This window comes from Bosea vaviloviae (assembly GCF_001741865.1).
Classification (GTDB): Bacteria; Pseudomonadota; Alphaproteobacteria; order Rhizobiales; family Beijerinckiaceae; genus Allobosea; species Allobosea vaviloviae.
This window is the reverse complement of record NZ_CP017147.1, coordinates 2,265,734-2,322,601: the sequence shown is the minus strand read 5'-3', so window position 1 is coordinate 2,322,601 and position 56,868 is coordinate 2,265,734. Positions and strand designations below refer to the sequence as shown.

The following is a 56,868-nucleotide window of genomic DNA, read 5'->3' as shown; positions in this document are numbered from 1 at the left end:
CAGAACCCCTCGCTCGCCAAGGATCTGAGGATCGCCGTGGTCGATGGCGCGAGCGGGGTCGGCAACGGCCTGTGCGTTCCCGCCGGGCCATTGCGGGCGCCGCTCGCCGGCCAGTTCGCGGCGACCGACGCCATCCTCATGATCGGCGACGGAGCGGCCGGAGACGCTGTGGCGCTCGCGGCGCAAATGGCGGGCCTGGAGCTGTTGCGGGCCCGGCTCGAGCCGTCGCGGGAGATGGCCTCGCGATTGGAGGGACATCCGGTCATCGCCGTCTCCGGCATCGGTCGGCCGGAGAAATTCGCCGCGACCCTTCTCGCGGCCAAGGCCAAGATCCTGTCGCAACGCGCCTTCGGCGATCACCACCCCTATAGCGCGGACGATGTCTCCAGCCTGATCGCCGAGGCGCGGACGCTGGGCTGCCTGATCGCGACGACCGAGAAGGACATGACCAAGCTCGGCCCGCTCTGGCCCGAGACCGAGCGGAAGCGGCTCGTCGTCGTCCCGGTCGCGCTCGTCTTCGAGGATCCGGCGCGCCTTGCGGGCCTGGTGGGGAGCGTGTTGCCCTCAGCGGCGGCCGGCGCGGCGCAGCCTTAATTGCACGGCCTCGGGCGAGACATAGGCTTCCTGCCACTCGACCGACCAGTAACGCAGATCGTCGAGACGGATCGGCGCGCCCGTTACCGCGCAGCGCACGAAGGCACCTGGCCGCACGACGCGAAACTCGCCATGGCCGTAGTCGATGGCGGCCTCTGGTCCAGGCATCGGGGGACGTTCGCTGATATTCATCTCGAATGCATCGAAACCGTTGATCGGAAAACGGATTATCGAAATAATCCTGACTCTGTGATAGCGTGCCCGTCGATGATGTCCAGCTTGATGCGTCTCCTCGAGAACCTCGCCTTCCGACGCTTCCGTCCGCGAGCGTCAAACCTGATCGATTCTAAAAGTTCAGAGCATTGCTCACGCGAAAGGCCGGCACTCCCTTTTTCGCGCAATGGATCGGAAATTGTTCTCGCAGCCCTGACCGGAGCTGCGCTGCTTCTGTCTTCGGCCGCTTCGGCAGGCGGTTACGAGCATGTGCGCATTCCCAACGACGATGGGCAGATCGACGCCGTGCTCTACAGGCCGGAGGGGCCGGGACCGTTTCCAGCTGTCGTGGCGCTGCATGGTTGCAATGGTTTATGGCGCGACAACGGCACATTGTCGCTGCGGCATTCCGACTGGGGCGAGCAACTCGCGCAAGCCGGGCTGATGGTCCTGATACCCGACAGCTACGGCTCGCGCCGGCTCGGCTCGCAATGCGGCGTCAAGGACGTGACCGTGCGCCCGAGCCGGGAGCGCGTCGCCGATGCGGCCGCCGCACGGCGCTGGCTGCAGACGCGTGAGGATGTCCGGGCGGACATGATCGCATTGATGGGCTGGTCGGGCGGCGGATCGGCCGTCTTGGCGGCGATCCGCAAGGACCGGCGGCCGGCCGACGGCAAGCCGGATTTCGTCCGCGCCATCGCCTTCTATCCGAGCTGCCGCCTGCAATCGGAATCGGCGAGCTTCGCCGCGAGGCTGCCGGCGCTGATCCTGATGGGCGAGGCCGACGACTGGACGCCGCCCGCTCCCTGTGACTTCCTGGCGAAAGCCGCGCAGGCACGCGGTGAAAAGGTCGATCTCGTGATCTATGCCGGCGCCCTGCACGATTTCGACCATCCGCGCCTGGAGGTGAAGGAGCGCTCCGACATCGCCTATTCGGCGACGGGGACGGGCAAGGCCATGGTCGGCACCAACCCCGCTGCGCGCGAGGATGCGATCAAGCGCGTGAAGGCGTTCCTGAAGGGGCTCTGATCCCCCGAAGCCCCGCTCCACAATACGCAGCCTAGCTAAAACAGATCTCCCTGCCCCGCCTTCGGCGTCTCCTTGCGCGGCGGGCGCGCGGGCCGGGGCGGCGGTGCGCCCCCTCCTCCCGAGACCGTGACGGCGAAGCGGCCATCGCTGACCTGAACGGTCAGGCCCTGGCCGGCATGCGCCTGCGCGACACCACGCACCAGCCCTCCGGCGTCATCGCGCACCAGCGCATAGCCGCGCGCCAGCACGGAGTCAGGCCCCAGCGAACGCATCAGCGCCCAGAGCGAACCGAGCCCGTCGCGGCGGCGCGTGACGCCCTGGGCAAAGGCGCGGCGAGAGCGCTGCGCGAGATCGCCGACGCGCTCCGCCGCCCGCGCAACCCGCAATCTCTCCGCGCGCAGCAAGGCATCGCGGCCGGCGCGCAAGCGGTTCGACAAGCCATCAAGCCTGGCCGCATAGCCGGCTAGGCGCGCGGACGGCGAATGCCGGTTAAGCCGCTGCGCCAAACCAGCCAGGCGCGTTTCATGAGCCCGGGCATTGCGCGCCAGCGCCGGCGCGAGCCGCGTCGCCGCGAGATCCAGCCGCTGGCGGGGGCCCGACAGCACCGCCTCCGGCGCGGGCAAGGCGCGGGCGAGCGCGCGCAGATCGCTGCGGCGGCGGTCGGACAGGCGGCGCATTGCGCCGGCCTGCCGACGCGAGAGATCAGCGACCAGGCTCATCAACTCGGCGCGAACCGGCACGACCTTTTCGGCCGCGCCTGTGGGCGTCGGCGCGCGCAGATCGGCAGCATGATCGATCAAGGTCCAGTCGGTCTCGTGGCCGACAGCCGAGACGAGCGGGATCTGCGAGGCGGCTGCCGCGCGCACCACCGCCTCCTCGTTGAAGCCCATCAGGTCTTCGAGCGAGCCGCCGCCGCGCGCGACGATGATGACGTCGGGACGCGGGATGCGCCCGCCTTGGGGCAACGCATTGAAACCGGCGATCGCCGCGGCGACCTCGTTGGCGCTGGTATCACCCTGCACGCGCACCGGCCAGACCAGGACATGGCGCGGAAACCGGTCCTCCAGCCGGTGCAGGATATCGCGGATGACGGCGCCTGTCGGCGAGGTGACGACGCCGATGACACCAGGCAGATAGGGAATGAGCTGCTTGCGCGCCTCATCGAACAGGCCTTCCGCCGCGAGCTTCTTGCGGCGCTCCTCCAGCAATGCCATCAGCGCGCCGACGCCGGCAGGCTCCAGCGAGTCGATGATGATCTGGTAGCTCGACTTGCCGGCGAAGGTGGTGATCTTGCCGGTGGCGATGACCTCCAGCCCCTCCTGGGGCCGCGTCTTCAGCCGGCCGAAGACGCCCTTCCAGATCACCGCATCGATCTTGGCGTTCTGGTCCTTCAGCGAAAAATAGACATGGCCGGAGCCGACCGGGCCGCGATAGCCCGAGATCTCGCCGCGCACGCGCACAAAGCCGAAGGCGTCCTCCAATGTGCGCTTGAGCGCACCCGACAGGTCGGAAACCGACCATTCCGGCGTGTTGGAGGGTTTTACGTCAGGCGATTCGCTATCCATGGCGCGACCATAGCGACGTGGATGGCCGAGCAGAAGCGTTGCCGTCTGCGCGCCCGGCGGCTATTGCCGCCTTCAGATCTCAGATCCGGAACCAGTGCGGGTCATCCCAGGTCTCGCGGAGCTTGCCACCGGGCCGGCTGAAAGCCGGACCGGGCGGGTCGCCCGGGATGACGACGGTGGACGGATGTCCGCACGCAAGGAGACCACGATGAACATCCTTTTGATCGGTTCGGGCGGACGCGAGCATGCGCTGGCCTGGGCGATATCGGGTTCGCCGCTCTGCGACCGGCTCTACATCGCGCCGGGCAACCCCGGCACCGCGCAATGCGGCGAGAATGTCGTGCTCGACATCGCCGACCATTCGGCTGTCGCGGCCTTCTGCAAGCTGCATGGCATCGGTCTCGCCGTTATCGGCCCGGAAGGCCCTCTGGTCGACGGCATTGCCGATGATCTCATCGCCGCGGGCATCAAGACCTTCGGCCCGTCCAAGGCCGCAGCCCAGCTCGAAGGCTCCAAGGCCTTCACCAAGGAGCTCTGCGCCGAATTCGGCATCCCAACGGCCGGCTTCGGCCGCTTCACCGATGCGAACGAGGCCAAGGCCTATGTCGCGAGCCAGGGCGCGCCGATCGTGATCAAGGCCGACGGGCTCGCCGCCGGCAAGGGCGTGGTCATGGCGGAGACGCTGGCCGAGGCGAGCGAGGCCATCGACATGATGTTCTCGGGCGGCTTGGGCGCGGCCGGCGCCGAGGTCGTGATCGAGGAGTGGATGATCGGCGAGGAAGCGAGCTTCTTCGCGCTCTGCGATGGTGCGCATGCCATCGCGATGGCTTCAGCCCAGGACCACAAGCGCGTCGGTGACGGCGACACCGGCCCCAATACCGGCGGCATGGGCGCCTATTCGCCCGCCCCGGTGATGACGCCGGCGCTGGAAGAGCAGGTGATGGCCGAGATCATCCGGCCGACGCTGGCCGGCATGATCGCGCGTGGCATCCCGTTCAAGGGCATTCTCTATGCCGGCCTGATGATCACGGCGCAGGGGCCGAAGCTGATCGAATACAATGTCCGCTTCGGCGATCCTGAATGCGAGGTGCTGATGCCGCGCCTGAAGAGCGACATCGTGCCGGCCCTGCTCGCCTCCTGCGACGGCGTGCTCGATGCGTTCGACCTGCGCTGGTCGGATGAGGCGGCGCTGACCGTCGTGCTCGCGGCGAAGGGCTATCCGGCCAGGCCCGAAAAGGGCAGCGTGATCAAGGGCGTCGAGAAGGCCGCGGCGCTGGACGATGTGCTCGTCTTCCATGCCGGGACGAAGCAGACGGCCACCGACCTCGTCGCCGATGGCGGGCGGGTGCTGAACGTCGTCGGCCTCGGCAAGACTGTCAGCGAGGCGCAAGGACGCGCCTATGCGGCGGTCGCTCTCATCGACTGGCCGGGCGGCTTCTGCCGTAGCGACATCGGCTGGCAGGCGGTGAAGCGCGAGCGCGAAGGCTGACAAACTCCCGCGAAGCGTATATATTGGAAGGTGACCGATATATACACCGGAGATTGCCATGGCGGTGCTGATCAAGGATGCGGAAGCTGACCGCGTCGTGCGTCGGTTGGCAGCACGTACAGGAGAAACGATCACAGAGGCCGTTCGAATCGCGGCAGAAGAGCGGTTGGCGCGACTGCCTGAAGCCACCGGCAGGATTGATCGGGTCGAACTCGATCGTGTTCTGGCGCGCATCCGATCCTACCCCATCACGGATGAACGGACGCCCGATGAAATTCTCGGATACGACGAGATGGGCTTGCCATCGTGATCGTTGTCGATAGTTCGGCCGTCATCGCTTTTGCGTTTGGGGAGCCCGAAGCCGACGCCTTCTACGATATCCTGACGAAAGCCGCTGCGAGTATCTGCTCGCCTGTCACATTCGCAGAATGCGCGATGGTTCTGGTTGGCAAACAGGCAGCGATGCCGATGACCGATGTCACCGCTCTTTTTAGGACGCTCAAGATCGAACAGGCCGGGCTCGGCAGCGATCAAGGGTTACTCACCGCCGAAGCCTTCCTCCGCTTCGGTCGGGGACGTCATCCCGCCAAGCTCAACATGGGCGACTGCTTCTCCTACGCTCTTGCCAAATCCTTGCATGCCCCCCTGCTCTATAAGGGCGAGGATTTCGCCAAGACCGACATCGCCTCCGCGATGGCGCCAGGAGTTAAGCCATGAGCAATCTCGACTCCCTCTTTCCCGGCTTCAAGGCGCATTGGATCGACGGGCCGGTCGGCAGGATCTTCGCCCGCGTCGGCGGCGAGGGGCCGCCGGTGGTGCTGATCCACGGCTTTCCGCAGACCCATGCCGAATGGCACAAGCTCGCGCCGGAACTCGCCAAGACGCACACCGTCATCTGCCCGGATCTGCGCGGCTATGGCTGGTCGGCAGCGCCCCATGGCGATGGCGGCAAGGAGACCTACAGCAAGCGCGGCATGGGCGAGGACATCGTCGCGGTGATGCAGGCGCTCGGGCATGTCCGCTTCGCCGTCGTCGGGCATGATCGCGGCGCGCGCGTCGGTTACCGCCTGGCGCTCGACCACCCCGGCCGGGTCGAGCGTCTGGCCCTGCTCGACATCCTGCCGACGGTCTCGATGTGGGAAGGCATGAATGCGGAGCGCGCCATGCAGGTCTATCACTGGACCTTCCTGGCCCAGCCCGAGCCTGTGCCGGAGAACCTGATCAAGGCCGATCCGCTCGGTTGGCTCGACCATACGATCGCGAGCTGGACCCGCGCCAAGGACCTCAAGCACTTCGACCGGCTCGCCCTCGCCTCCTATGGCGAATCCTTCAACGATCCCGCCCGCATCCATGCAGCCTGCGAGGATTACCGCGCCGGCGCGACGACCGATCTCGCCCAGGACCAGGCCGATTTCGCTGCGGGCAAAAAGATCCTCTGCCCCGTGCTGGCGCTCTGGGGCGAGGCCGGCATCCCGGCCAAGGGCGCAAGCCCGCTGGAGATCTGGCGCACGACCTTCGCCCCGCAGGCGGAGGGTTTGGCGGTCGATAGCGGCCATTTCCTGCCCGAAGAGAACCCTTCAGCCACGCTCGCGGCCCTGCTTCCGTTTTTGTCCAAGCCCGCCGCCTGACCGGCTTGCGAGGAATGGCGGGGCGGCGCCGGTTCAGGGTTCCCGCCCCGGCATCACTGCCTTACCGCATCGGCTGTCCCGAAAACCGGTTCCCACTTTTCGGGCCGATGCCCTAACCTCCGCCGCATTCCGATCAGGAGCTTTCGATGAAACTGACCGATTTCAAAGCCCTGACCTTCGATTGCTACGGCACGCTGATCGACTGGGAGAGCGGGATGGTCGCGGCGCTGCAGCCGCTCGTCAGCAAGGCCGCGCGGCCGCTGAGCCGTAATGACGTGCTCGAGGCCCATGCCCGGCACGAATCGCGCCAGCAATTGCAGACGCCGGGCAAGCTCTACCGGGAGCTTCTCGCCGTGGTCTACAAGCGGCTGGCGGAAGAATGGAACGTGGCGGTCAGCTGGGAGGAGTGCCTGGCTTACGGCCGCTCGGTCCGCGACTGGCCGGCTTTCCCCGACACAGTCGAGGCGCTGCGCGAACTCAAGCAGCACTATCAGCTCGTCATCCTGTCCAATGTCGACAACGAATCCTTCGCCTTCAGCAATGCCAAGCTCGGCGTGGCGTTCGATGCGATCTACACAGCCGAGGATATCGGCAGCTACAAGCCGGCCGCTGCCAATTTCGACTACATGCTGACCGCGCTCGCCGATCGCGGCATCGCCAAGACGGACATCCTCCACACGGCCGAGAGCATGTTCCACGACCACAAGCCGGCGAATGCGAGCGGCCTCGCCTCCTGCTGGATCTATCGGCGCCATGCCGATGAGGGGTTTGGCGCCACGATGAACCCGGGCGCAATGCCGCATTACGATTTTCGCTTCACCAGCCTTGGCGATCTCGCGGCGGCGGTGAAGGCCGAGGCGGGCTGCGCCTGAGGCGCCGGCATGTCGCAACCAACCTCACCGCTGCCGTCCTCGCCGGCCTCTGGCGAGCCCGAGCTCGAGCTCTTCTTGGTGCTCGGCGCGGGCGGGGCGCGGGGCTTGAGCCATATCCCCGTGCTGGAGGCGCTCGATGAGCTCGGCGTCAGACCTGCTCTGATCGCCGGCTGTTCGATGGGCGCGATCGTGGGTGCCGCCTATGCGGCGGGCCTCTCGGGCAAGGAGCTGCGCGAGCATGTCGCGCTGACCTTCCGCGACCGCGCCCGGGTGATCGCAAGGCTGCTCGACGCCCGCATCGGCAAGTTCACCGATTTGATGCGCGGGCTCGGCAACCCCGTGCTGATCGACGGCGAGCGCATGCTCGACCTGTTCTGGCCGGAAGCCGTGCCCGACCGCTTCGATCAACTACAGATCCCCTTCGCGGCGCTCGCCACCGACTATCATCTCCATGCCGAGGTCCTGCTGCGCGACGGGCCACTGACGCCAGCGGTCGCGGCTTCGCTGGCGATACCGGGCTTGATCCGGCCGGTCGTCATCGACGGCCATGTGCTGATCGACGGCGGCGCGATCAATCCCCTGCCCTATGACCGCCTGCTGGCGCCGGGCCGCATCGTCATGGCTGTCGACACCAGCGCGCCCGCAACCGTCAGCGAAACGCGCATCCCCGAGCCGCTGGAAGCGATGCTCGGCGTCAGCCAGATTCTGACGCGGACGATCGTGCAGCGCATGGTCGAACGTCAGCCGCCCGATATCCTGATCCGCGCCGGCGTCGACGGCATCGGCGGGCTCGACTTCTTCAAGGCGCAAGCGATCCTGGAAGCGTCCGAGCCGATCAAGGACGAGGTCAAGCGAAGACTGTCTCAGGCGCTCGAACGGCGGGGCTGACAGCCTCCGGTTCGTCGCAGCGGAAGCCCGGCAGCGCGGCGCCCAAGGCTGCCCTGCCCTCTTCGGTCAGGACCACGGCGCGGCTGTCCTTCTTGCGGCGCACCCAGCCCGTCTCGAAGCAGCGACAGGCCAGAGCGGCGGCAAGGCTTCCGGCGAGATGCGGCTTGCGCTCGCTCCAGTCGAGGCAGGGGCGCAAGGCGGCGCGACGGCTCTTCGGCTGCTCGGAATTGACGCCGAGCGCGGCAAAAACCGCCTCGCCGGAGACGCTGAGACCATAGCCGCCATCGGCAACGTTCAGATGCCCGCCCGCGACGAGCGCGTCATGGATGCCAATGCCCAACCGGCCGGCAAAATGATCGTAGCAGGTGCGGCCCCGGCTCAACTCCTCGCCGACGCGCGAAGGCAAGCGGCGGTTGGTGGGCTGCGTGCCGGCCAGCACCATCAGCCCTTCCAGCGCGGTCGCGACCTCGGCGCTCGCCAGCCGGTAATAGCGATGGCGCCCCTGCGCGGCGACGCCGAGCAGGCCGCCCTGCATCAGCTTGGCGAGATGGCCGCTCGCGGTCTGCGGTGCGACGCCCGCGAGATAGGCCAGTTCCTTGGCGGTCAGCGCCCGCCCATCCATCAGCGCGTGCAGCATGTTGGCGCGGGCCGGGTCTCCCATCAGATGGGCGATCTCGGCGAGATAAGGACCATGCGTGCTCATGCGGGCATCTTGCTCCTCCGCACGAGCGAGACCAAGCCGGAATGCTACGGCCGCGACCGTAGTATCGGGCGGCGACAGGATGCGACAACAATGCCAGAAAACCGGCCATGGAAAACCTGCACCTCATCCTCTTCATCGCGGCGACCTTCCTGCTTGCCGGCTTCGTCAAGGGCGTCATCGGGCTCGGCCTGCCGACCATCGCAGTCGGCATTCTCGGCGTGGTGATGGCGCCCGCCCAGGCCGCGGCCCTGCTGGTCATGCCCAACCTCGTCACCAATGGCTGGCAGATCGCGACCGGCGCCGGGCTGAAAACCATCCTGCTTCGGCTCTGGCCGATGCTGGCGGGCATCTGCATCGGCACCTGGGCCGGCGCAGGCCTGCTGCAGCAGCAGAAGGACGGCTCGGCCACGCTCTGGCTCGGCAGCGCGCTGGTGCTTTATGCGCTGGTCGGCCTGAAGGCCGCCAAGCTGCGCGTACCCGCCCACACTGAGCGCTGGCTCGGCCCCATCATCGGTATCGCGACCGGCGTCGCGACCGCCGCCACCGGCGTCTTCGTGCTGCCGGCCGTGCCCTATCTGCAGGCGCTCGGCCTCGACAAGGATGAGCTGATCCAGGCGCTCGGCATCTCCTTCATCGTCTCGACGCTGGCCTTGTCCTTCGGGCTGGTCGGAGCCGGCGCCTTGAATATGGGCGTCGCCTGGCACTCGCTGCTGGCGTTGGCGCCGGCGCTGGCCGGTCAAGCGGCCGGAACGGCGATCCGCACCCGGATTTCCGCCGCGACCTTCAAGATGTGCTTCTTCGCGGGACTGCTGGCGCTGGGCTGCTATCTGGTGATCAGGGCCCTTGGCTGAGCGCGGCTTGCGCTTCCCGAGCCCCCGAATTCGGGGGCTGATCAGGGCGATCGAGCCGTCATTGCGAGCGCAGCGAAGCAATCCAAGGGGATGTCGAGCGCTACGGCTCTGGATTGCTTCGCTACGCTCGCAATGACGTGAGAGGCGATCGCGAAAGTCTCTAACCGAGCTCCAGCGTGGTCACGCCGAACACTTCGGGCGCGAGCGGGATCGGTTCGCCCCGATACATGCGCGTCGTTTCGAATCCGGGCCGAAGCCCTGCATCCGTCAACAGATCGATGAATTGCCGACGCGCGGCGGGCACGTCGATGAAGACCTCGCCTTCGACGGAGGCTGCCAGATGCGAAACCTGCGCCGCAGCGGTCGCGTCATCCAGCGCCGACAATCCGCCGATCTTCCAGCCCGCGCGGCATTTGCGCATCACGCCATAGCCTGTGACCGCGCCCTGCGAGGTCGCGACGCAAGCAAGATGTGGCGGCGCGAGCCAGCGCGCGAGAAAGGCCTCCCGCGGCGCCGGAAAGCTCCTGCGATCGAAGGCCATGACTTGCGGCAAGAGCTCGGGGGTGACGATGCTCAGCTCCCGTCGCTCCACCGGCGCGCCGGCGAGGACGCCACCAAACCGGATGGTGCGGTGGGCCGGCGCAAAGCCTTTCCGACGGTAATTCTCGAATTGCTCATCGACCCCGTCGAGCCCGATCGTGCGCCCCGCGAGCCGCGCCATGCCGACATCCCAGACGGCTTTGCCATGGCCCAGGCCACGCCTGTCCTCGCGGCTGATATAGAGCCCGATGAAACCATAGCTCGCCCCATAGGCGACGGCCGCGATGGCGGCGACCATCTCGCCATCGACGAAGGCACCGATGAACCCCTCGGGGTCGCTCGCCTGGAACGCTGCGGCATCGTCGAGGCCTGGATTCCAGCCCTCAGTGGCGGCCCAGCCGATAAGCTGCTTGACCTCGGCCAATGCAAGCGTGCGGATGAGGCGCTCGCTCATGACCGCTTCGCCCTGAAGAACTCCCGCAGCATCCCCGCCGCCTCGCTCTCGCTCAAGCCGCCATAGACCTCCGGCGCATGGTGACAGGTCGGGCTGGCATAGAGCCTGACCCCGTTCTCGACCGCACCGCCCTTGGGGTCGCCTGCGCCGAAATAGAGCCGGCGGATGCGGGAAAAGGAGATCGCGGCGGCGCACATCGGGCAAGGTTCGAGCGTGACGTAGAGATCGCAACCGATCAATCGCTCGCTGCCGATTTCCTCGCAAGCCAGGCGCAACGCCAGCATCTCGGCATGGGCGGTCGGGTCCTTCAGCTCCAGGGTGCGGTTTCCCGCGCTCGCCAGCACGACGCCTTCGCGCAGGACCACCGCCCCGACAGGAACCTCGCCGCGCGCGGCGGCCGCACGCGCCTCCATCAGGGCGAGCGCCATGCCGTCCACGCCATTTGCCTTCGCCTGCACCATCAAAAACCCTGCTTTACCGCTCGCGAGCGGCAAGGCGCTCTGCTACAAGCGCCGGCTATCAGTCAGCGTTCCGTCCGGCTCGATTGTGCCGGTCGGGGACGCGCGCGACATCAAATATTTGAGCATCGGCCTTTCGCGAAAGTGCATTCCACTTCTGCGGACCATGCTTCGGAGCGATCATGAGCGACGACAACAACCAGAAAAGCCGTGGCCCGCGCAAGGGCGGCGGCGCCGGCGGCCGCGGTGGCGGCCAGGGCGGCGGCCAAGGTGGCGGCAAAGATGGCGGCTCTCGCGGCGGCGGTTTCGGACGCGATGGCGCGGGTCGCGGGCCTGCGCGCTCCGGCTCAGCCAGTGGCGAGCGCAAGCCGTTCCGCAGCCGCCCCGAGGGTGGCGAGCGCCCGGCCCGGGCCACCTCCGAGGGTGGCGACCGCCCCCAGCGTCGTTTCGACAAGCCGGCCGGCCAACGCGATGGTGCTCCGCGCCCGCCGCGCGCCGGTGGCGAGCGTACGTTCCGGGCCAGGCCCGAGGGCGAGCGCGCGCCCTATCGTGAGCGCAGCAGCGAAGATCGCCCGAGCCGCAATGCCAGCAGCGTGACTGAGCGGCCCTTCCGCGCCAGGCCCGATGGCGAACGCAGCGCGAGCCGGCCACCCCGCGAGGCCGGCGATAGGCCGTTCCGCACTAGGGCCGACGGCGAGCGCAGCTCCAGCCGCCCGCCGCGCGATGGCGCCGCACCGCGTGGCAAGAGCTTCGGCGGCAAGAATCTGGGCAACAAGAGCTTTGGCCAGCGTGACGATAAGCGTTTCGAACGGCCGCGCCGTGAAGACGCCGCCGCCGAGCCCAAGCTGCTCACTTCGCTTGCCGCGCAGGAGCCCGAGCGCATCGCCAAGGTGATGGCGCGGGCCGGCGTCGCCTCGCGTCGCGACAGCGAGGCGATGATTGCGGAAGGCCGCGTCAGCGTGAACGGCAAGGTGCTGGAAAGCCCGGCACTCGATATCGGCCCCAATGACGTCGTTCTGGTCGATGGTGAGCCCTTGCCGGCGCGCGAGCGCACGCGGATGTGGCTCTATCACAAGCCACGTGGGCTGGTGACGACGAACCATGATCCGGAGGGGCGGCCGACCGTATTCCACTCGCTGCCGGAAGAGCTGCCGCGCGTGCTCTCGATCGGCCGGCTCGACATCAACACCGAAGGCCTGCTGCTGCTCACCAATGACGGCGGTCTCGCGCGCATGCTGGAGTTGCCCGAGACGGGCTGGCTCAGGCGCTACCGCGTGCGCGCCTTCGGCTCCGTGACGCAGGACAAGCTCGACACGCTGCGCGACGGAGTGACGATCGAGGGCGTGAGTTATGGCCCGATCGTCGCCCGCTTCGAGCGCCAGCAGGGCTCGAACACCTGGCTCGTGGTCGATCTGCGCGAAGGCAAGAACCGCGAGGTCAAGACGGTGCTCGAGCATCTCGGCCTCGACGTGAACCGATTGATCCGGGTCTCGTTCGGCCCGTTCCAGCTCGGCGATCTGCCCGAGGGCGAGGTCGACGAGATTCGCTCGCGCGTGCTCAAGGACCAGCTCGGCGAGGATCTGATCGCGCGGGCCGGCGTCGATCTGGAGGCGCCGCGCCGCGACGAGATGCCGGCGGCGCCCCCGCGCGCGCCCAGCGGCGACGACCGGCCGCGCCGGCGTGAGGCAGGCGACCGCGAGGGCAAGCCCGAGCGGGAGCGCTGGCAGAGCGACGCCGTGCGCACGCCTTCCAAGGATGACCGCAGCGAGAAGCCTTGGAAACGCACTGTTTGGCGCGATGCCGAGGCGGAGCCGCAGCGCGAGCGCAAGGCTCCGCCGCGCCGTGGCGCCGATCCCAAGATCGAGCGCCAGACGCGCGAGGCTACCGGCGAGGTGGTCCGCCGCCGCGACAAGGCGATCGAGGATCCCAATGGCCGCCGCGTGCTGGTTGAACGCGTCAGCGCCGCGCCCCGCGAGGAAAGAGCTTCCCGCGCGGAGCGCCCGGCCCGCGAGGGCGTCAATCCCAAACGCCGGCCCGACCGCCTGCCACGCAGCGAGCGCGGCGCGGCCGGGGGGCGTCCGCCACGCACACAGGAGGGCGCGAGCAGCAGCGAACGCCCGGTCCGCCGCCCGCGCGAGGAGGCCGGCGGCCGCGACCGCGCCTCCGAGCGTCCCTGGCAGGATGTGGCACCGCGCCAGGATGCGGCGCCACGCAGCGAGCGTCCCGAACGCGCGCCCCGAGACGGCAGCGAGCGCCCCGCGCGCCGATTCACCGAGCGCAGCGGCGATGAGCGTCCGCGCGGCCGCAGCTTCGGTGACAAGCCGGGCGGCGCGCCCAAGAGCTATGCCGCGCGCTCAAGCGAGCGGCCGGCTGGTCGTAGCGCGGGCGGCGAGCGCAGCGGCGGCAAGCCGTTCGGGGGTAAACCTTCCGGGGGCCGCCCCTTCGGCGGCAAGCCCGGTGGCGGCGGTCGCCCGGGTGGCGGCGGCAAGGGTCCGCGCCCAGGCGGTGCCGGGCGCGGCAAGCGTGACTGAGGCAAACGTGGCTGAGGCAAGGGCGACTGAGGCAAGGGCGACTGAGGATTGAAGCGATGAGGATCGTCGGCGGACGCTTCGGCGGGCGACCGCTCGCCGGCCCCAAACCAGGGATCGGGACCATCCGCCCGACCTCTGACCGTTTGCGGGAATCGCTCTTCAACGTGCTCGCTCACGCCTATGACGACGTGGTCGAGGGCGCGCGCGTGCTCGATCTCTTCGCCGGCACGGGCGCGATGGCGTTCGAGGCGCTCTCGCGCGGAGCGGAGTTCGCATTGCTGGTCGATGACGGCACCGAGGCGCGCGGCTTGATCCGCGAGAACCAGATGAATCTCGGCCTCGCCGGCCATAGCCGCGTCTTCCGCCGCGACGCTACAAGGCTCGGCCCGGCGAGCCCGATGCCGCCCTTCGGGCTGGTGTTCTGCGACCCGCCCTATCGCAAGGGCCTGGGCGAAAAGGCGCTCGTCTCGGCCCAGCAAGGCGGCTGGCTGACGCAGGACGCGCTCATCGTGCTGGAAGAGGCGGCGGGCGTGGAGATCGCCGTGCCGGAGGGCTTCGCCGTGGTCGAGCGCCGTGACTATGGCGAGACGCAGGTGGTTCTGTTGCGGCTGGGATAGGATATCAGCCCGCAGGGTCGATCTTGTGCCAGAAGCTGAAGCGCTTCATCCTGTGGGCGCAACTTGACCTCCTCCAGGTCAGTCCTCAGGAAAAGCGAGCTTGAGGCCGTCTCGGATTGCGAGGTCTGGATGCTGCGACTTCATTATTACCCCGGCTTTATCAGCCTCGCCGCCCATATTGTTCTTGAAGAAATCGGCGCTGAATACGAACTTTCGTTCGTCAATTTGCACAAAGGTCCGAGCAGCAATCCATCCTATCGCGCCCTGCACCCAGATGGGCTCGTGCCTGTGCTGGAAAGCGATGGCCTGGTTCTCTACGAGAGCACTGCCATCATCCTTCATTTGCTTGAGTTGAAGGGAGGAGCAACGCTTATACCTGCGCAGGGTAGTGTGCTCAGGCCGCAGTTTTACAAATGGCTCATGTGGCTTGCGACCGCGCCGCACGCGAACCTGTCGCTCTACCTGCACCCCAACAAGGTCGCCGTCTCCGTCGAGGCTCAGGCGGAGATCAAGCAGGCCGCAGAGCAGCGCGTGAATAGCCAGTTCGATCGCCTGGAAGACGAACTGGCGCGTCATGGCGGCCCATGGTTCCTTGGTGATACTTACTCGGCTGTCGACGCCTACTTGTTCACCCTCGCGCGCTGGTCTCGCGGCATGCCCCGGCCCGCCACCAGCCGATCGCATTTGGGCGCGTATTTGCGACGCGTGATCGAGCGACCAGCCGTTCAGCGTGCCCTTGCACAAGAACACATACCGCAGCCATGGCTATGAGACCGAGGCATTCGGCGCAGAAGGCGTCGGCTACGGCGCCATGATTCTGGCGAGACCCAGGTGGTTCTGCTGCGGGTGGGGTGATGCGTCGCGTTTCGCTTTGACTCTCCCCCTCGGTGTGATACGCTGTATTACAAGGAGGATAGAGCCATGAGCACTCCCGAATTGTCGGAGCCGATTTCACTTCGGCTTCCAGCCAGCGTTCTCGCCGATATCGAAAAGATCGCCGCCGCTTCAGAACGGACCCGCAGTTGGATCATGGTTCGGGCCTTGCGCCGATATCTGGCCACCGAAGGGGCTGAAATTCTGGACGCGATCGAAGGCCGAGCGCAAATCACCGGCGGACAAGGCCATGACATCGACGACGTCATTGGTGAGATCGAGAGGATCATTCGCCCGGGCAAGGCTGCGTGAAGCGCGTCCTGCTGGCGCCGAAGGCAAGGTCGTTCCTGCTTTCGGAGGCCAGCTATCTGCGAGACCATAATCCGCGTGCCGCCGAGCGCTTTCTCGAACGCATGCGCGAAGCCCGACGCTCCCTGGCTCGCTTCGACCAGCTTGGCTTCGCCCATGACGCGCTGCCGATCAACGGTATCCGCCGCCTGATCGTCGGCGACTATGTCCTCGATTATTTTCCGGGCGACACGGTCATGATCGTCGCGATCCGGCACGCCCGGCAAAGCGAGGTCCCAATTCCCACTGACGACATTGCCGATTTTGAATCCCCGCGTCCTCCGAAACTTGGCGAGGACTGAGCGCTACCCCTCACCGCCGCCCGAACAGCTTCTCGATATCGGCGAGCTTCAATTCGACATAGGTCGGCCGGCCATGGTTGCACTGGCCTGAATTGGGCGTGACCTCCATCTCGCGCAGCAGCGCGTCCATCTCCTCGGGCCGCAGCCGCCGGCCAGCGCGCACCGAGTTGTGGCAGGCCATCGTCGCCAGCACATGGTCGAGCCGGCGCTCCAGCGAGCCCGGAATCGAGGAGATTTGGCCGTGCTCGGCCAGCGCATCGGCGACATCGCGCACGAGCTTCTGGAGATTGCCGCCGGCGAGCTGGCTTGGTGCCTCACGAACCAGCACGGCGCCGGGCCCGAAAGCCTCGATGCCCAGCCCCAGCGTCGCCAGTTCGTCGGAGGCCGCATTCAGGCGATCGGCATCGACGGGGTCGAGTTCGACGACCTCCGGCAGCAGCAGCGCCTGCCGGGCGATACCCGATTTCGCCCGTTCAGCCTTCAACCGCTCATAGACCAGCCGCTCATGGGCGGCATGCTGGTCGACGATGACGACGCCTTCGCGTGTCTGGGCAACGATATAGGTCTCGTGCAATTGCGCCCGGGCCGCGCCGAGCGGTCGGTCGAGTGCATCGGGAGCGGGCTCTGCCGCATGCGCGCGGGCATCGGCAGAGGGCGCAGCGAAGCTCTCGAAGCCCGCCTGGGCCGCCTCGCCGAAGCCGGCCGCAAGCCTGGGCCAGGCCGGCGTCTCGGGAAAATGCGGGCGCGGAATGGAAGCACTGCCATTGCCCGCGAACACTGCGCGAAAGGCCTCCAGCGTCCGCGCGCCGCCGGTCGTGGTGGCGCGATGGCCGGCCTCGGCCAGAGCCGCCTTCAGTCCGGAGACGACAAGGCCGCGCACCAGGGCTGGATCGCGGAAGCGCACCTCGCTCTTGGCCGGGTGGACGTTGACGTCGACGAGACGCGGCTCGCAGGCGACATCGAGAAACAGCACCGGATGCCGATCCGAGGGTACGACATCGGCATAGGCGCCGCGTACGGCCGAGAGCAGCAGCTTGTCGCGCACCGGCCGGCCGTTCACCGCCAGATGCACCCCGGCCGAGGTGCCGCGATGGAAGGTCGGCAAGCCGGCAAAGCCCGTAACGTGGAAGCCCTCGCGCGCCACATCCAAAGGCAGCGCGTTCTCAGGGAAATCGCGCCCGAGCCCGCGCGCCAGCCGGCGCAGCATGCCGTCTTCACCATGGGCCTCCGCCGGCCAGTCGAAACCGGTGACATGATCGCCATCGAGCGCGAAGCGGATCGTCGGATGGGTGATGGCGAGCCGACGCAGCATCTCCGAGACGGCCTGCGCCTCGGCGCGGTCGCTCTTCAGGAATTTGAGCCGCGCCGGAGTGAAGGCGAAAAGATCGCTCACCTCGATGCGCGTCCCTGCCGCCGCAGCGACCGGCCGCACCACGCCCTTTTCACCGGCCTCGACCACGAGCCCATGGCCATGGGGGGAATCATGCCGGCGGGTCGCGATTGAAAGCCGCGCAACCGAGCCGATCGAGGGCAACGCCTCGCCGCGAAAACCCAGCGACGTGATCGCGAAAAGGTCGCCATCGGGCAGTTTCGAGGTGGCGTGGCGTTCGACGCACAGCGCCAGATCCTCGGGCGACATGCCGGAGCCGTCATCGATGACACGGATCAATTCGCGCCCGCCAGCCGCGATCGTCACCGAAATCGCGCGCGCGCCGGCATCGATCGCGTTCTCGACCAGCTCCTTCACGGCAGCCGCCGGCCGCTCGATCACCTCGCCGGCGGCGATGCGGTCGACGAGAACGGGATCGAGGCGGCGAACGGTCATGAATAGCCCAGCAGGAGAAGACCGGGCGCAGGCCGATTCGTCAGCTGCGCCCCTCGGCAAGATAGCGCTTGGCGAGGAGTTTTGCTTCCTCGACCGCCGGCTGGTCGAACGGGTCCACACCCATGGCATAGCCGGTCAGGACCGTCTCGAGCATGAAGTGCATCAGCACCTCGCCATGAATGGTCTCGTCGATCTCATCGACATGGAAGCGGCGCACCGAGCAACCGTTCCGGGCGAAGGTGTCGATCATCGCGACGCCCTGAGCGGCCACGAGATCGCCGATCGTCTTGCCGGCGAAATCGTCCTGGCCGATCTTGCCGGCAAGTTCGGCATCGATCCTGGGACCCTTGCCCTTGGCGCCGACCGTCAGCACCGTGAAGAACTTGTCCTTCGGGCCGGCGAGATAGAGCTGCTGCTGCGAATGCTGATCGACCGGGCCGAGCGCGCCGACAGGCTGCGTGCCTTGCCCGTCCTTGCCCAGGCTTTCGGCCCAGAGCTGCATCCACCAGCGCGTCAGCAGCGCGAATTTGTCGGCATAGGGCATGAGAACAGCGATGTTCTTGCCGGAGCGCATCGCGGCGAGATGCAGCGCCGCACCGACCGCAGCCGGCGTCTCGCGCACGCTCTTGCCCGCCAGGACCGGCGCCACGGCCTTGGCGGCGCCAGCACGCAGAGCCTCGATGTCGAGACCGAGCGCGGCGGCCGGCAACAGGCCGCAATTGGTCAGCACCGAATAGCGCCCGCCGACCCCGGTATGGTGCTCGAGGAACGGCACGCCGAAGGGCTCCAGCAGCGCGCGCAGCGGATGCAGCTTGCCCGAGGTCGCCGGCTCGGACAGGCCCTGGAAACGCTCACCGATCTCGGCATCGCTGAAGCCTGCGGCGCGCAGGGCGCTGATCACCGTGATGCTCTGCAGCAGGGTCTCGCCGGTGCCGCCCGATTTCGAGATGGCGACGAATTTCGTCGTCTTGAACGGCAGCTTGGCGAGCAGCTCCGAATAGGTGTCGGGGTCGAGATTGTCGATGAAGTGGACGCGCGGCTCGGGCGCGAAGCGCGACAGGCCGGAGATGCCGTAATCGGCGAGCTGCGCCAGCGTCTGGCCGCCGAGGCTGGAGCCGCCGGTGCCGAGCACGAGAATGTCGGTCGCGCCCGCCTTGAGGCGCTTCGCTGCGGCATGGACCGGCGGCAGATCGGCCGTGTCGGCGGGCAAGCCGAGCAGCGGCAGCGAATGATCGCGCGCCTGGCCCTGCAGCCGCACCAATGCGGGAGCAAGATCAGCCAGCGCCTGCTCGAAAGCGGCATCGGGAATGCCGCCCTTGCCGACGCCGGATTCGAGCGCGAGATCGAAGCTTTGCTGCAGCATGGTGATGAGGTCCGTCGCTGTGCCTAAGGAAAAGGACGAGAGGGTTCAGACGAGGCCGACCGGCCGGCCGACGGCCTGCACCAGCAAGCGCGGATCGCCGAACAGACGCTTGGCCACGCGGCCGATATCGGCGAGCGTGACCTCGGCGAAGAGCCGGTTGCGCTCGCTCAGGAACTCCGGCTCGAAGCCATTGACCGCGAGGCTGAGCAATTCGGCGGCGATCTTGGGCGAGGTGTCGAAGCGCAGCGGATAGGAGCCGATGATGTAGCGCTTGGCCTCCTCGACCTCATGCTCGCTCGGCCCCTCATTGGCGAGCTTGGCCATCTCCTCGCGGATGACGGCAAGCGATTCCGCCGCGCGGTCGTTGCGCGTCGCGGTGCCGCCGACGAGCATGGCGCTCTCGCGCAGGGGCAGCAGGCTGGACGAGACGCCATAGGCGAGGCCACGCTTCTCGCGCACCTCGAGGAAGAGGCGGGAGGTGAAGGCCGAGCCGCCGAGGATATGGTTCAGCACGCTGCCCGCGATGAAACCGGGATCGTTGCGCATCAATCCCGGCCCGACGAAGCGCAGCACGGTCTGGGGCACGTCGAGATCGATGACATGGGTCTGGCCCAGCCCCTGGATCGCCAGCGGCGAGCCCGGCAAAGCGCGCGGCTTGCCTTCCGGCAAGGCGCCGAAGACCTGGTCGAGACGCTGCGCCAACTCGTCGGCGGTGATGTCACCGACCACGACGATCTTGAGGCCGCCGCGGCTGAGCAGATCGCGGGTGAGCGCCTTCAGCCCTGCCGCCTGCAGTTTCGAGACGCTGTCGATATCGCCCTTCTCGGGCCGGCCATAGGGGTGTCCGGGATAGGCCGCCGCATAGAGCGCATTGCGGCAGAGCGTCTCGGGGTTCTGCGCCTGGCGCTGCAGTCCGGCGACGATCTGCGACTTCACCCGCGTGACCGCATCGGCATCGAAACGCGGCGCGTTGAGCGCCAGCGCCAGCAATTCGAAAGCGGTGTCGCGATGGCGCGACAGGGTCTGGAGCTGGCCGTGGAAATCGTCGCGGCGCGCGTCGAAGCCGAGGCTGATCGCATGATCTGCCATCTTGCCCTGGAAGGCCTCGGCATCGAGATCGCCGGCGCCTTCGTCGAGCAGGCCGGAGATCATATAAGCGCTGCCGGTCCCGTTCGCGGGGTCGCGGGTCGCGCCGCCGTCGAAGGCGAAGTCGATCGCGATCAGGGGCAGGCTATGCTCTTCGACCAGCCAGGCCTCGACGCCGGCAGCGGAGCGGACTTTCTGCACCGCGACGGAAGGGCCAGCGATCGCGGAATGGGCAACGGGGATGGGCGCGTTCATGTCGCTTCCTGAAAACGGGACGTGACGTCCCGCCCGGTTGAAAGGAGGGCAGACGGTCAGGCGACCGGCAGCAAAAGGCCGGTGACCGAACGGTCGGGCCGGAGATAACGGCGCGCCGCCTCGACGACCGCCTCGCGCGGAACCGCCTCGATGCGCTCTGGCCAGGTCAGCACATCCTCGACGGTCTCGCCGACGGCAAGCGAGGCCCCAAAGATGCGGGCGAGCGAAGACTGGCTGTCGCGGGCGAAGATCGTCTCGGCAACGAGCCGCGTGCGGGCGCGCGTCAGCTCGACCTCGCTGGGCCCCTCCGCCAGGAAGGTCGCGAGTGCGGCATCGAGGCCGGCTTCGAGCACGGCCATCTCCACGCCCGGTCGCGGGCTGGTCGAGACCTGGAAAGCCGAGCGATCGACCATCGAGCCCATGAAATAGGCGCTGGCGCCGGCAGCAAGCTCCTGCTCGACGCAGAGGCTGCGATAAAGTCGCGATGTGGTGCCGCCGCCAAGGATCTCTGCAGCGATCTCCAGCGCGAAGACCTCGGTCCGATCACCGCTGAGATAGGTCGGCGTCAGCCAGCCACGGCGCAGCGAAGGCTGGTGCACGCGCGGATCGCTCAGCGTGACGCGCCGCGCCGCGCGCGGATCGGGCTCGGCTGGGCGCTTGCGGGAAGGGGTCTCGCCGCGCGCTGCAATCTGGCCATAGGTCGCCTCGGCGAGCTCACGCACCTCGTTGCCCTCGACATCGCCGGCAACGACCAGGATCGCGTTCTCAGGGGTGTAGAAGCGCTGGTAATAGGCGAAGGCGTCGTCGCGGTTCAGCTCCTCGATCTCGTGCTCCCAGCCGATGATCGGCGTGCCGTAGGGGTGATGCACGAACAGCGCCGCGGAGAACTCCTCGCTGAGCTGAGCCGCCGGATCGGAATCGACGCGCATGCGGCGCTCTTCGAGCACGACGTCGCGCTCGGGCCCGACGACGCTCTCGTCGAAGGCGAGCCCGGTCATCCGGTCGGCCTCGTAATCCATCATGGCGCGCAAGTGCTGCTTCGGCACGCGCTGGAAATAGGCGGTGTAGTCGTAGGAGGTGAAGGCGTTCTCCTGCCCGCCGAAGCCGGCGACGATCTTGGAGAACTCGCCAGCCGGCCAGCGGGCCGTGCCTTTGAACATCAGATGTTCGAGGAAATGGGCGATGCCGGACTTGCCAGCCGGGTCATCGGCCGAGCCGTTGCGGTACCAGACCATATGGGTGACGACCGGGGCGCGATGGTCGGGCACCACCACGACCTCCAGGCCGTTGCCGAGCCGAAACGACTCGACAGGCGCACTCATGCGGGTCGGCGGGATATGGATCGTCATCGCGGGACCGTGGGTTGGCGGCGGGTTATCAAACCCATATAGGCCGCCATCCCTCGGAGAACCAGACGCGACGCCCGTCTCAGTTGGTCGCCGGCAGGGTCGGCATGGGCGTACCCTGAACGAATTCCTTCTGCCCCAAGGCTTGCGTGTCCTCGCGCGGGCCATTCCTGCCAGGTCCGACCGGCGCCGTCCCGGCCGGGCGACGGTAGCCGACCGGCGGCTCGTAGAGATATTTCCGCTCCGGCTCGCTGCCATAGGTCAGGCTCGCCAGATCCTCGGCATTCTTGCCCGCGGCGATGTCGCGGCCGGTCCGGATCGGGGCGATGTTTTCCTCATAGGTCTTCGACTGCTGCGGCTGGAACGGCCGGCTGTCGCGGCCTGCGACACGGCCCTTTTGCAGCTCTTCCTGGCTCAGCAGCGGGCGCTGATTGTCCTTGTACTTCTCGCGCTCGGTCGCGGGCACCAGCGCGCGCGCATCCTCGGCGCGACGCCGGACGATGTCAGGATCGTTCGGCCAGGCGGCATTGCGCGCGCTCGCCGGCTCCTGCGGCCGCGGCAGGGTCGAACCGGGAGGCACCACGAGAGGCGGCCGCTGCCGGTATTCGATGTCGTTATTGGCCTTGCCGCCGATGACGCCCTCCATCAAATTCTTGAAGAGCATGCCTTCCTGCGCAAAGGCGGGCGAGGTCGCAAGCAGCAGCCCACCGGCCAGGAGCCAATGCGTCACGCGGATGCGATGAGCCATCTCAAACCTCCCTCGGGATTTTTTCATCCCCACTTCAACCTCAGGCGCGCGGCAAAACGATGGCGAGTTGCGCATCATGCCGGCTTATCCGGGCTGGAACGGAAGGACTCATATAGCAGAGCGGCCACGCCGACAACGATCGCCGCATCGGCGATGTTGAAGATGTACCAGCTGAAGCTGCCGTGATGCAGATGCACGAAGTCGACGACAGCGCCATAGACCGCACGGTCGAGGCCGTTGCCCAGCGCTCCGCCGACGATCAGCGCCAGGCTGACGACGGTCAATCGCCGCGTCTCGCGCCACATCCAGCGCCCGAGCCAGATAGCGGCAACGAACGAGATCACGACCAGGAGCCAGCGGCCGAGGTCGCCATCCTGCTGGAACAGGCCATAGGAGATGCCGCGATTCCAGGCGAGCACGATCTCCATGAAGGGCGCGACCTCGAAGGGACCGTTTTCGGCCAGCCGAACGCCGAAGAGCAGCCAGAGCTTGAGCGCCTGATCAAGCCCGAAGACCAGAGCGACGATGAAGACGCCGAGACGACGCACCGGCATCATCGCGCGCGCTGCCCAAGCTCGCGCAAGGCCTTGGCGTCGCGCGGCGTTACCTCCGGATAGGCGGGATCGGCCAGCGCGGCATCGAAATACTTCCAGGAACGGGCGCATTTGACGCCCGGTGCCCGCGCGGAGACAACCGCGACGCCCGGCACATCGGCCAGGCGGAAGGCGTCCTGCGGCCCCTCGCCCGCGCCAAGCGCGATGCCCGAGGTGATGCTGATCTCGGCGAGATCGACGCCCGAAAGCGCGGCCCTCAGATCGGGTTCGTCGATATAGACCTTGGGCGCGGCCTCCAGCGAGGAGCCGATGCGCTTGCCCGCCCGCTCCAGCTCCAGCGCGCCGGTGACGACGCGGCGGACGCGGCGGATCTTGCTCCAGCGCTCGGCGAGCTCCGGATCGAGCCAAGCTTCAGGCGCTTGCGCGAAGAGTTCGAGATGCACCGAGGCGTCCATCGCCTTCTGCTCGGGATAGCGCTCCAGCCAGGCCTCTTCCGTGGTGAAGACCAGGATCGGCGCGAGCCAGGTGGCCAGGCAACGGAAGAGATGATCGACGACCGTCAGTGCGCTCTTGCGGACATGGCTCGACAACGGATCGCAATAGAGCGCGTCCTTGCGGATGTCGAAATAGAAGGCCGAAAGCTCGGTGTTCATGAACTGCGAGAGCAGGTTCACCACCTTCTTGTAGTCGTAGGTGCGATAGGCCTCCTCGACCTGCGGCCCGAGCTCGGCGAGCCGATGCAGCATCAACCGCTCCAGCTCCGGCATGGTCTGCGGCTCGTTGACCCGGATGTCCTCGCTGAAATGGGCGAGCGTGCCGAGCATCCAGCGCGTGGTGTTGCGCAGCTTGCGATAGGTCTCGACGAAGGTCTTGAGGATCTCCTTGCCGATGCGCAGATCGTCGGAATAATCGGCCGCCGCGACCCAGAGGCGCAGGATGTCGGCGCCCGAATCCTTGATGATGTCCTGCGGGGCGGTGACGTTGCCCTTCGACTTCGACATCTTCTCGCCCTTCTCGTCGAGGCAGAAGCCGTGGGTCAGGACGACGTCGAAGGGCGCCCGGCCGCGCGTGCCGCAGCTTTCGAGCAGGCTCGAATGGAACCAGCCGCGATGCTGGTCGGAGCCTTCGAGATACATCACCCGGTCATTGCCGCCATCGCCGCGCCGGCGAGCGCGCAGATCCGGGCGCTTCTCCAGCGTGAAGGCGTGGGTCGAGCCGGAATCGAACCAGACGTCGAGCACGTCGGTGACGCGCTCATAGGCAGCCGGATCGTAGCCGAAGGGCTCCAGGAAGCGTGCGCCATCCAGGTCGGTAAACCAGGCGTCGGCGCCTTCCAGCTCGAAGGCATCCGCGATCGCGGCGTTGACCTTGGCGTCGACCAGGATTGCACCCGTCTCCTTCTCGACGAAGACGGTGATCGGAACGCCCCAGGCGCGCTGGCGCGAGACCACCCAGTCGGGACGGTTGGCGATCATGCCGTTGATGCGGTTTTCACCAGCGGCGGGCACCCATTGCGTGTCCTTGATCGCGCCGAGCGCAACCTCGCGCAAACTGCGGTTGCCAAGCACCTCGACCGCCTTGTCCATGGCGATGAACCATTGCGGCGTGTTGCGGAAGATGACCGGCTTCTTCGAGCGCCAGCTATGCGGATACTGGTGCTTCAACCGACCGCGCGCGACGAGATGACCGCTGGCGGCAAGGGCCTTGATCACGGCTTCGTTGGCATCGCCCTTCTCGCCCTTGTCGGTGATGACCTGCTTGCCTTCGAAGCCGGGGGCATCCTTGGTGAAGCGACCATCGGCATCGACGGTGTAGGGGATATGCGTTTCGATGCCGCGCTTGGACAGCTTCTGGCCATTGGCCATCCAGACGTCGAAGTCCTCGCGGCCATGGCCGGGCGCGGTGTGGACGAAGCCCGTGCCGGCATCGTCGGTGACATGGTCGCCGTCGAGCAGCGGCACGTCGAAATCATAGCCCTGGCCGCGCAGCGGATGAGCGCAGGTCAGGCCGGCGAGCTCATGGGCCGATACATCCGAAACCAGCTCGAAGGCTTCCACCTTCGCCGCCTTGAAGACGCCTTCGGCGAGGTTCTTGGCGAGCACATAGCTCGCGCCGACCTTGGCCCAATTGCCTTCGGGCGCTGCAGTGATGCGGTAAAGCCCATAGGCGATCTTGTTGTGGAAGGAGATCGCGCGGTTGCCGGGGATCGTCCAGGGCGTGGTCGTCCAGATCAGGATCGAGGCATCAGCGAGGCTGCCGGCAGGCGCGACGACCGGAAACGCCACGAACACCGTGTCGCTGACATGCTCCTCATACTCGACCTCGGCCTCGGCCAGCGCGGTCTTCTCGACCACGGACCACATCACCGGCTTGGAGCCGCGATAGAGCTGGCCGGTCTCGGCGAACTTCATGATCTCGCGGGCGATCTGCGCCTCGGCCGGATAGGCCATGGTGAGATAAGGGTCGGCCCAATCGCCCTCGACGCCCAGGCGCTTGAACTCCTCGCGCTGGACATCGACCCATTTCTCGGCGAAGGCGCGGCATTCCTTGCGGAATTCGACGACCGGCACGTCGTCCTTGTTGAGGCCCTTGGCGCGGTACTGCTCCTCGATCTTCCATTCGATCGGCAGGCCGTGGCAGTCCCAGCCCGGCACATAGTTCGAATCGAAGCCGAGCATCTGCTGCGAGCGCGCGACGAGATCCTTCAGCACCTTGTTGAGCACATGGCCGATATGGATGTTGCCATTGGCGTAGGGCGGGCCGTCATGCAGCACGAAGCGGTCGCGCCCCTTCGCGGTGGCGCGCAGCTTCTTGTAGAGGTCGATCCTGGCCCAGCGGGCGAGCAGTTCCGGCTCGCGCTGCGGCAACCCCGCGCGCATCGGGAACTCTGTCTGAGGCAGGAACAGCGTCTGGGAATAGTCGACGGTTTCGGTCTTGTCGGCGGCTTTGTCGGTCATCTCGGGTCCGGCTCGGGCAATGAGGACAAGCGGGCCATTCGAGGCTGGCGCGGCGCTGGTCCATCGTGAAACTGGGAAGCGATGGTCACCCCGGCTTGCGCAAGCGCCCGCGCGTCAGCGCAGGGCGGCAGCCGGGCCCGTAATTCGCCGGAGGTCTATGAACGTGGCGCGATCAGCAAGCATCTGCGGCTTCTAGCAAACGCGGTCTACGGAAGGAAGGGCGGCGTTTTCGCCAAGATGTCGCGCGCTCCCACGCTATCGGCATCCATCTGCACGATCAGCGCCTCGAGCGTATCGAACTTCGCCTCGCCGCGCAGCCAGGAGACGAGCGCGACATCGACCTGCTTGCCATAGAGGTCGCCGGAGAAATCGAAGACGAAGGTCTCCAATCGCGGCGCACCGTCGTCGAAGGTCGGGCGGCTGCCGAAGCTGGCGACGCCGTCATGCCAGACGCCGTCGATCTTCATCCTGACCGCATAGATGCCGTAGCGCAGCTTGCAATCGCGGGCGAGGTGCATGTTGGCGGTCGGATAGCCGAGATCGCGGCCGCGCTTGTCGCCATGGGCAACGACACCGCGCACGAACCATGGCCGGCCCAGAAAATCCGCCGCGCGGGCGACATCGCCGGCCTCGAGCGCGATACGGATCAATGTCGAGGAGACCGGCTCGCCGGCCCAGGCATAGGGCGGCACGACCGCGACGGGCACGCCCCGCATCCCTGCGCGAGCCTGCAGCATCTCGGGCGAGCCGGCGCGGCCCTGGCCGAAATGGAAGTCATAGCCGCAGACAAGCCCGGTCGCCCCCAGCTTGCCGAGCAGCAGATCATCGACGAAGGCCTCGGCGCTGACCGCCGCCACGCCACGGTCGAAAGGCAGGATGAAGGTCACTGGCAGGCCGGCCTGGCCGAGCAGCTCCAGCTTCACGGCCGGCGGCGTCAAACGGAACACCGGCTGATCGGGGCGGAAGACGCTGCGCGGATGCGGCTCGAAGGTCAGTGCGGCGGCTTTGGTCCCACGCTCGGTCGCCATCGCGACCGCGACGCGGGCAAGCTCGGCATGGCCGCGATGAACCCCGTCGAAATTGCCGAGCGCCAGGACCGCGCCGCGCAGGGCGTCGGGAGCCGGTTTCTCGACGTCGAGAACGAAGGCGGCATGCATGTCGGAAAGCTGCGCGTCGGAAGGCTGCACGTCGGCAGGCGGCGCATCGGCGGGGAAGGTCATCGATCGCAAGCGTCCGGGCGCCCGAGGAGCCCGGGCCGGAGCAGTGTTTGGCCTCAAGGCCGCAGAGGCGTCAAGGCCAAGCCTTTAACTCACCCAAGCCCTTATCTCAAACAAGCCCTGTATCTCACAGTTGCCTCAGAGCTTTCGAGCAGGCGGCAGCGCAACCCAGGCCTCGCCCTCCAGCACGGCCTTGCCGTCGACCAGGCATTCGCAGAACAGCCGCGCCCGCCTGCGCTCGGCCACCAGCTCCACCACCTCGACGCGGGCAGTGACGACATCGCCGATCTTGACCGGTGCAAGGAAGGTCAGCGTCTGCGAGAGATAAACCGCGCCCGGCCCCGGCAGGCGTGTGCCGAGAAGCGCCGAGACGAGGCTCGCGGTCAGCATGCCATGGGCGATGCGCTGGCCGAACTTGGTGTTGGCGGCATAGTGGTCGCAGAGATGGATCGGATTCGCATCGCCCGAGAGATCGGCGAAAAGCGAGATGTCGCGCTCCATCACGGTACGCATCAGGCTCTCGTTCTGCCCGATCGACAGATCCTCAAAAGCATGAACCTGATAAAGAGAGCTGGTCATCGTCCTGGTCTTCCTGGTCTTCCTGCTCGGCCGGCGCTCCAGGCCAGCACCTCGGCGCGGCCCGGCGTCTATCTCGCATCTGCGAAAGACTGTCACAGCCGCCCGGTTTCGACCATTGAACTTTGGTGATCACAGGCAATTGCAGCCGGCAGAACGGAAAATGCCGTTGGGTCACTCCGGCATTGGATTAACCGCTTTGAAACGCCGCAGGACTAAGACAGTCGATCCATGGCCGCCCGCTAGAGACGGCACGCAGCCTGGGTATCGCCCCGCCCTGCGAATTTGATGCTTGGAGCACCATAATGGCTCTCGACCCCTCCATGCCGATCCTGGTGGTCGATGATTATCAGACCATGGTCCGAATCATCCGCAATCTCCTGAAGCAGCTCGGCTTCGAGGATGTCGACGATGCATCCGACGGCTCCGCGGCGATCGCCAAGATGCGCGACAAGAAATACGGGCTGGTGATCTCGGACTGGAACATGGAGCCGATGACCGGCTTCGAATTGCTGCGCCGCGTGCGCGAGGAAGACGCGCTGTCGCAGACGCCTTTCATTATCGTAACCGCTGAATCCAAGACCGAAAACGTCATCGCCGCCAAGAAGGCCGGCGTGAACAACTACATCGTCAAGCCGTTCAACGCTCAGACGCTGAAGACCAAGATCGAATCGGTCTGCGCTGCCTGAGTACGCTCCCTCACCACACCAGGTGCGGCAGCGCATAATCAGGCCGGTGGCTCTGCTCGGCGAACCAATCATGCCTGTGCTCCCAGGACGCCTCGAGCAGGTCCTGCGCATGGATCCCGGCCAGCACCATGACGCTCGTCGCGCCAAAGCCGTTGGCTCCGGCGATGTCGGTGCGGATCGCATCGCCGATGCCGCAGATGCGTGATCGCTCGGCCGGCACGCCACGCTCCCTCTCCATGATCGCGACCGCCATCTCGTAGATCGGCTGGTGCGGCTTGCCGGCATAGATGACCTTGCCGCCGACCTCTTCATAGGCAAGCGCGATCGAGCCCGCGCAAGGCACGATGCGCCCTCCCCGATCGACCACCAGATCGGGATTGGCGCAGATCAGGGTGAGTTCGCGCCGGGCGAAGTCGGCCAGCATGCCGGCATAGCTCTCAGCCGTCTCGGTCTCGTCGTCGAACAGACCGGTGCAGAGCACGTAATTCGCCTCTGCCGGCCCGACGCGCGGAGCATCCAGCCCGGCGACCAACGGCAGGTCGCGGTCAGGGCCGAGCATGAAGACCGGCTCACCGGCGCGCTCCTGGATCAAGGCGCGGCAGACATCGCCGGAGGTCACGATCGCGTCCCAGGCGTCCTTCGGCACGTTGAACCCGGCGAGCTGGCGCTCGATTTCGGCGCGCGGGCGCGGCGCGTTGGTGACGAGGACGACGAAGACGCCGCGCTGCCGAGCAGCGACCAGCGCCTCGACGGCGCCGCGATGCGCTACGACGCCGTTATGGACCACGCCCCAGACATCGCAGAGGCAGAGATCGAACCGGTCGGCGATCTCGGAAAAGCCGGTCAGGGCCGTGGTGGCTTTGCTCTTCGATGGCGGCAAGTCGTGGTCACTCCGGATGGCGTCGGCAGGTTCTATCGCCTGAAAGAAGATTCTACCGCCTCAAGGAAAAGCATGATGCCGGAAAATGACAACCGCTTCTCGGCGTCGGGCTCTTATGCACCCATGAGACTTGCACCCATGAAACTTGCACCGATGAAGCTCGCAGGGCCAGGGCCCATGCCGACGCTCAGGCGCTGGCGCGGCGCAGCACGGAACGGAACGACTGACGTTCGGGTTTGGCCTCGTCCTGCGCCGGGCTCGCAGGCGGCGGCGGATAGCCGAGGACCTCGGCGGTGGGACGCTGCGGCGCGGCTTCGCTTGCGGCAGTGGGCGGCGCGGCCTCCGGCTCGGCGAAGACCTCTGGCTTCACCGGGCGCGGCGGCGAGAAGATCAGGCCCTGCGCATAGGTGATGCCGAGCTCGATCATGTCCGCGACGGTCGGGTTGTCGGCGATCTCGTCCGCGACCAGCGCGATCGAGGCCCGCGCCATCATCGACGCCAAATCACCAGCCGCGATGTCGAGCGAACCCTCACCGGCCATCTCGGCCTGGAACAGCGTCGCGGGCGCCTTGACGAAGCGAATGCCGCGATCGAACAGCGCGATGGGATCGAGCCTGAGATCGGCGACCTGGTCGAGCGCGAAACGCACGCCATTGGCCGACATCGCGCCGAGCAATCCCAGACTCGCCGGGTCCAGCGCACGGAAGACGCGCTGCGGCATCTCCACCACGAGGTGGCCATTGTGCTCGCGATATTTGTCGAGAATGCGCGACAGCGTCGCCAGCGCCTTGGACGAACTCCAGGTCGCCTCGCTGAAATTGCAGGAGACGAAGAGCCCGCCCTGCTTCGTGCCGAGATGGCGCGCAATCGCCAGAGCGCGCGTCAGCACCAGCGCATCGAGCGTCGGACCGAAGCCGCGCTGCTCGACGATCGACAGGAAATCCTCGGGCAGGAGCAGCGTGTTCTCGTCGACCCGCAGGCGCACCAACGCCTCGTAGCCGCGCGTGCGCCGCTGCGGCAATTGCACGATCGGCTGCAGATGCACCTCGACCTTGCCCTCGGACAAGGCCGTACTGATCACGGCAGCGCGCTTGTCGGCGGCGCTACGTTCGGCGGCGCGCTCGGCCTCCTCGCGTTCGGCCGCGATCGCGTCGAGCCGGGCCTGGCGCGCGGCCTCCGGATCGATCACCGGAACCGGCGCAGGCTTGGCGAGAGGCGCCGCCTGGCGGGCTTGCGCCACGATCAATTGGGCGTCGTGGTCGGCGAGCGTGGTCGCGACCTGATGGATGAGATCGCCGAGCAGACCGACCTCGGCCGTCAATTCGTTGATCGCGGCGCGCGCCGGCGCCGCGTCGGCCTCGCGCATCGGCATCTGTTCGACGCGCTGCGACAGGTTGTCCAGCCGAATGGCGTTGGTGGCGAGTCTGACCTTGACCTCACCGAGGCCAGCGAAGATCTGCTCGCGCTGCACAAGCAGGCGGCGCTCATAGAGCCGGGCCATGCCGACCAACCCGCCACCGCAGAGCAGCAGTCCCGCCGCTGCTCCCAATCCGCCCGGTAGCAGCAAAGTCGCAATCGCGCCGGCCGAAACACCTGTGACGGCTGCGGCGAGAGGGGGCAATGCATTCAAGCGGACAGGGGCCAAGGCAGCATTCGCGCGTTGGGTTGATCGGGACGAATCGGCGAATCACGGGCGTTCCGCAACCTTAACCATAGGTCGGGCCGCTTGCGAGCGCCGGGTGGGGGCTTTGCGGCTGTAAATGCAGGAAAAACAGTGGACCACGCCGCGAAGACGGATCAGGGCCGCTTGATCAGGTCCAAGATCGTCGGTCCCAGATCGCTCATGATCCGTTCTATGACCGGAGGGCTGAAACCCCGGCGCTCGAGGAAGAGGCGCGGATCGACGCGAAACAACGGGGACGCCTCGGCGAGGCCCGACACCGCGGCGGCGAATCCAGCCTGGTCTCCGGCTCCGGCATAATGCAGCGCGCGTCCCAGCAGGCTCAGCGGCCCTTCATTCGCCAGGAGCCGGGCGGCATGACTTTCGGCATGTTTGTTGGCGCCGGTCAGCCGCGCGCCCAGAAAGGCGTAGAAATCATACCAGGGCGGCCGACCGCGGCTGAGCGAGACCGCCCGTTCCAGTAAGGGCAGGCCTTCGGCCGAGCGGTTGAGCTGGACGAAACGCGCCCCGAGATCAGCCATGATGTCGGGATCATAGGGGTTGCGCGTCAAGGCCTCGCGGCCAGCTGCCAGCGCCTCGTCGGGCTGCCCGCGCGCGAAGAGCACGTCCATCATCGCCTGCTGGGCGCGGGCGCTCGATGGCGCCAGGCGAACTGCGTTCATCGCCGCGCTCAGCGCCCGGTCGAGCGGCGGGCCGGACTGGAGATTCAGGCCGGCAGTGTATTCGTCGAGGGTCAGGAGGGCGAGCTGCGACCAGGCCGCGTGAAAGTTCGGATCCTTCTCGAGCACACCCTCCAGGCAGGTGCGCGCCGCCAGATGGTCCTCGGCCTTCATCGTCAGGCGGAAATCGAGCGCTTGGAAGATGCAGCGCATCGCGGGCGACATGATCGAGGACTGCCTGAAATCGGCATGGATGACGCCAAACGGCTCGGCCAGGCGGATCGCCAGGCGCCGGGCGATTTCCGGCAATTCGGGATCTTCTGCATTGAACCGGAACTTCCTGTTGCTGGAGCCGGTCCAGACGATGCGCCCATCCTTGACCGCGCGCAGTCTCGCCGCGCTCTCAATGACATCGCCGAAACGTGTCGCGCTCAGCTCGAAGACGTAGTCGGCATCGACCGTCGTCGCACGCGGGTCGAGCGGGGCCTTCACGGTGACGAGATCGTCGAAGCCGGCGATCGCGTCAGCCAGAAGCGCCACGAACCGGCGCGCGATCTCGTTCGCCATGGGGTCAGGCGGCAACTCGCCGATCACGATCGCCATGACGGGCAGATGCGCCGCGGCGGTGGACGCCGTCGGCTTCACCGCCCGCTCGACCGGAACGCTCGGCTGCAAGGAGCGTGCGCCGGGCACCGGCGGCTCGTCGTCCCTGATACGATACCAGGAGGCCAGCGACGCCAATCCGAGCAGGAGCGCCAGGCCGGCGCCCAGCAGCCAGCGACGCGAGACGGTGGCGTCGGGACGCCGGGGCGCGCCCTTCTGCGCCGCGGCATCGCCCGCCGCCGCGGTCGCGGGCTCGGCTTCGAGCACGGCGCGCTCATCGACCTCGAATGCCGGCACATAGGCGCCGACCGGGATCGCGATGCGAACCGGGTCGGCGGCGCCCTCGCCGAGATAATATTGCCCGAGCGCCTTGCGCAGGCGGCCCGCCTCGACGCGCACGATCGGGTCCGATTGCGGATCGAAATCGGGCGGGCGGCCGAAGGCCTCCACCGCCACGGTGTACCCCTTCAGCTCGGCGCTGCGCCCGTCGAGCGCGCGATCGACAATGAAGGTCAGGAAGGCGGAGAGCTGCGGCGCACCGCGGAACAAGTCCGAAGCCAGGACGCGATCGAGCCCCGCGCGAATCACTGCGGCTCTTCGCTCGTCCAGCCTGACGCCGGCTTGACCGCTTGAGACCATCGGGGTCGGGCCCAGTTTGTCACTCCCCTTGTTCAGACTAGCCCAGACCCGACGTAACGTCATCCGGCAAAGAATCGCGAGCCGACTCTCGTGGCGCGCAGGGATGCCCCGATGCGACGACGATTTACACCCCGGATCGTACTGTTAGGTTGAGAGACGCTTAACCCCACGAGGACGCCTTGATGACATCCGCCACGCAGCCGCTGGGCACGCCGAACAATCTCGAAGCCTTTTGGATGCCGTTCACGGCCAACCGCTCGTTCAAGCAGAACCCGCGCATGATCGCGCGCGCCGAGGGGATGTTCTATTACACGCCGGAAGGAAAGCCGGTGATGGACGGAACGGCAGGGCTGTGGTGCTGCAATGCCGGCCACGCCCGCAAGCCGATCATCCAGGCTATCCAGGCCCAGGCCGAGGAGCTCGATTTCGCACCTTCCTTTCAGTTCGGCCATCCCAAGGTCTTTGCGGCCGCCGCGCGCATCGCCTCCCTGGCGCCGGGTGATCTCGACCATGTCTTCTTCGCCGGCTCCGGCTCGGAAGCCGCGGACACCGCGCTGAAGATCGCGCTCGCCTATTGGAACGTCACCGGAAAGGGCTCGAAGACCCGCCTGATCGGCCGCGAGCGCGGCTACCACGGCGTCGGCTTCGGCGGCATTTCGGTCGGCGGCATGGTCAACAACCGCAAATTCTTCGGCAGCCTGCTCGCCGGCACGGACCATTTGCCGCATACCTATGACCGCGAGAAGCAGGCCTTCAGCAAGGGCGAGCCGGATTACGGCGCACATTTCGCCGATGATCTCGATCGCATCGTCGCGCTGCATGACGGCTCGACCATCGCCGCCGTGATCGTCGAGCCGATGGCCGGCTCGACCGGCGGGCTGCCGGCTCCGAAGGGCTATCTCAAGCGCTTGCGCGAACTCTGCGACAAGCATGGCATTCTCTTGATCTTCGACGAGGTCATCACCGGCTTCGGCCGCCTCGGTTATGCCTTCGCCGCCGAGCGTTACGGCGTCATCCCCGACATGATCACCTTCGCCAAGGGCGTGACTTCGGGGACCGTGCCGATGGGTGGCGTGATCGTGCGCAAGCACATCTACGATGCCTTCATGAACGGCCCCGACAACGCCATCGAGCTGTTCCACGGCTACACCTATTCTGGCCATCCGCTGGCGGCCGCCGCCTGCCTGGCGACGCTCGACGTCTACCGCGAAGAAGGCCTGTTCGAGCGCGCCCGCGAGATGGAGCCGGCCTGGGCCGACGCCCTGATGACGTTGAAGGGCGAGCCAAATGTGGTCGACATCCGTCAGGTCGGGATCGTCGGCGCCATCGATCTCGCGCCGCGGGCCGACGGTGTCGGCAAGCGCGCCTTCGAGGCGATGGACCGCCTCTTCCGCGAGGAAGGGCTGATGGTCCGCACCGCCGCCGACACGATCGCCTTCTCGCCGCCGCTGATCATCACCGAAAGCCAAATCGGGGAGCTGGTCGATAAGCTGCGCCGGGGGATCCGGGCAGTGGCAGCCTGAGTGCATTCCTTCTCTCCGCCAAGATCGGGCTTGCCCGATCTTGGCAAAGTTCATGCCCATCTCGGTTCAGGCCCATGCCGGAAACATCCGACATGGGCGGGAGAAGCTGCCGGGCGCAGTGAAGCAAATGAGAAAAGGGTCGCTCGCGCGACCCTTTTCTTTTTCTGTCGAGAGGCTTCCCTCATCCGAGCGGAGAAGGCTCAGGCCGCCTTCTTCGCCGTGCCGTAATAGCTCTCGCCCATCTTCGCCATGCGCTTGAGCTGTTTGTTCGGCTTGAAGCGCTCGCCATGCTTCTTCGCCAGGGCTTCGCAGAGCTTCACGAAGGCGGCCGCGCCCATATTGTCGATGTAGGAGAGCGTCCCGCCCGAATAGGGCGCAAAGCCGAAGCCGATGATCGAGCCGACATCGGCCTCGCGCGGATCGGTGACGACGCCCTCCTCATAGGTGCGCGCCGCCTCCAGAGCCTGCGTCACCAGGAGGCGGTGCTTGAGCTCCTGCATGTCGACGCTCTCGGGGTCGAGATGCGTCGCAACCAGATCCGCCAGCCCCGGCCAGAGCCGCTTCGGCCCGGCTTCGGGATAATCGTAGAAGCCCTTCTTGTTCTTGCGGCCAAGCCGGCCATGCGTCTCGACCATCTCAGCCAGCAGCTTCTCCTGCGCCCGATCGACCGCGCCCTCGCCAAGCTGCGCCTTGGTCGCCTTCAGCACCTTGTAGGCGAGATCGACCGCGACCTCGTCATTCAGGGAAAGCGGGCCGACCGGCATGCCGGCCTGCTTGCCCGCCTGCTCGATCATCGCCGGCGGCACGCCTTCCATCAGCATGAGATGGCCTTCGCGGATGTAGTTGCCGACGCAGCGATTGGCGTAGAAGCCGCGCGTGTCGTTGACCACGATCGGCGTCTTCTTGATGGCCCGGACGAAGTCGAGCGCCATGGCGAGCGCCTTCTTGCCGGTCTTCTTGGCCATGATGATCTCGACCAGCAGCATCTTCTCGACCGGCGAGAAGAAGTGGATGCCGATGAAATTCTTCGGCCGCCCGCTATGTTCGGCCAGCCCCGTGATCGGCAGGGTCGAGGTGTTGGAGCCGAAGATCGCCTTCGGGCCGATCGCGGCCTCGACCTTGGCGATGACCTCGGCCTTGACCTTGGGATCCTCGAACACGGCCTCGACGACGAGATCGCAGCCCTTCAGCGCGGCATAATCGGCGGTGGCGTTGATGCGCCCGAGCAGCGCGTCCCGGTCGGCCGTCTTGGCGCGCCCCTTCATGATCTGGTCGGAGACCAGCTTGTGCGAATAGGCCTTGCCCTTGTCGGCCGCCTCCTGATCGCGGTCGACCAGCACGACCTCGAGTCCGGCCTGCGCCGTGACATAGGCGATGCCGGCGCCCATGAAGCCGGCGCCGACGACGCCGACCTTTTTGAGCCTGCTCGGCGGCACGTCGGCGGGGCGGCGCGCGCCCTTGTTGAGCTCCTGCATCGAGACGAAGAGCGAGCGGATCATCGAGGCCGCCTCCTTCGTCCGCAGGATTTTCGCGAAATAGCGGCTCTCGACCTTCAGCGCGAGATCGATCGGCAGCTGCAGCCCCTCATAGACCGCCGAGAGGATGGCGCGGGCGGCCGGGTAATTGTCGTTGGTCTCGCGGCGATAGATCGCATTGGCCGGCGGCCAGATCTGCATGCCGGCCGGCGAATAGAGCTTGTTGGAGGGCAGCTTGAATTTCGGATCGTCCCAGGGCGCCTTGGCCTGTGGATTGGCCTTGAGCCACTCCTTGGCGTTGGCGACGAGCTGGTCACGCGGCACCACCGCATGGACAAGGCCGGTATTGCGCGCCGGCAAGGCTTTGATCTGCTCGCCCTTGAACATCATCTGCAGCGCGTCACCGGTCTGCATCAGGCGCGAGACGCGTTGCGTGCCTCCAGCGCCGGGGAAGAGCCCGACCTTGATCTCGGGCAGGCCGACGCGGGTCGAGGCGTCGTCCGAGACGACGCGATACTGGCAGGCGAGCGACAGCTCGAAAGCGCCGCCCAGGCAGATTCCATGGATCGCCGCCGCGAACGGTTTTCCGCAGGTCTCGAGCTTGCGGTAGAGCAGCGAGAGCTTGCGGCTCTCGTCGAAGAAGCTCTGCATCGCGACCTGCTCGCCCTTCTCCTTCGCCAGCTTGACGAAGAGATCGCGCAGGCCCTGCAGCATGGTGAGGTCGGCGCCACCGGAGAAGCTCTCCTTGCCGGAGGTGATGACGCAGCCCTTGATCGCCTCATCGCCTGCGACCTTGTCGATGATCTGGTCGAGCTCGCCCATCAATTCGGGCGTGATGACGTTCATCGAGCGGCCGGGCATGTCCCAGGTCGCAGTGGCGATGCCGTCGGAATCGGTTTCGAAGCGGAAATTGGTGAGGTTCATTGGTAGCCTCCCTGCCTTCTCCCCTTGGGGGAGAAGGTGCCGAGCGCAGCGAGGCGGATGAGGGAAGTCCGCACGCCATGCTTCGGGTGAAATTGTTGTCCTTCCCTCATCCGACCCGGCTACGCCGGGCCACCTTCTCCCATCGAAAGTCGGGTGTTCCCGACTTTCGCACTACATGTGCCCATATCGGAAACATCCGACATGGGTGGGGAGAAGGGGAAACTCACACCCGTTCGATGATGGTTGCGACGCCCATGCCGGCCGCCACGCATAAGGTCACCAGCGCGGTGTTCTTGTTGGTGCGCTCCAGCTCGTCGAGCACGGTGCCGAGGATCATCGCGCCGGTCGCCCCTAGCGGATGGCCCATTGCGATCGCGCCGCCATTCACGTTGAGGACGGCGTCATCGATGTCGAAAGCCTGCTGATAGCGCAGCACGACCGAGGAAAAGGCCTCGTTCAGCTCGAACAGGTCGATGTCCTTGACCGTCATGCCGGCCTTGCGCAGCACGAGCTCGGTGACATCGACCGGGCCGGTCAGCATCAAGGCGAGATCGGAGCCGATGGTGGCGAAGGCCTTGATGCGGGCGCGGGGCTTCAGGCCCGCCGCCTTGCCGCCCTTCTTCGAACCGACCAGCACAGCCGCCGCGCCATCGACGATGCCCGAGGAATTGCCGGCATGGTGGACGTGGTTGACGAATTCGACATCGGGATGCGCCGCGGTCGCGACTGCATCGAACCCGCCCATCTCGCCCATCTGGACGAAGGAGGCTTTCAAGCCAGCCAGCGTCTGCATGTCGGTGTTGGGGCGTATGGTCTCGTCGCGATCGAGCAGGATCAGGCCGTTGACGTCCTTGACCGGGATCACCGAATTCTTGAAACGCCCGGCCTCCCAGGCAGCGGCGGCGCGCTTGTGCGAGCGCACCGCAAAGGCATCGACATCATCGCGCGAGAAGCCGTATTTCGTCGCAATCAGATCGGCCGAGACGCCCTGCGGCATGAAATAGGTATCGATCGCGACGCTGGGATCGACCGCGATGCCGAAGCCCGAGGCGCCCATGCCGACGCGCGACATGCTCTCGACGCCGCCGCCGATCGCCATCTCCTTCTGGCCCGACATCACCTGCGCGGCGGCGAGGTTCACCGCGTCCAGCCCAGAGGCGCAGAAGCGGTTGATCTGCACGCCCGGCACTTCCTTGCCGTAGCCGGCCTTGAGCGCGATGGTGCGAGCGATATCGGCGCCGGCCTCGCCTACGGGATCGACGCAGCCGAAGACGACGTCCTCGACCAGCTTGGTGTCGAGGTTGTTGCGCTGCTTGATCGCGCGCAGCGTCTGCGTGCCGAGCTCGATCGCGGTGACCTCGTGCAGGGAGCCGTCGGCCTTGCCCTTGCCGCGCGGCGTGCGGACGTGGTCGTAGATGAATGCATCAGCCATCAAGGGCCTCCCAGGTTCTTGTTGTTTGGGCAGTCGGCAATGGGCAGTCGGCAGTCGGGTTTCAGTGTGTCCGACTGCCTACTGCCGACTGCCTATTGCCCCCTTCAAAACTGCTCGGCGCTCAGCGCCATGGTGCTGTCGGCTCCCGAGGTGATCCGGGCCAGATGCGCCGCCGTCTCCGGCAGGCTGCGTTCCATGAAGAAGCGCGCCGTCACCAGCTTGGTGTTCATGCGTTCGGTCGCACCATTGGCGCCAGCCTTGAGCTTGTCCTGCGCGACCTTGGCCATCTTCACCCACATATAGCCGAGCGAGACGAGGCCGAGCAGGTGCATGTAGTCGCTCGCGCCGGCGCCGGCATTGTCGGGCTTGGCGAGCGCATTGTTCATGAACCACATCGTCGCCTGCTGGAGATGGCCCAGCGAGAGCTGGAGCGGCCCGAGCAGAGGCTTCAGCCCTTCATCCTCGGCATTGTCCTTCAGGAAGCCGGCGACCTCGTTGAAGAAGGCCATGATGGCGCGGCCGCCATCGCGGCCGAGCTTGCGGCCGACGAGATCCATCGCCTGCACGCCATTGGCGCCCTCATAGATCATGGCGATGCGGGCATCGCGGACGAATTGCTCGACGCCGGTCTCGGCGATGTAGCCATGGCCGCCGAACATCTGCTGCGCCTTCACCGCATTGTCGAAGCCGGTATCGGTCAGCACGCCCTTGAGCACCGGCGTCATCAGGCCGAGCTGGTCATCGGCCGCCTGGCGCTCGGCGGCGTCGCTGGAGCGATGGGAGATATCGGACTTGATCGCGTTCCAGATCACGAAAGCACGGGCCGCCTCGTTGAAGGCCTTGATCGACATCAAGGTGCGGCGCACATCGGGATGCACGATGATCGGATCGGCTGCCTTGTCGGGGCTTTTCGCGCCGGTCAGCGCGCGGCCCTGGATGCGGTCCTTGGCGTAGACGACAGCGTTCTGATAGGCGACCTCGGACTGCGCCAGGCCCTGGATCGCGACGCCGAGGCGCGCCTCGTTCATCATCACGAACATGGCGTTGAGGCCCTTGTTCTCGGCGCCGATGAGCCAGCCCTTGGCCCCGTCATAGTTCATGACGCAGGTCGAATTGCCGTGAATGCCCATCTTGTGCTCGATCGAGCCGCAGGAGACATGGTTGTTCTCGCCGACGGACCCATCCTCCCCGATCGCGTTACGCGGCACGACGAAGAGCGAGATGCCCTTCACGCCGGCCGGGGCGCCCTCGATGCGGGCGAGCACGAGATGGATGATATTGCGCGTGATGTCCTGCTCGCCGGCCGAGATGAAGATCTTGGTGCCGGTGATCGCATAGGAGCCGTCGCCATTGGGCACGGCCTTGGTCTTGATCAGGCCGAGATCGGTGCCGCAATGCGGCTCGGTCAGGTTCATGGTGCCCGACCACTCGCCCTCGATCATTTTCGGCAGATAGGTGCGCTTCTGCTCGTCCGAGCCATGGACATAGAGCGCAGCGATCGCACCCATGGTCAGGCCGGGATACATCGCGAAAGCCATGTTCGCCGAGGAGGCGAACTCGTTCATGACGGCACCCAGCGTATAGGGCAGGCCCTGGCCGCCATATTCGGGATCCATGGCAAGGCCGATCCAGCCGGCGCCGGCATAGGTCTCATAGGCCGCCTTGAAGCCCCTGGGCGTCGTCACGGAGCCGTCGGCGTTGCGCGTGCAGCCTTCCTGGTCGCCCGAGTAATTCAAAGGCTGGAGGATCTCCTCGCAGACCTTCGCACCTTCCGCCAGCACGGCCTCGACCACATCGGGCGTCGCGTCGGCAAAGCCCGGCAGGTTGTTGTAGCGCTCGATATTGAAGACGTCGTTCAGCAGGAAAAGCGTGTCTTCGACGGGTGCCTTGTAGACCGGCATGTTCATCCTCCCTCTCGTCGCGACGCCGGCCCGCCAGATCACCGCGGGGGCCACATCGGAATAGTTCACATGTAAACTATCAGGGCAAGCTTGGCAAGGCGAGTCTGGAAAAGAGGCAATGGCCTCATGCGCAATCGGACCACCCTTCGGCGCGGCGCGCAACAGCGCCAAGACAGCAAAAAGCCCCGGGCGGCTGCCCGGGGCTTTTTGCGGAGAGACGGAATTCCTTGAAAGCTGGCTACTGCGAAAAATCGGCCCCCACTTCTCGCATCCTGCCCTTCAAAGGCGCCTCATATCCTGATCGAAGGCGCTCAGGCCTTGCGGAAGCGAGCTTGCGTCGCTTCCAGCTCGGCGATCGCTTCCTCGATCTCCTTGCGCTGGCTGCGCAGCAGTTCGAGCTGCTCCGTGACCTGCTCATGGCTGAGCTGCAGGCCGCCAACGGACGCCGAACCCTCGGCGGCCTCGCCCTTCTTCTCTTCATTGGCGAGCATCGCGCGGATCTCGACCAGCGTGAACCCGAGTTGCTTGCCCTTCAGGATCAGGGCCAGGCGAGCGCGGTCGCGGCTCGAATAGATCCGGGTCATGCCGGAGCGGGCCGGAGCGAGCAGGCCACGCGACTCATAGAAGCGCAGCGTACGAAGGGTCACATCGAAATCACGGGCGAGATCGCTGATGGTGAAGCCACCGACCGATTCGGTCTCGGTGGCGGCAGGGTTGGGCGAGCGGCCTTCATGAGTCGAGGCAGCCGCCAAAGCGAAGCTTGGGCGCGACATAGGGGTGCATTCCTTGCAGGTTGGGGGGCTCGGGAACGCCGACCATGCAGGTGGCGATCTTCCGTCCGACAACGCATAGCCGGCTGCTTCCCCTTGCGTCAGGTAATATGACGCTTCCGTCAGGTAAGTTACCGTTATACGCGCCCCGCGCGGGACCGGCCTTAGCGGCCGTTCGTAAAAAATTAACTCCCGACGCCACAATCTTAACTGACTGTTTACCACGGTCGCCAAAAGTCTGCTCTGCGGATCGGCGTCCTGTCAGCAGCAACGTAATCTTCACGGATCGCCACATTCGCAAGGAAAGCAGCGGTGTCAGGGGCCCGCGCCTTTCCGATGAGGACGAGCCCCGTAGGCGAGCGACAACATGGCCACTAGCTTGCCCTGGAGCGTCAAGGGCGTCGATCCGCGCACCCGCGACGCAGCGAAAGCCGCAGCCCGCCGCGCCGGCATGACGCTTGGCGAATGGCTCGATAACAAGATTCGCGACGAAGCCGCCGAGACGGAGCCCGAGCAGGCCGCCCCCGAGCAGCTCGACATCGCAGCGCTTTCGGAGCGCCTCGCCAAGCTGTCCCAGGGACAGATGGACACCTCGCCCTATGCGGCCGCCAGCGCCGCCCAACAGGGCGCCAATGAGCTCTCGCGCGGCGAGATCGACGCCGTGATCAATCAGGCGGCCGCCGCCGAGCGCCTGACCCGCGAATCCAGCGCCAAGACGGCCGGCGCGCTCGATTCGATCACCCGCTGGATCGAGAAGACCGAAAGCCGCATCACCTCCAGCGAGCGCGCCGCCGCCGAGCGCCAGGAGCGCGCGACCAGCGTCATCGCCGATGCGATCAAGACCATGGGCGAGCGTCTCGTCGAGATGGAGCGCAAGGCCAGCGAAGCGCAGCAGGCCCAGACCCATGCCAAGCCGATGCCGGCCCCGCGCCTCGCCTTCAGCCGCGACGGCCTGGCCGAGGCCGTGAACGACATCCGCACCCGCCAGCGCGCCCTCGACGTCGACGGGCAAGCCCAGCCGGCGCGCCGCTCGGTCCCGGAAAACCGGATCGCGGCGCTGCGCCAGGATCTGCGCGAGCTGAGCAACCGGATCGTGCCCGCCTCGCCGGAGGCGGAGGCACCGCCTCAACGCATGCGCGCCACGCCGGCCCAGCGTCCGGCCTCTGCTTCAGCCCCGATCCAGGGCAACCCGATCGAGGCGATGCTGGCCGATCTCGGCGCGCGGCTCGACAAGCTCGACAAGCACGATCGCCTGGACCCGATCATGAAGCCGCTGGCGCGGATCGAGTCGGACGTCTCGCGCCTGTCGCAGGAGCGTTCGGCCGAGGGCTATCAGCGCTTCGAGCTCGAAATCGCCCATCTCGCCGCCAAGGTCGATGCGCTCGTCGCGCGCGGCGGCGACCGCAGCGTCATCGCCCCGGTCCTGCGCGATATCGCCGAATTGCGCGACATGGTGCGGGCGCCGGCCGCCGACCCCCGCATGGACACCCTTTCGCGGCAGATCTCGTCGCTGTCCACGGAGCTGTCGCAATTGCGCGAAGCACAGCCGGACGGGCGCGAGATCCGCAGCCTCTCGCAGGCGATCGAGGACGTGCGCAACGCCATCCTGTCCGACCGCGCCCATGACCGTCAGGCCGATCCCACGCAGCTGACCTCGCTGTCGCGGCAGATCGAGAATCTGGCCGACAAGATCGAGACCTTGCCGGCGATGCGGCCCGAGGTGATCAACGCCCAGGCAGAGCAGCTCTCGGCGCGGCTCAACGAAATGGACGCCTCGGGACGCGGTGTCTCGCACGTCCTGTCCGATCGCATCGAGGCGCTGGTTATCCGGCTGGAGGACATGGCTGGCAAAGACATGGCCGGCCGACAGCCCGACCAGCTCGAGAGTCGCATCGACGCCCTGCAGGAGAGCATCGAGACCCTGGCCGAGCAGGGCCCGGTGGCCGTGACGCGGCAGATCGAGGCCCTGGCCGGCCGCATCGAGAGCCTGGCTGCGGCGAGCAACCTGTCCCAGCTCATCAGCGAGGGCAAAGGCCCGCAAGTCGCCCGCGTCGATCTGCGCCCCATCGAGGACATGCTGCGCGGACTCGCCGAGAAGATCGACGAGGCTGGCCGCCCCGGTGCGGAAACCGACGCCTTCGACGCACTGGAGCAGCAGATCTCCGGCCTCGCCCAACGGCTCGACACCGCCGCGGCGACGCGCTCCGCCGAGACCGGCATCGAGCGGACATTGCAGGATCTCGTCGTCCATCTGCAGACGCTGCGGCAGGACACCACCGCCGCCGCCGAGCGCGCGGCACGTGCCGCCATGGCCGATATGGGGACCAAGGGCGGGCCGGCCAGCGGCATCGCCGAGATCAGCAACCTGCTCTCGGGCCTGCGCGACACCCATGTCTCCTCCGGGCGCGAGACGCAGGACGCAATCGGCGCCGTCCACCAGACGCTTGAAACCGTGATCTCGCGGCTCGCCAGCATCGAGGCCGAACTTGCCGCCGAGCGGCAAGGGCCGGCGCCGCGCGCGGTGATGCCGCCCCGCCATGCCGAGCAGGCGCAGTCCACCGCCCGTATGCCGGAGCCGGCCGCAAGCCTCAGCATCGCCCAAGAAGACCGTATCGCCGCAGACCGCATCGCCGCCGAGCGCCCGCGCGCGGGCCAGCCCGAGGCATCCTCGCCAGTCGCGGCCTCGCTCGATCTGCCGCTGGAGCCCGGCTCAGGCCGCCCACGCGTCAGCACCACCACCGCGCCGCAGGACGCGCAATCGGTCCGCCAGAGCCTGATCGCCGCGGCAAGGCGCTCCGCCAAGGCCGCGACCGAAGCCACCACCTCTCCGGCCGCGACGAGCGAGCCCGCCAAGGGCAGTGGCCGCCTTAAGGAGATCATGGAGAAGCGCCGCAAGCCGCTCCTGCTCGGCCTCGCCGCGCTCGTACTCGCCATGGGCACCGCTCATGTCGTGACCGGCGCGCTGCAAGGCGGCGGCACGGGCAAGCCGGTCAGCGCCGAGGCGGTCGACATCCCAGCAGTGCCGACGGCTCCGGCTCCCGTCCCGGCGACGCCGACGCCCGCCAAAGACCAGACTTCCGCCCTCCCGCCCGTGCCTGCTCCGACGATCAGCACGGCGCCCGCCTTCATGAGCCCAACCCAGGCCGCCATCACCATTCCGGAAGCCGCTCCGGCTGCCGAGCCGCTTCCGGCCGCTTCCGCGCCTCCCGTCCAGACCGCCGTCCTGATGGTCACGGGCGTCGACGACCTCCCGACCGGGCTCGGCAGCGTGGGCCTGCGCAAGGCAGCGCTCGCGGGCGATGCACGCGCGGTCTATGAGGTCGCCAGCCGCGCGGCCGACGGCCCGGGCCCTGCCCGCGACCCCAAGCTGGCGCTGCGCCTGTTCGAGCGCGCCGCCGTGGCCGGGCTCGCCCCGGCCCAGTTCCGCCTCGGCAATATGTTCGAGAAGGGCATCGGCACCACGCGCGACGCCTCGCTGGCGCGGGTCTGGTACACGCGCGCCGCCGAGCGCGGCAACGCCAAGGCGATGCACAACCTCGCCGTGCTGCATGCCGAAGGCGCCTCCGGCAAGCCCGACTACGCCACCGCGACGGAGTGGTTCCGCAAGGCGGCCGAACTGGGCGTACGCGACAGCCAGTACAACCTCGCCATCCTGCTCGGGCGCGGCCTCGGTGCGCCGACCGATCTCGGCCAATCCTATCTCTGGTTCTCCATCGCCGCCGCCCAGGGCGACGAGGACGCCAGCCGCAAGCGCGACGAGGTCGCCCAGCGCCTGAGCCCTGGTGATCTCGCCACCGCCAAGGCCGCCGCCGAGAGCTGGAAGCCCAAGGCGCTCGAAGCCACCGCCAACGACGTGGCCCCACCCATCAAGGGCTGGGACGAGGCGCCGAGCGCGACCACCAAAAAACCCGCCAAGCCGGCGCATGGCTGAACCGACGGCATGACAGGCGCGAAAGCGCCTGCTTTCGCGTTCAGCGTCACGGTTTCGACGCGTTGGAGCGCCATGACGGGACGAAGCCTCCAGTCACCGGCCGGGACAAAACTCCCTTTTTCGCAACGATAAGGATTTGTCTAACCCGATTGGTGCAATCTGGAACGATCCGGCGCCGGGCTTCAGCAAAAGCGCGCCGGGACGCGAGGACCAAGGGTGCAGATCTACCTTCCGATCGCCGAACTCCCGATCAGCATCCTGATGGTGCTGGGCCTCAGCGGCGCGGTCGGCTTCATCTCCGGCCTGTTCGGCGTCGGCGGCGGCTTCCTGCTGACGCCGCTCCTGATCTTCCTCGACATTCCGCCCGCGGTCGCGGTCGCGACCGTCGCCGCGCAGGTCGCCGGCTCCTCGACCACCGGCGTCCTGACCTATTGGCGAAGGCGCGCGCTCGACTTCAAGCTCGGCGGCGTCCTTGTCGCCGGCGGCATATTGGGCACCGTGCTCGGCGTGCTGTTCTTCAACCTGATGCGCAGGCTCGGCCAGCTCGAGCTCGTCATCACCCTCTCCTATGTGACCCTGTTCACGATCATCGGCGGCCTGATGCTCTACGACGCCCTGCGGGCGATGTGGCGCGTGCGGGCGGGCCGACCGGCGCGGTTGCGGCGGCGGGCAGGAACGCATCCCTGGTGGATGGGCCTGCCGCTGCGGATGCGCTTCTACCGCTCCCAGCTCTACGCCAGCGTGATCCCGATTGCACTGCTGGCGGTCGTGATCGGCTTCATCGGCGCGGTGCTCGGCGTCGGCGGCGGCTTCATCCTGGTGCCGGCGCTGATCTATTTCTTCCGCATCCCGACCGCCGTCGTCGTCGGCACCTCGCTGTTCCAGATCCTGGTGACGATGACCGGCGCGACCATCCTGCACGCGCTGACCAACCAGTCGGTCGACCTGATCCTGGCGGTTCTCCTGCTGCTGGGCGGCGTCATCGGCGCACAGTTCGGCGGGCGGGCGGCGCGCAACCTCAATGTCGATTCCTTCCGCCTGTTGCTGGCGCTGCTGATCCTTTCCGTGGGCCTGCGCTTCGCCATCGAATTGTTCATCGCGCCGACCGAACCCTTCTCCGTGATCGTGACGGAGGGCATCCGATGAGACGCTCCCTTACAATCCTGCTGCTGGCGGTACTGGCCGCGCTCACGGCCGCCCCGGCGCGCGCCGAGACATTGATCGCGGCGATGTCGAGCCATCAGATCCAGATCAACTCCAACTACACCGGCGACCAGCTCACGGTCTTCGGGCTGGTCGAGCGCGACGGGCGCACCGCCGCGCGGGGCGATCCCTACGACATCATCGTCACCGTGCGCGGCCCGCGGCGCATGCTGCTGGTGCGTGAAAAGGAGCGGCTCGGGCCGATCTGGATCAACCGCACCCAGCGGCGCTTTCCCGACAACTCGGTCTTCCTGGCGGTGGCGAGCAACCGGCCGCTCAACGAGATCATGAGCGAGGAGACCGCGCGACGCGAGCGGATAGGCCTCGAAAACGCCCAACGCCTGCCTGATCCCGGGCTCGATTTCGGCCGGACGACAGCGCGCTTCAAGGACGGCATGATCCGCATCCTCGAGGAGAAGGGGCTCTATTCCCAGGAGGCGCGCGGCGTCACCTTCCTCTCCAACACGCTGTTCAGCGCGCCGATCCCGGTGCCGGCCACGGCGCCGACCGGCTCCTACGAGATCGATATCGTGCTCTATTCCGGCGGCGTGCCGCTGGCCCGGCAATCGACCAATTTCGAGGTGGTCAAATCCGGCATCGAGCAGCGCCTCGCCACGGGCGCCTTTGAGCATTCCCTGCTCTACGGCCTCGCGACCGTCGCGCTCGCGCTCTTCCTCGGCTGGTTGTCCAGCGTCGTCTTCCGCAGGGATTGAGCCCTGGAGCATGCATTTTAGGCTTAGAAACGCACCGTCATCCTGGGCGTAGCGAAGCGGCGGCCCGGGATCCATCGTAGGGAACTGCGCTCTCCGATGGATCCCTGAGCTGCGCGGCTCCGCCGCTTGTCCAGGATGACGCGGTGTTTCCGAGTGAGGACAGCAGGCTCCAGCCTTTTGTTTTAACGCGGTTTCTTCACGCGAACCGGTGTCCGCTTCGCTCGAAAACGCGCTGCTCCTCAGCCGATCAGCAGGCCATAGGCGAAGAAGGGCGCGATCGTCCCCTCCTCGATCCGTGTCAGAGCCTCAGTGAGCTCGACCAGCCCGTCGGTCCGGGTCAATGAGGTCAGGACGCCGGCGCCGTTCTGCGGGTGCTTGCGCGCGACCATGACGCCGTCGGCCGCAGGCGTCAGCGAGACCCGGACATATTCGCGCCGGCCCGCCTTCTTGGCGTAGGGAAAGCCGAGCCGCACCGGCAGCGGTGTCGGCGCGACAAAATGAGCGCCCGCAAGCCGCGCGAGCAGCGGCCGCGCGACGAAGGCGAAGGTGACGAAGACCGCGACCGGATTGCCGGGCAAGCCGATGAAGGGCGTGGCCCCGACGAGCCCCATCGCGACGGGGCGGCCGGGCTTGATGCCGATGCGCCAGAACGCCAGCGAGCCGGCGCGCTCGACCGCCGCCTTGACGTGGTCCTCCTCGCCGGTCGAGACGCCGCCCGAGGTCAGGATCAGATCGCAGGAGGCAGCCGCCTCGGACAAACGCTGCGCCAGGCCGACGGGTTCGTCGCGCAGGATGCCGAGATCGACGACCTCCGCGCCGGCGCGCGCGACCATGGCGCGCAGCAGGCTACGATTAGCGTCGTAGATCGCCGCGGGCGCGAGCGCTTCGCCCGGCTCGCTCAGTTCGTCGCCGGTCGAGAAGATCGCGACGCGCGGCCGGCGATGAACGCTCACTTCGATCAGTCCGAGTGCCGCCAAGAGCGCGAGATCCTGCGGCCGCAGACGCTGCCCGGCCTTCAGGGCGGTCTCGCCACATGCGATATCCTCGCCCGCCGGGCGGGCATTGGCGCCGATTCTCAGACCGGCCGGCAGCCTGACGAAGCCGTCCTCGAGCCCGACATCCTCCTGCATGAAGACGGTATCGGCGCCCGGCGGCATCGGTGCGCCGGTGAAGACCCGCACCGCGACGCCAGCCGTCGCGGTGCCCGAGGCATCCGCTCCCGCCGCGACCCGGCCCGACAGGCGCAGGCGGCTTTCGCCAGCGGGGGCCAGATCGGCGAAGCGCACGGCATAGCCATCGACAGCCGAATTGGCGAAGGGCGGCAGGTCGAGCCTCGCCACGATATCCCGCGCCAGGACGCGGCCATCGGCCTCGGCGAGCGCGACATTCTGCGCTCCGGCCAATGGCGCGACCAGGGAGCCGGCGCGCTCGGCCGCCTGCGCGACGCTCATCAACGCGCCGAACGCTTCCTCGTCCTTGCTGAGCTGGGCCATGGCGTCCTCACTCCTGCCCGTGTCGCCGCGCCAGCACGGCAGCAAGCGGCTCTGCCGCCGCCAGCACGATATCGGCAACCGCCGCGATGTCGTCGAGGGCGACCACCGGACGGCCCGCTTCGGGAAAAGCGCGGTCGCTCACGACTGCCACGATGCTCGGATCCTCGGGATGCAAGGGCGGCTTGCCGTTGGCCATGCGGTAAATCTCGATCTTGGCGTGCGGGTCGCGCTTGAAGCCCTCGATGATGACGAGATCGACCGGCGACAGCCGCCCGAGCAATTCGCCGAGCTTCGCCTCCGGCTCGCCGCGCAACTCCCGCATCAGCGCCCAGCGCCGCTCCGAGGAGATCAGGACCTCGCGCGCGCCAGCCTGGCGATGCGCATAGGAATCCTTGCCGGGCGTATCGAGATCGAAGGCATGGTGGGCGTGCTTGAGCGTCGAGACGCAGACGCCGCGGCGGCCGAGTTCCGGGATCAGCCGCGTCAGCAGCGTCGTCTTGCCCGCCCCGCTCCATCCCGCCAGACCGATCACGCGCATCGAGGGCCATGTCTCCAAACAAAAACCGGTCTCCAAACAAAAACCGGGCGCGAAAGCGCCCGGCTGTCATCTTTCAGATTGCCTCTCGCGGTCAAGCAATCCGTCCTGACGCGGCCGGGCTCACTCCGCCGGCTGCAGCGTCGGGCCGCCCGGCACATGGCCTTTCTGCATCTCCTCCGCGACCCAGAGCGAATGGTGCTCCTTGGCCCAGTTGAGATCGACCTCGCCGGAGCCCATCGCGTCGAAGGCGCCCTCCATGCCGAGCGTGCCGATATAGATATGCGCCAGGATCGCGGCGACCATCAGCACGGCGACGATGCCATGCACCACGTTCCAGAACTGCAGGTTGAGCACGCCACCAGCGAAGGCGGGGAAGAGCAGATAGACGCCGGAGACGGACAGGGCCGTGCCGCCGATCACCACCGTCCAGAACACGATCTTCTGGCCGCCATTGAAGCGCTTGGCCGGCGGGTGGCCCTTGCCGACGATGCCGCCCCCGGCGGCGAACCAACGGAGATCGACCATGCCGGGGATGTTGTCCTTGATCCAGACGACGAACATCAGCGCGATGCCGAGCATGAATGGCCAGGCGAGATAGTTATGCGCCCATTTCGCCACGACCGAGATATTGGTGAAGGTCTGCGGCCCGACCAATGGCAGCAGCAGCAGCTTGCCGAAGGTGACGTTGAGCCCTGACAGCGCCAGCACGATGAAGCAGGCGGCCGTCAGCCAGTGCATGAAGCGCTCGAAGCCGTTGAAGCGCGTCAGCGTGCGGCCCGACAGGCCGGACTCGACCCGGATGCGGCCCCGCACGAGGTAGAACACCGCCAGCAAAAGCAGCGTGCCGAGCACCGCGACGGCGCCGACCTTGACCATGGTGCCCTGATGGAAGGCGCGCCATTCGCGCCCGGCGGGCCGCTCCAGCGTCGCGGCCTTGCCGTCGGGAATGGTGATGCGTCCCGTGAGCTCGGCCGAAGGATTGCCCTTCAGCGCGTCGAGGAATTGCTGCTCCTTGACCGAGTCCGCCGTCGGGTTGACCTGCTGCGCGAAAGCCGGAACCGCCAGCGCGACAGCGAAGGTCAGCAGGAGGCCGGTGACCAGGAGACGAAGGTGAGCGCCGAGACGCATTGCGAAATTCCTCTCGCGAGATGAACCGGACATCCTGCTCGGGGGGAACGCGCCCGACCTTGCGGCCGAGACGCGCCCCTCCCCCCGAGCTGGTTCTTCACGAAGCATGATGCCGAAAACCGGAAGCCACTTTTCGGCATCATGCTCAGATGGCGATCGTTTCCTTGTAGGCAGTCTGCCAACCCCAGGCGCCGGAGCCATAGCCGCGCTTGACCACCCGCTCCTTATAGATCTGGGCGATGATCTCACCGTCGCCGGCGAGCAGCGATTTGGTCGAACACATCTCGGCGCAGAGTGGCAGCTTGCCCTCGGCCAGGCGGTTCGAGCCATATTTCTGGAACTCGGCCGGGGAGAGATCGACCTCCGGGCCGCCCGAGCAATAGGTGCATTTGTCCATCTTGCCGCGCGAACCGAAATTGCCGACCTTGGGATATTGCGGTGCCCCGAACGGGCAGGCGTAGAAGCAATAGCCGCAGCCGATGCAGAGGTCCTTGTTGTGCAGCACGACGCCGTCGGCGGTGTTGTAGAAGCAGTCGACCGGGCAGACCGCCATGCAAGGTGCGTCCGTACAATGCATGCAGGCCATCGAGATCGAGCGCTCGCCCGGCTTGCCGTCATTGATGGTGACGACGCGACGCCGGTTGATGCCCCAGGGCACCTCGTTCTCGTTCTTGCAGGCGGTGACGCAGGCGTTGCATTCGATGCAGCGGTCGGCGTCGCAGAGGAATTTCATCCGGGCCATGGTTCAGTTCCTCTTCACGCCGCAGCGATCTGGCAGAGCGTGACCTTGCCTTCATGCATGGCGGTCACCGGGTCGTAGCCATAGGTCGTCAGGGTGTTGACGGACTCGCCGAGCACGATCGGATCCAGCCCCTTGGGGTAGTTCCCGCGCTGGTCGACGCCCTGGTAGAAGCCGCCGAAATGGAAGGGCATGAAGGCGACGCCCTTGCCGACGCGCTCCGTCACCAGCGCCTTGACCTTGGCCTTGGAGTTGTTCTCCGGCCCCGAGACCCAGACGAAGGCGCCGTCCTTGATGCCGCGCTCGGTCGCATCCGCCGGGTTGATCTCGACGAACATGTCCTGCTGCAATTCGGCGAGCCATTTGTTCGAGCGCGTCTCCTCGCCGCCGCCCTCATATTCGACGAGCCGGCCCGAGGTCAGGACGATCGGGAAGGATTTCGCGACACCGCGCTCCACCGCCGCCTTCTGAATGGTGGTGTGGAGGTTGGGGATGCGCAAAGTCCGTTCGTCGGGACGCGCCGGCCATTTCGCCACGAGATCGACGCGCGGCGAGTAGATCGGCTCGCGATGGGTCGGGACCGGATCGGGCAGGTTCCAGGCATTGGCGCGGGCCTTGCCGTTGCCATAGGGCACGCAGCCATGGCTGAGCGCGACGCGCTGGATGCCGCCCGACAGGTCGTTGGCCCAGTTCACCGTATCGATCGTGTTGCCGCCGATCCAGGTGATCGTCTCGAGTTCCTTGGGCGTCAGGTCGGCGTCCCAGCCGAGCTTCTTCAGCATGCCCATGGTGAATTCGGGATAGCCGTCCTTGATCTCCGAGTTCAGCGAGTAGGAGCCGTTCTCGGCCAGCAGCGTGTCGTTGACCTTGCTGCCATCCGGCAAGGTGCGCTCGCGCGTCAGGCCGAAGCGCGGGCGGAAGGTGCCGCCGCCATTATTGGCCTCGAGGGACGTGTTGTAGAGGATATGCGTGCCGGGATGCTTCAGTTCCGGCGTGCCCCAGCACGGCCAGGGCAAGCCGTAGAAGTCGTTCTCGACCGGCGAGCCCTTGGCGCCGCGCAGCGAGACCAGGTCGAACTTGTCCTGGTGCTGCATGTGCAGCTTGAGGCGCTCGGGCGACTGCCCGGTATAGCCGGTCGACCAGCCGCCCCTGTTGATCTCGCGCAGGATCGATTCCGCCGAGGGCTCCAGCCCGTATTTGCCCTGCACCAGCTCGAGGGTCTTGAACATCGGCTCGGCGAAGCCGAGCTTCTGCGCCAGCTTGTAGATGACCCAGTAGTCATTGGCCGATTCGAAGATCGGATCGACGACCTTCTCGCCCCATTGCACCGAGCGGTTGGAGCAGGTGCGCGAGCCCGAGCATTCGAACTGCGTGCCGATCGGCAGGAGATAGGTGCCGTTCTTGCGCTGGCCGAGCGAGATGAAATTGGTCGGGTGCGGGTCGGCCACGACCAGCAATTCGAGTGTCTCCAGCCCCTTCACGGCGTCGGGCATGCGCGGGATGGTGTTGCCGCCATGGCCCATGACGATCATGGCCTTGAGGTTGTCCTTCTGGTCGACCTGCTCGGCGGGCATGTTGGCGGCGTCGAACCAGCGCGTCGAGGTGTGGCCCGAGGTCTCCATATTGGCTTTGGCCGTGCGCGCCGGGCGGCCGCCCTTGGCCGGCACCGCATCGAAGCGCGTGACGAAATAGTCGTAATCGACGCCCCAGACGCGGGCCCAATGGCGCCAGGCGCCTTCGACCAGCCCGTAATAGCAAGGCAGATTCGAGATATCGAGGCCGAAATCGGTCGCGCCCTGCACGTTGCAATGGCCGCGGAAGATGTTGGCGCCGTTGCCCATGCCGCCGACATTGCCGGTGGCAAGCAGGAGGTTGCAGATCGCCCGGACATTCGCCGTGCCGACCGAGTGCTGGGTCACGCCCATGCACCAGATGAAGGTCGCCGGCTTGACCTTGGCGAAGGTCTCCGCAGCGCGCTTCAATTGCGCCTCGGGAACGCCGGTGATGTCCTCGACGGTCTTGGGATCGTATTTCTCGACCTCCTTGCGGACATCGTCCATGCCGTAGACGCGCGCGGCGAGGAAGTCCTTGTCCTCCCAGCCATTCTTGAAGATGTGCCACATCATGCCCCAGATCACCGCAATATCGGTACCGGAGCGGATGCGGATATAATCGGTCGCGTGGGCCGCCGTGCGGGTCAGGCGCGGGTCGAAGACGATGACATTGGCCCGGTTGAGCTCCTTGCCGCTCAGGATGTGCTGCATCGAGACAGGATGGGCCTCGGCCGCGTTCGAGCCCATGAACAGGATCGTCTTGGAGTTGCGGATGTCGTTGTAGGAGTTCGTCATCGCGCCGTAGCCCCAGGTGTTCGCGACACCTGCGACGGTGGTGGAGTGGCAGATGCGCGCCTGGTGGTCGACATTGTTCGTGCCCCAGAAGGCGGCGAACTTCCGGAACAGATAGGAGCCCTCATTGGAGAACTTGGCCGAGCCGAGCAGATAGACGGAATCGGCGCCGGACTTGGCCCGGATCTGCATCATCTTGTCGCCGATCTCGCTGATCGCGACATCCCAGGTGATGCGCTGCCACTGCCCGTCGACCAGCTTCATCGGGTATTTGATGCGGCGGTCGCCATGGGTCAGCTCGCGCACCGAAGCGCCCTTGGCGCAGTGGCTGCCCCGGTTGATCGGGCTTTCCCAGGCCGGCTCCTGGCCGACCCAGACGCCGTTGGCGACCTCGGCCTTGACGGTGCAACCGACAGAGCAATGGGTGCAGATGTTCTTGACGATCTTGGTGCCGCTCGCCGGGCCCAGCCCCTCCGCGGCATCCGCCTTGCGAACGGAGCCGATCTGGAGCGCGCCTGCGGCCGCGACGCCGCCGGCGACGAGGCCCGAGCGCCGCAGGAAGGTGCGCCGGTCCATCACGCCCGAGGACAGGCCGGCCATGGCGGCCCGGAGCTTGCCGCGCTGAACATCGGCAGATTTGCGCTTGATGAGCATGGTGTTGCGCCTTCAGTAGCGGTTGACGCGGTAGTAGTCCTTGACGTGCTCCGACTCTCGGTAGCGCGCCTTGGTCTCGTCCTTGCCCGGATCGACGGCTGCCGCCGGCGTCACCATGGCGGGCGTCGCGGCCACCGCCGCGCCGGCGCCCAGCGCCTTGAAGAAGCTGCGGCGGTCGAAGGCCGGCGTCACGGTCTCTTTGGATTTTTGCGACATCGTCGTCTCCTCCGCGCCGGGCAGACTGGCGGACGTCATGACGGCAGCCTTCCGGCTTCCGTCTCAATGGACAGGAACAGGCTGCCGACACGGCCGACGGCCCGGTAGAATTTCGAAGCCTTCGCGACCTCCAGATCGGCGAAGAGACGCTCGCCCCAGGGCTCGATATGGCGCGCATAAAAGGCGGCGGTATCGACGCCCTCGCCCGCGAAGGTGCCGCGGATCAGGTTCGCCATGATGTCCATCAGGATGGCGATATGGTCTTCCGGCTCGCCGGCGCGCTCGGCCCGGGCGATGCCGAGCCTGCCCATGTCCTCGCGCACCAGCGCCAGCGGGCGCTCATGCAGGAAGCCGGTCAGGTAATAGGAGGCGTAGGGCAGGATCTCGCCACGGCCGACGCCGATGAAGAGCTCGAAGAATTCATCGCGCGCCGCTTCCGGCGTGAGCTCGGCGGCGGCCTCCGCCAAGGCGAAATGCGCCATGCCGAGCGGCGAGGCGTCACCCCGCAAGCCTTGCAGAAGGGCCAGCGTCTCGGCCGTCGGCGCTCGCCAGAGCAGCGCTCCGATCAATTGGTATTCCTGGGCGCGCGCCTCGTCGATCTCATCGATCGCCACCGACGAACCACCGTTCATCGACGCGGGCTGGTGCAGCGCGGTCTCGATGGGATAGAGATCTGGTCGCAGGTCGGAGCGTGGCACACCGGTATTGGCTTCGACGGAAAGCACGCGGTCAGCGGGAACGCGCTTCCAGCTCGAGATCGCTGGCTGCGACACGCCCAGGCTGCGCGCCAATGCGCGCACCCCTCCGGCAGCCCCGATCGCTCTCTCGAGTGCCGGATCACGCATCGTTTGCGGCGTTCCTCTCATCATCGCGCGACGTTCCTTCGCCGCTGCGCTTCAATGCGGTGATAATGAACGCTTATTGCCCCAGAATACAAGCATTCCAATCTGGACTCAGACTGGAACGGCTCCGCCTCCGCGCTTGCGAATCCGCATGGAACGCTTCTCCGGCTCAGGATTATTTTGCGCCGCAGCATAGACCCGATCCGGCGCGATCCGGGCCGTTTCGGCCTCTTCCGCCGGGTTCGCGCCGGCCTCGCTCACTCTGACAGACCCGGCTGGAGTCGCCGCAGGCTGTTCACCTTGCAGCGCAGCGTCACGACTACGCCTTTCGTCATGAGACGAAAGTGTATGCGACATGCTGTCGCCCGTGCCCTCATCCACACCCGACAGAGCCGTCTTGGGCTCCGGGTCGCCGAAGATGCCGCGCACCATCGCCTCAACATCGTCCGATTCCGTCAGCGGGCCGTAGCCCGGCGCGCCACCCGGCGTGTTCCAGTCGAGCGCATAGTCGCGGGCCGGATTCTCGAAATCGCGAATCGTCGGGTCGCTCTCCCAGGCCCGCCGCATCGCCGCGAGCTTCCAGCTTTCGGGCACGTTCTGCTTGAGCCAATGGGCGACGTCGAAATCCTTGTCGATCAGATCGAGCGAGGGCGGCTCGACCATTTCGGGCTCGGATGCGGCGGCCTGCGGCTCACCCTCCGCCGGTAGGGCGTCGCCCACCGGCGACGGCGGCAGAACCTCGCTTTGCTCCGCCACGGCGCGCTTGCGCCGCGACCAGCGCGTCAGGAAGCCTTCGTCGTCGAGATCGCCTGCGCGCGGGCTCATCTCTCGCCCTCGCCTCGGCGCAGGCCCGGCTCCGGACGCGGCACGCCGCCCTTGCGCGGATCATGCTCGCTGCGCTTGCGCTTGATGAATTCGCGCTCGACATGATGCGCCTCGAAGAAGGCGAGCACCTGTTCGGCAATCAGGGCCGGCATCGGCAGGGCCTCGACGATGTCCCCGACATTCTCGGCATAGACCTCGCCCTCGAACGGGTCGGCGGTGACGCCGACGAAGTCCAGCTCGGGCTCGATCCCGGTCGGCCGGATCGCGACCCAGAGCTTGGCCCGGCCGGCCTGGAAGTTCTCGCGGAAATGCGCCGTGTCGACCGAATGCAGCGTCAGCGTCGCCGGGCCGAGATAGACGCTGCGCCGGCCGGGCTCGCTGGCAAGCTCGGTCCAGGGTGCGAGCGCCGGCGGCTCGGGCAGCACGGCGAGCGGGCTCCAGGCATGGTCGACCCAGGGCGAATCGATCGCGCGCCGCTCGACCACGATCCCGACCTCGATGTGCACTTGCGTCATGTCGCGATCCTCAATTCGTCATCGCGTTCGCCGACAGGGGCAGGCCTGTCACCAGATTCTGCGGCTTCAGGCGCAGGATCTTGTCGGCCGACATCGCCATGATGAGATAGATGGGCCTTGCCTGCGCCGCCACCAACACCGGCGCATCGGGCGGCAGCGTCATCCTGTAGAGCGCCAGCACGCGCGACAGCGCCTCCTCACCGACGCTCTTGCCCTGCCAGAGCGCGTTGCCGATCGCCGTCGCCTGCGCATCGAGCCCGACGAACCAGCGCCAGTCGGCATCCCTGACGCTCTCGATCGGCTCGATGACGACATCGAAGCCGTGCAGGGCGCGCACCCAATGGCGCAGCGCCGCCGCCAGCGCCGCTCGCCCCGATGGCGAACCGCCGAGATCGAGCGCCATGTCGAAGCCGTCGGAGCGCTGCCAATAGCGGTCGGCATTGGCGGCTTTGAGGATGTCGAGCGAGGTCACGGCCGGGCCGCCCAGCATGGCGAGCAGGGGCGAGGCATGACGATCGGCCTCATGGCCCTCGATGATCTCCGCATCGGCCAGAAGGATGGTGTTCTCGTGCAGGGTGACGCGCTGCGGCCGGAACAGGCATTCGGCGGCGCGCACCACATAGGGGTCGTCGACATCATCGAGCGCACCGCGCAGGATGACATGGGCG

50 protein-coding genes (2 of these 50 only partly in view) are annotated in these 56,868 nt (G+C 66.9%); 19 read left to right on the top strand and 31 right to left on the bottom strand.

The window, feature by feature from the left end; genetic code table 11:
- Positions 1–594: the 3' portion of a tetraacyldisaccharide 4'-kinase gene (gene lpxK, locus BHK69_RS10835; RefSeq protein ID WP_069690107.1), read on the top strand. Its footprint begins 426 nt before the window's first position; 594 of the gene's 1,020 nt are visible here — the last part of the coding sequence; its start codon lies beyond the left edge, outside the window; its stop codon occupies positions 592–594.
- Here the strand turns inward: lpxK and BHK69_RS10830 are convergent.
- Positions 565–762, bottom strand: coding sequence for a DUF2093 domain-containing protein (locus BHK69_RS10830; protein ID WP_244548464.1), 198 nt, complete (start codon positions 760–762; stop codon positions 565–567). The genes lpxK and BHK69_RS10830 overlap by 30 nt on opposite strands.
- 315 nt (positions 763–1,077) lie before the next feature.
- Here BHK69_RS10830 and BHK69_RS10825 point away from each other — a divergent pair, with 315 nt between their 5' ends.
- On the top strand, positions 1,078–1,836 hold the full coding sequence (locus tag BHK69_RS10825) for a dienelactone hydrolase family protein (RefSeq protein ID WP_244548463.1): 759 nt from the start codon (positions 1,078–1,080) through the stop codon (positions 1,834–1,836).
- 35 nt (positions 1,837–1,871) lie between these two features.
- Here the strand turns inward: BHK69_RS10825 and xseA are convergent, their stop codons facing one another.
- Positions 1,872–3,401 (bottom strand): exodeoxyribonuclease VII large subunit, encoded by a 1,530-nt coding sequence (gene xseA / locus BHK69_RS10820; RefSeq protein ID WP_069690105.1) that lies wholly within the window; start codon positions 3,399–3,401, stop codon positions 1,872–1,874.
- 208 nt (positions 3,402–3,609) lie between these two features.
- Here xseA and purD point away from each other — a divergent pair, with 208 nt between their 5' ends.
- The 6 genes from purD (at position 3,610) to BHK69_RS10790 (ending at position 8,278) form a co-directional block, all read left to right on the top strand.
- Positions 3,610–4,890: a phosphoribosylamine--glycine ligase gene (purD, locus tag BHK69_RS10815; RefSeq protein ID WP_069690104.1), complete on the top strand. Its 1,281-nt coding sequence runs from the start codon at positions 3,610–3,612 to the stop codon at positions 4,888–4,890.
- Between the two features lie 58 nt (positions 4,891–4,948).
- Positions 4,949–5,200: a type II toxin-antitoxin system VapB family antitoxin gene (locus BHK69_RS10810; protein ID WP_069690103.1), complete on the top strand. Its 252-nt coding sequence runs from the start codon at positions 4,949–4,951 to the stop codon at positions 5,198–5,200.
- Positions 5,197–5,607 (top strand): type II toxin-antitoxin system VapC family toxin, encoded by a 411-nt coding sequence (locus tag BHK69_RS10805; RefSeq protein ID WP_069690102.1) that lies wholly within the window; start codon positions 5,197–5,199, stop codon positions 5,605–5,607. Before BHK69_RS10810 ends, BHK69_RS10805 begins: the two co-directional genes overlap by 4 nt.
- Complete coding sequence (locus BHK69_RS10800) at positions 5,604–6,518, top strand: alpha/beta fold hydrolase (protein WP_069690101.1); 915 nt, start codon at positions 5,604–5,606, stop codon at positions 6,516–6,518. Before BHK69_RS10805 ends, BHK69_RS10800 begins: the two co-directional genes overlap by 4 nt.
- A gap of 146 nt (positions 6,519–6,664) precedes the next feature.
- A complete protein-coding gene (locus BHK69_RS10795; RefSeq protein ID WP_069690100.1) occupies positions 6,665–7,390 on the top strand; it encodes a haloacid dehalogenase type II in 726 nt (241 codons plus the stop codon).
- Positions 7,391–7,399: 9 nt separating this feature from the next.
- Positions 7,400–8,278 carry a patatin-like phospholipase family protein gene (locus tag BHK69_RS10790; RefSeq protein WP_083269246.1) on the top strand — a complete coding sequence of 293 codons (879 nt, stop codon included), beginning with the start codon at positions 7,400–7,402 and terminating at the stop codon, positions 8,276–8,278.
- Here BHK69_RS10790 and BHK69_RS10785 read toward each other — a convergent pair.
- Positions 8,238–8,981: an ArsR/SmtB family transcription factor gene (locus BHK69_RS10785; RefSeq protein ID WP_069690099.1), complete on the bottom strand. Its 744-nt coding sequence runs from the start codon at positions 8,979–8,981 to the stop codon at positions 8,238–8,240. The two genes, BHK69_RS10790 and BHK69_RS10785, sit on opposite strands and share 41 nt — an antisense overlap.
- Before the next feature lie 107 nt (positions 8,982–9,088).
- Here BHK69_RS10785 and BHK69_RS10780 point away from each other — a divergent pair, with 107 nt between their 5' ends.
- The gene (locus tag BHK69_RS10780) at positions 9,089–9,832 is read left to right on the top strand and encodes a sulfite exporter TauE/SafE family protein (RefSeq protein WP_069690098.1); all 744 of its coding nucleotides are present in this window, start codon (positions 9,089–9,091) and stop codon (positions 9,830–9,832) included.
- 160 nt (positions 9,833–9,992) lie between these two features.
- Here BHK69_RS10780 and BHK69_RS10775 read toward each other — a convergent pair whose 3' ends face one another.
- Together BHK69_RS10775 and BHK69_RS10770 are read right to left on the bottom strand one after the other, a co-directional pair.
- Positions 9,993–10,826, bottom strand: a complete 834-nt coding sequence (locus BHK69_RS10775) for a GNAT family N-acetyltransferase (RefSeq protein WP_069690097.1) — start codon at positions 10,824–10,826, stop codon at positions 9,993–9,995.
- Positions 10,823–11,287, bottom strand: coding sequence for a nucleoside deaminase (locus BHK69_RS10770; RefSeq protein WP_069690096.1), 465 nt, complete (start codon positions 11,285–11,287; stop codon positions 10,823–10,825). Before BHK69_RS10770 ends, BHK69_RS10775 begins: the two co-directional genes overlap by 4 nt.
- A gap of 842 nt (positions 11,288–12,129) precedes the next feature.
- On the opposite strand from BHK69_RS10770, the gene BHK69_RS10765 reads away from it, so the two are divergent.
- From BHK69_RS10765 to BHK69_RS10745, 5 genes are all read left to right on the top strand, one after another.
- Positions 12,130–13,815, top strand: a complete 1,686-nt coding sequence (locus BHK69_RS10765) for a pseudouridine synthase (RefSeq protein WP_069693555.1) — start codon at positions 12,130–12,132, stop codon at positions 13,813–13,815.
- A gap of 56 nt (positions 13,816–13,871) precedes the next feature.
- Positions 13,872–14,432 carry a 16S rRNA (guanine(966)-N(2))-methyltransferase RsmD gene (rsmD, locus tag BHK69_RS10760; protein WP_069690095.1) on the top strand — a complete coding sequence of 187 codons (561 nt, stop codon included), beginning with the start codon at positions 13,872–13,874 and terminating at the stop codon, positions 14,430–14,432.
- Between the two features lie 129 nt (positions 14,433–14,561).
- On the top strand, positions 14,562–15,203 hold the full coding sequence (locus BHK69_RS31350) for a glutathione S-transferase family protein (protein WP_148663371.1): 642 nt from the start codon (positions 14,562–14,564) through the stop codon (positions 15,201–15,203).
- Positions 15,204–15,353: 150 nt separating this feature from the next.
- The gene (locus BHK69_RS10750) at positions 15,354–15,617 is read left to right on the top strand and encodes a CopG family ribbon-helix-helix protein (protein WP_069690093.1); all 264 of its coding nucleotides are present in this window, start codon (positions 15,354–15,356) and stop codon (positions 15,615–15,617) included.
- A complete protein-coding gene (locus BHK69_RS10745) occupies positions 15,614–15,955 on the top strand; it encodes a type II toxin-antitoxin system RelE/ParE family toxin (RefSeq protein WP_069690092.1) in 342 nt (113 codons plus the stop codon). Before BHK69_RS10750 ends, BHK69_RS10745 begins: the two co-directional genes overlap by 4 nt.
- A gap of 10 nt (positions 15,956–15,965) precedes the next feature.
- Here BHK69_RS10745 and mutL read toward each other — a convergent pair whose 3' ends face one another.
- From mutL to BHK69_RS10700, 9 genes are all read right to left on the bottom strand, one after another.
- The gene (gene mutL, locus BHK69_RS10740) at positions 15,966–17,780 is read right to left on the bottom strand and encodes a DNA mismatch repair endonuclease MutL (RefSeq protein WP_069690091.1); all 1,815 of its coding nucleotides are present in this window, start codon (positions 17,778–17,780) and stop codon (positions 15,966–15,968) included.
- A gap of 40 nt (positions 17,781–17,820) precedes the next feature.
- Positions 17,821–19,143 carry a phosphoglucose isomerase-related protein gene (locus tag BHK69_RS10735; protein WP_069690090.1) on the bottom strand — a complete coding sequence of 441 codons (1,323 nt, stop codon included), beginning with the start codon at positions 19,141–19,143 and terminating at the stop codon, positions 17,821–17,823.
- A 45-nt stretch (positions 19,144–19,188) separates the two neighbouring features.
- Positions 19,189–20,484: a M16 family metallopeptidase gene (locus tag BHK69_RS10730; RefSeq protein WP_069690089.1), complete on the bottom strand. Its 1,296-nt coding sequence runs from the start codon at positions 20,482–20,484 to the stop codon at positions 19,189–19,191.
- Positions 20,485–20,540: 56 nt separating this feature from the next.
- Positions 20,541–21,833, bottom strand: a complete 1,293-nt coding sequence (locus BHK69_RS10725; protein ID WP_069690088.1) for a M16 family metallopeptidase — start codon at positions 21,831–21,833, stop codon at positions 20,541–20,543.
- Between the two features lie 79 nt (positions 21,834–21,912).
- The gene (locus tag BHK69_RS10720) at positions 21,913–22,578 is read right to left on the bottom strand and encodes a hypothetical protein (protein ID WP_069690087.1); all 666 of its coding nucleotides are present in this window, start codon (positions 22,576–22,578) and stop codon (positions 21,913–21,915) included.
- Between the two features lie 74 nt (positions 22,579–22,652).
- Entirely contained in the window at positions 22,653–23,132 is a 480-nt protein-coding gene (lspA, locus tag BHK69_RS10715; protein WP_069693554.1) for a signal peptidase II, read from the bottom strand.
- A complete protein-coding gene (gene ileS, locus BHK69_RS10710) occupies positions 23,132–26,089 on the bottom strand; it encodes an isoleucine--tRNA ligase (protein ID WP_069690086.1) in 2,958 nt (985 codons plus the stop codon). The genes lspA and ileS overlap by 1 nt, the downstream gene beginning before the upstream one ends.
- A 206-nt stretch (positions 26,090–26,295) precedes the next feature.
- Positions 26,296–27,309, bottom strand: a complete 1,014-nt coding sequence (locus BHK69_RS10705) for a bifunctional riboflavin kinase/FAD synthetase (RefSeq protein WP_244548462.1) — start codon at positions 27,307–27,309, stop codon at positions 26,296–26,298.
- A 135-nt stretch (positions 27,310–27,444) separates the two neighbouring features.
- Positions 27,445–27,885 (bottom strand): MaoC family dehydratase, encoded by a 441-nt coding sequence (locus BHK69_RS10700; protein WP_069690085.1) that lies wholly within the window; start codon positions 27,883–27,885, stop codon positions 27,445–27,447.
- Between the two features lie 302 nt (positions 27,886–28,187).
- Here BHK69_RS10700 and BHK69_RS10695 point away from each other — a divergent pair, with 302 nt between their 5' ends.
- On the top strand, positions 28,188–28,571 hold the full coding sequence (locus tag BHK69_RS10695) for a response regulator (protein ID WP_069690084.1): 384 nt from the start codon (positions 28,188–28,190) through the stop codon (positions 28,569–28,571).
- Between the two features lie 10 nt (positions 28,572–28,581).
- On the opposite strand, the gene BHK69_RS10690 is transcribed toward BHK69_RS10695, so the two are convergent.
- The 3 genes from BHK69_RS10690 to BHK69_RS10680 all read right to left on the bottom strand — a co-directional run bounded on the left by BHK69_RS10690 (position 28,582) and on the right by BHK69_RS10680 (position 32,982).
- Complete coding sequence (locus BHK69_RS10690) at positions 28,582–29,451, bottom strand: TIGR01459 family HAD-type hydrolase (RefSeq protein ID WP_244548461.1); 870 nt, start codon at positions 29,449–29,451, stop codon at positions 28,582–28,584.
- A gap of 187 nt (positions 29,452–29,638) precedes the next feature.
- The gene (locus BHK69_RS10685; protein WP_148663370.1) at positions 29,639–31,081 is read right to left on the bottom strand and encodes an EAL domain-containing protein; all 1,443 of its coding nucleotides are present in this window, start codon (positions 31,079–31,081) and stop codon (positions 29,639–29,641) included.
- A 167-nt stretch (positions 31,082–31,248) separates the two neighbouring features.
- The gene (locus BHK69_RS10680; RefSeq protein ID WP_069690082.1) at positions 31,249–32,982 is read right to left on the bottom strand and encodes a tetratricopeptide repeat protein; all 1,734 of its coding nucleotides are present in this window, start codon (positions 32,980–32,982) and stop codon (positions 31,249–31,251) included.
- Positions 32,983–33,215: 233 nt separating this feature from the next.
- On the opposite strand from BHK69_RS10680, the gene aptA reads away from it, so the two are divergent.
- Positions 33,216–34,556 carry an omega-aminotransferase AptA gene (gene aptA / locus BHK69_RS10675; protein WP_069690081.1) on the top strand — a complete coding sequence of 447 codons (1,341 nt, stop codon included), beginning with the start codon at positions 33,216–33,218 and terminating at the stop codon, positions 34,554–34,556.
- A gap of 200 nt (positions 34,557–34,756) precedes the next feature.
- Here aptA and BHK69_RS10670 read toward each other — a convergent pair whose 3' ends face one another.
- From BHK69_RS10670 to BHK69_RS10655, 4 genes are all read right to left on the bottom strand, one after another.
- Positions 34,757–36,955, bottom strand: coding sequence for an FAD-dependent oxidoreductase (locus BHK69_RS10670; RefSeq protein ID WP_069690080.1), 2,199 nt, complete (start codon positions 36,953–36,955; stop codon positions 34,757–34,759).
- Between the two features lie 223 nt (positions 36,956–37,178).
- Positions 37,179–38,387 (bottom strand): acetyl-CoA C-acetyltransferase, encoded by a 1,209-nt coding sequence (locus tag BHK69_RS10665; RefSeq protein WP_069690079.1) that lies wholly within the window; start codon positions 38,385–38,387, stop codon positions 37,179–37,181.
- Positions 38,388–38,491: 104 nt separating this feature from the next.
- Positions 38,492–40,288 carry an acyl-CoA dehydrogenase C-terminal domain-containing protein gene (locus BHK69_RS10660; RefSeq protein WP_069693551.1) on the bottom strand — a complete coding sequence of 599 codons (1,797 nt, stop codon included), beginning with the start codon at positions 40,286–40,288 and terminating at the stop codon, positions 38,492–38,494.
- 311 nt (positions 40,289–40,599) lie between these two features.
- On the bottom strand, positions 40,600–41,061 hold the full coding sequence (locus BHK69_RS10655; protein ID WP_069690078.1) for a MerR family transcriptional regulator: 462 nt from the start codon (positions 41,059–41,061) through the stop codon (positions 40,600–40,602).
- A gap of 364 nt (positions 41,062–41,425) precedes the next feature.
- Between BHK69_RS10655 and BHK69_RS10650 the strand changes: the two genes are divergently transcribed.
- The 3 genes from BHK69_RS10650 to BHK69_RS10640 all read left to right on the top strand — a co-directional run bounded on the left by BHK69_RS10650 (position 41,426) and on the right by BHK69_RS10640 (position 46,905).
- Complete coding sequence (locus BHK69_RS10650) at positions 41,426–44,989, top strand: SEL1-like repeat protein (RefSeq protein ID WP_148663369.1); 3,564 nt, start codon at positions 41,426–41,428, stop codon at positions 44,987–44,989.
- Positions 44,990–45,205: 216 nt separating this feature from the next.
- The gene (locus BHK69_RS10645) at positions 45,206–46,135 is read left to right on the top strand and encodes a sulfite exporter TauE/SafE family protein (protein WP_069690076.1); all 930 of its coding nucleotides are present in this window, start codon (positions 45,206–45,208) and stop codon (positions 46,133–46,135) included.
- Positions 46,132–46,905 carry a TIGR02186 family protein gene (locus BHK69_RS10640; protein ID WP_069690075.1) on the top strand — a complete coding sequence of 258 codons (774 nt, stop codon included), beginning with the start codon at positions 46,132–46,134 and terminating at the stop codon, positions 46,903–46,905. Before BHK69_RS10645 ends, BHK69_RS10640 begins: the two co-directional genes overlap by 4 nt.
- A 239-nt stretch (positions 46,906–47,144) precedes the next feature.
- On the opposite strand, the gene BHK69_RS10635 is transcribed toward BHK69_RS10640, so the two are convergent.
- The 10 genes from BHK69_RS10635 to BHK69_RS10590 form a co-directional block, all read right to left on the bottom strand.
- Positions 47,145–48,398 carry a molybdopterin molybdotransferase MoeA gene (locus BHK69_RS10635; protein ID WP_069690074.1) on the bottom strand — a complete coding sequence of 418 codons (1,254 nt, stop codon included), beginning with the start codon at positions 48,396–48,398 and terminating at the stop codon, positions 47,145–47,147.
- A 7-nt stretch (positions 48,399–48,405) separates the two neighbouring features.
- Complete coding sequence (gene mobB, locus BHK69_RS10630; protein ID WP_069690073.1) at positions 48,406–48,936, bottom strand: molybdopterin-guanine dinucleotide biosynthesis protein B; 531 nt, start codon at positions 48,934–48,936, stop codon at positions 48,406–48,408.
- Between the two features lie 120 nt (positions 48,937–49,056).
- A complete protein-coding gene (locus BHK69_RS10625; protein WP_069690072.1) occupies positions 49,057–50,064 on the bottom strand; it encodes a formate dehydrogenase subunit gamma in 1,008 nt (335 codons plus the stop codon).
- Between the two features lie 145 nt (positions 50,065–50,209).
- On the bottom strand, positions 50,210–50,806 hold the full coding sequence (gene fdh3B / locus BHK69_RS10620) for a formate dehydrogenase FDH3 subunit beta (RefSeq protein ID WP_069690071.1): 597 nt from the start codon (positions 50,804–50,806) through the stop codon (positions 50,210–50,212).
- Between the two features lie 14 nt (positions 50,807–50,820).
- Positions 50,821–53,802: a formate dehydrogenase subunit alpha gene (locus tag BHK69_RS10615; RefSeq protein WP_069690070.1), complete on the bottom strand. Its 2,982-nt coding sequence runs from the start codon at positions 53,800–53,802 to the stop codon at positions 50,821–50,823.
- A 12-nt stretch (positions 53,803–53,814) separates the two neighbouring features.
- Positions 53,815–54,057, bottom strand: coding sequence for a formate dehydrogenase (locus BHK69_RS10610; protein WP_425285554.1), 243 nt, complete (start codon positions 54,055–54,057; stop codon positions 53,815–53,817).
- Complete coding sequence (locus tag BHK69_RS10605; RefSeq protein WP_069690069.1) at positions 54,054–54,863, bottom strand: Cro/CI family transcriptional regulator; 810 nt, start codon at positions 54,861–54,863, stop codon at positions 54,054–54,056. Before BHK69_RS10605 ends, BHK69_RS10610 begins: the two co-directional genes overlap by 4 nt.
- A gap of 108 nt (positions 54,864–54,971) precedes the next feature.
- Positions 54,972–55,685, bottom strand: coding sequence for a DUF3306 domain-containing protein (locus tag BHK69_RS10600; RefSeq protein WP_069690068.1), 714 nt, complete (start codon positions 55,683–55,685; stop codon positions 54,972–54,974).
- A complete protein-coding gene (locus tag BHK69_RS10595; RefSeq protein ID WP_069690067.1) occupies positions 55,682–56,200 on the bottom strand; it encodes a DUF3305 domain-containing protein in 519 nt (172 codons plus the stop codon). Before BHK69_RS10595 ends, BHK69_RS10600 begins: the two co-directional genes overlap by 4 nt.
- A 10-nt stretch (positions 56,201–56,210) precedes the next feature.
- On the bottom strand, positions 56,211–56,868 hold the 3' portion of the coding sequence (locus tag BHK69_RS10590) for a DUF6352 family protein (RefSeq protein WP_069690066.1). Its footprint extends 353 nt past the window's final position; the window shows 658 of its 1,011 coding nt (coding positions 354–1,011); the start codon falls outside the window, past its right edge; its stop codon occupies positions 56,211–56,213.

What these genes read in the sequence shown, in the direction of transcription:
- BHK69_RS10625 (WP_069690072.1), bottom strand. Translation starts at nt 50,064, where the DNA reads ATGCGTCTCGGCGCTCACCTTCGTCTCCTGGTCACCGGCCTCCTGCTG.
- BHK69_RS10780 (WP_069690098.1), top strand. Translation starts at nt 9,089, where the DNA reads ATGGAAAACCTGCACCTCATCCTCTTCATCGCGGCGACCTTCCTGCTT.
- BHK69_RS10730 (WP_069690089.1), bottom strand. Translation starts at nt 20,484, where the DNA reads ATGAACGCGCCCATCCCCGTTGCCCATTCCGCGATCGCTGGCCCTTCC.
- BHK69_RS10790 (WP_083269246.1), top strand. Translation starts at nt 7,400, where the DNA reads ATGTCGCAACCAACCTCACCGCTGCCGTCCTCGCCGGCCTCTGGCGAG.
- BHK69_RS10605 (WP_069690069.1), bottom strand. Translation starts at nt 54,863, where the DNA reads ATGCGTGATCCGGCACTCGAGAGAGCGATCGGGGCTGCCGGAGGGGTG.
- BHK69_RS10640 (WP_069690075.1), top strand. Translation starts at nt 46,132, where the DNA reads ATGAGACGCTCCCTTACAATCCTGCTGCTGGCGGTACTGGCCGCGCTC.
- BHK69_RS10670 (WP_069690080.1), bottom strand. Translation starts at nt 36,955, where the DNA reads ATGAACCTCACCAATTTCCGCTTCGAAACCGATTCCGACGGCATCGCC.
- BHK69_RS10650 (WP_148663369.1), top strand. Translation starts at nt 41,426, where the DNA reads ATGGCCACTAGCTTGCCCTGGAGCGTCAAGGGCGTCGATCCGCGCACC.
- BHK69_RS10610 (WP_425285554.1), bottom strand. Translation starts at nt 54,057, where the DNA reads ATGACGTCCGCCAGTCTGCCCGGCGCGGAGGAGACGACGATGTCGCAA.
- mobB (WP_069690073.1), bottom strand. Translation starts at nt 48,936, where the DNA reads ATGCGCGTGATCGGTCTGGCGGGATGGAGCGGGGCGGGCAAGACGACG.
- BHK69_RS10735 (WP_069690090.1), bottom strand. Translation starts at nt 19,143, where the DNA reads ATGCTGCAGCAAAGCTTCGATCTCGCGCTCGAATCCGGCGTCGGCAAG.
- BHK69_RS10595 (WP_069690067.1), bottom strand. Translation starts at nt 56,200, where the DNA reads ATGACGCAAGTGCACATCGAGGTCGGGATCGTGGTCGAGCGGCGCGCG.
- BHK69_RS10615 (WP_069690070.1), bottom strand. Translation starts at nt 53,802, where the DNA reads ATGCTCATCAAGCGCAAATCTGCCGATGTTCAGCGCGGCAAGCTCCGG.
- xseA (WP_069690105.1), bottom strand. Translation starts at nt 3,401, where the DNA reads ATGGATAGCGAATCGCCTGACGTAAAACCCTCCAACACGCCGGAATGG.
- BHK69_RS10600 (WP_069690068.1), bottom strand. Translation starts at nt 55,685, where the DNA reads ATGAGCCCGCGCGCAGGCGATCTCGACGACGAAGGCTTCCTGACGCGC.
- BHK69_RS10725 (WP_069690088.1), bottom strand. Translation starts at nt 21,833, where the DNA reads ATGACGATCCATATCCCGCCGACCCGCATGAGTGCGCCTGTCGAGTCG.
- BHK69_RS10775 (WP_069690097.1), bottom strand. Translation starts at nt 10,826, where the DNA reads ATGAGCGAGCGCCTCATCCGCACGCTTGCATTGGCCGAGGTCAAGCAG.
- BHK69_RS10770 (WP_069690096.1), bottom strand. Translation starts at nt 11,287, where the DNA reads ATGGTGCAGGCGAAGGCAAATGGCGTGGACGGCATGGCGCTCGCCCTG.
- BHK69_RS10695 (WP_069690084.1), top strand. Translation starts at nt 28,188, where the DNA reads ATGGCTCTCGACCCCTCCATGCCGATCCTGGTGGTCGATGATTATCAG.
- BHK69_RS10720 (WP_069690087.1), bottom strand. Translation starts at nt 22,578, where the DNA reads ATGGCTCATCGCATCCGCGTGACGCATTGGCTCCTGGCCGGTGGGCTG.
- BHK69_RS10655 (WP_069690078.1), bottom strand. Translation starts at nt 41,061, where the DNA reads ATGTCGCGCCCAAGCTTCGCTTTGGCGGCTGCCTCGACTCATGAAGGC.
- BHK69_RS31350 (WP_148663371.1), top strand. Translation starts at nt 14,562, where the DNA reads ATGCTGCGACTTCATTATTACCCCGGCTTTATCAGCCTCGCCGCCCAT.
- BHK69_RS10785 (WP_069690099.1), bottom strand. Translation starts at nt 8,981, where the DNA reads ATGAGCACGCATGGTCCTTATCTCGCCGAGATCGCCCATCTGATGGGA.
- BHK69_RS10665 (WP_069690079.1), bottom strand. Translation starts at nt 38,387, where the DNA reads ATGGCTGATGCATTCATCTACGACCACGTCCGCACGCCGCGCGGCAAG.
- ileS (WP_069690086.1), bottom strand. Translation starts at nt 26,089, where the DNA reads ATGACCGACAAAGCCGCCGACAAGACCGAAACCGTCGACTATTCCCAG.
- BHK69_RS10800 (WP_069690101.1), top strand. Translation starts at nt 5,604, where the DNA reads ATGAGCAATCTCGACTCCCTCTTTCCCGGCTTCAAGGCGCATTGGATC.
- BHK69_RS10750 (WP_069690093.1), top strand. Translation starts at nt 15,354, where the DNA reads ATGAGCACTCCCGAATTGTCGGAGCCGATTTCACTTCGGCTTCCAGCC.
- aptA (WP_069690081.1), top strand. Translation starts at nt 33,216, where the DNA reads ATGACATCCGCCACGCAGCCGCTGGGCACGCCGAACAATCTCGAAGCC.
- BHK69_RS10810 (WP_069690103.1), top strand. Translation starts at nt 4,949, where the DNA reads ATGGCGGTGCTGATCAAGGATGCGGAAGCTGACCGCGTCGTGCGTCGG.
- BHK69_RS10705 (WP_244548462.1), bottom strand. Translation starts at nt 27,309, where the DNA reads ATGACCTTCCCCGCCGATGCGCCGCCTGCCGACGTGCAGCCTTCCGAC.
- BHK69_RS10635 (WP_069690074.1), bottom strand. Translation starts at nt 48,398, where the DNA reads ATGGCCCAGCTCAGCAAGGACGAGGAAGCGTTCGGCGCGTTGATGAGC.
- BHK69_RS10700 (WP_069690085.1), bottom strand. Translation starts at nt 27,885, where the DNA reads ATGACCAGCTCTCTTTATCAGGTTCATGCTTTTGAGGATCTGTCGATC.
- mutL (WP_069690091.1), bottom strand. Translation starts at nt 17,780, where the DNA reads ATGACCGTTCGCCGCCTCGATCCCGTTCTCGTCGACCGCATCGCCGCC.
- lspA (WP_069693554.1), bottom strand. Translation starts at nt 23,132, where the DNA reads ATGCCGGTGCGTCGTCTCGGCGTCTTCATCGTCGCTCTGGTCTTCGGG.
- BHK69_RS10830 (WP_244548464.1), bottom strand. Translation starts at nt 762, where the DNA reads ATGCCTGGACCAGAGGCCGCCATCGACTACGGCCATGGCGAGTTTCGC.
- rsmD (WP_069690095.1), top strand. Translation starts at nt 13,872, where the DNA reads ATGAGGATCGTCGGCGGACGCTTCGGCGGGCGACCGCTCGCCGGCCCC.
- BHK69_RS10660 (WP_069693551.1), bottom strand. Translation starts at nt 40,288, where the DNA reads ATGCCGGTCTACAAGGCACCCGTCGAAGACACGCTTTTCCTGCTGAAC.
- purD (WP_069690104.1), top strand. Translation starts at nt 3,610, where the DNA reads ATGAACATCCTTTTGATCGGTTCGGGCGGACGCGAGCATGCGCTGGCC.
- BHK69_RS10795 (WP_069690100.1), top strand. Translation starts at nt 6,665, where the DNA reads ATGAAACTGACCGATTTCAAAGCCCTGACCTTCGATTGCTACGGCACG.
- fdh3B (WP_069690071.1), bottom strand. Translation starts at nt 50,806, where the DNA reads ATGGCCCGGATGAAATTCCTCTGCGACGCCGACCGCTGCATCGAATGC.